Annotated in this window: 50 protein-coding genes and 2 tRNA genes (2 of these 52 cut by a window edge); 33 read left to right on the forward strand and 19 right to left on the reverse strand. The window is 69.9% G+C overall.

The window, feature by feature from the left end; all coding sequences use genetic code 11:
- From HNQ70_RS01005 to HNQ70_RS01020, 4 genes are all read right to left on the reverse strand, one after another.
- A protein-coding gene (locus HNQ70_RS01005) for an amidohydrolase family protein (RefSeq protein WP_183963421.1) crosses the window boundary here: on the reverse strand, positions 1-352 show its start. 1400 nt of this gene lie to the left of the window's left edge; the window shows 352 of its 1752 coding nt (coding positions 1-352); it begins with the start codon at positions 350-352; its stop codon lies off the left edge, out of view.
- 276 nt (positions 353-628) lie between these two features.
- A tRNA-Asn gene (locus HNQ70_RS01010) sits at positions 629-704 on the reverse strand.
- An 89-nt stretch (positions 705-793) separates the two neighbouring features.
- The gene (locus HNQ70_RS01015; protein ID WP_183963423.1) at positions 794-2224 is read right to left on the reverse strand and encodes a DHA2 family efflux MFS transporter permease subunit; all 1431 of its coding nucleotides are present in this window, start codon (positions 2222-2224) and stop codon (positions 794-796) included.
- Positions 2225-2276: 52 nt separating this feature from the next.
- A complete protein-coding gene (locus tag HNQ70_RS01020) occupies positions 2277-3485 on the reverse strand; it encodes an amino acid aminotransferase (RefSeq protein WP_183963425.1) in 1209 nt (402 codons plus the stop codon).
- Positions 3486-3739: 254 nt separating this feature from the next.
- Between HNQ70_RS01020 and uvrB the strand changes: the two genes are divergently transcribed.
- Positions 3740-5827: an excinuclease ABC subunit UvrB gene (uvrB, locus tag HNQ70_RS01025; protein ID WP_183963427.1), complete on the forward strand. Its 2088-nt coding sequence runs from the start codon at positions 3740-3742 to the stop codon at positions 5825-5827.
- Positions 5828-5909: 82 nt separating this feature from the next.
- Positions 5910-6401: a low molecular weight protein-tyrosine-phosphatase gene (locus HNQ70_RS01030; RefSeq protein ID WP_183963428.1), complete on the forward strand. Its 492-nt coding sequence runs from the start codon at positions 5910-5912 to the stop codon at positions 6399-6401.
- A gap of 115 nt (positions 6402-6516) precedes the next feature.
- Here the strand turns inward: HNQ70_RS01030 and HNQ70_RS01035 are convergent, their stop codons facing one another.
- Positions 6517-7935 carry a coniferyl aldehyde dehydrogenase gene (locus HNQ70_RS01035; RefSeq protein ID WP_183963429.1) on the reverse strand — a complete coding sequence of 473 codons (1419 nt, stop codon included), beginning with the start codon at positions 7933-7935 and terminating at the stop codon, positions 6517-6519.
- A 184-nt stretch (positions 7936-8119) separates the two neighbouring features.
- Here HNQ70_RS01035 and iscR point away from each other — a divergent pair, with 184 nt between their 5' ends.
- Genes iscR through HNQ70_RS01055 form a run of 5 tightly spaced genes read left to right on the forward strand, consistent with a single transcriptional unit; the run spans position 8120 to position 9984 of the window.
- Positions 8120-8653: a Fe-S cluster assembly transcriptional regulator IscR gene (gene iscR, locus HNQ70_RS01040; protein WP_183963430.1), complete on the forward strand. Its 534-nt coding sequence runs from the start codon at positions 8120-8122 to the stop codon at positions 8651-8653.
- Positions 8654-8668: 15 nt separating this feature from the next.
- The gene (iscA, locus tag HNQ70_RS01045; RefSeq protein ID WP_183963431.1) at positions 8669-8992 is read left to right on the forward strand and encodes an iron-sulfur cluster assembly protein IscA; all 324 of its coding nucleotides are present in this window, start codon (positions 8669-8671) and stop codon (positions 8990-8992) included.
- Between the two features lie 40 nt (positions 8993-9032).
- Positions 9033-9398, forward strand: a complete 366-nt coding sequence (locus tag HNQ70_RS20025) for a sodium-dependent bicarbonate transport family permease (protein ID WP_246434525.1) — start codon at positions 9033-9035, stop codon at positions 9396-9398.
- Positions 9281-9661 (forward strand): sodium-dependent bicarbonate transport family permease, encoded by a 381-nt coding sequence (locus tag HNQ70_RS20030; RefSeq protein WP_246434527.1) that lies wholly within the window; start codon positions 9281-9283, stop codon positions 9659-9661. Before HNQ70_RS20025 ends, HNQ70_RS20030 begins: the two co-directional genes overlap by 118 nt.
- Positions 9662-9681: 20 nt before the next feature.
- Complete coding sequence (locus HNQ70_RS01055; protein WP_183963432.1) at positions 9682-9984, forward strand: P-II family nitrogen regulator; 303 nt, start codon at positions 9682-9684, stop codon at positions 9982-9984.
- Between the two features lie 9 nt (positions 9985-9993).
- Here HNQ70_RS01055 and lysS read toward each other — a convergent pair whose 3' ends face one another.
- From lysS to HNQ70_RS01075, 4 genes are all read right to left on the reverse strand, one after another.
- Positions 9994-11511: a lysine--tRNA ligase gene (gene lysS, locus HNQ70_RS01060; RefSeq protein WP_183963434.1), complete on the reverse strand. Its 1518-nt coding sequence runs from the start codon at positions 11509-11511 to the stop codon at positions 9994-9996.
- A gap of 79 nt (positions 11512-11590) precedes the next feature.
- A protein-coding gene (prfB, locus tag HNQ70_RS01065; protein ID WP_183963436.1) for a peptide chain release factor 2 occupies positions 11591-12695 on the reverse strand; the annotation gives its coding sequence in 2 pieces (ribosomal slippage) (positions 11591-12613 and positions 12615-12695; 1104 coding nt in all).
- A gap of 28 nt (positions 12696-12723) precedes the next feature.
- A complete protein-coding gene (gene recJ, locus HNQ70_RS01070) occupies positions 12724-14457 on the reverse strand; it encodes a single-stranded-DNA-specific exonuclease RecJ (protein ID WP_183963438.1) in 1734 nt (577 codons plus the stop codon).
- Positions 14454-15539, reverse strand: a complete 1086-nt coding sequence (locus tag HNQ70_RS01075) for a hypothetical protein (RefSeq protein WP_183963440.1) — start codon at positions 15537-15539, stop codon at positions 14454-14456. The genes recJ and HNQ70_RS01075 overlap by 4 nt, the downstream gene beginning before the upstream one ends.
- Positions 15540-15613: 74 nt before the next feature.
- Between HNQ70_RS01075 and HNQ70_RS01080 the strand changes: the two genes are divergently transcribed.
- The 4 genes from HNQ70_RS01080 to HNQ70_RS01095 all read left to right on the forward strand — a co-directional run bounded on the left by HNQ70_RS01080 (position 15614) and on the right by HNQ70_RS01095 (position 21322).
- Entirely contained in the window at positions 15614-16870 is a 1257-nt protein-coding gene (locus HNQ70_RS01080) for a lipoprotein-releasing ABC transporter permease subunit (RefSeq protein WP_183963442.1), read from the forward strand.
- Positions 16871-16878: 8 nt separating this feature from the next.
- Positions 16879-17610, forward strand: coding sequence for an ABC transporter ATP-binding protein (locus HNQ70_RS01085; protein WP_183963444.1), 732 nt, complete (start codon positions 16879-16881; stop codon positions 17608-17610).
- 19 nt (positions 17611-17629) lie between these two features.
- Positions 17630-18439, forward strand: a complete 810-nt coding sequence (locus tag HNQ70_RS01090; RefSeq protein ID WP_183963446.1) for a TatD family hydrolase — start codon at positions 17630-17632, stop codon at positions 18437-18439.
- A gap of 81 nt (positions 18440-18520) precedes the next feature.
- Entirely contained in the window at positions 18521-21322 is a 2802-nt protein-coding gene (locus HNQ70_RS01095) for a DNA internalization-related competence protein ComEC/Rec2 (RefSeq protein ID WP_183963448.1), read from the forward strand.
- Here the strand turns inward: HNQ70_RS01095 and HNQ70_RS01100 are convergent.
- On the reverse strand, positions 21216-21998 hold the full coding sequence (locus HNQ70_RS01100) for a 3-hydroxybutyrate dehydrogenase (RefSeq protein WP_183963450.1): 783 nt from the start codon (positions 21996-21998) through the stop codon (positions 21216-21218). The genes HNQ70_RS01095 and HNQ70_RS01100 overlap by 107 nt on opposite strands.
- Positions 21999-22045: 47 nt before the next feature.
- Here HNQ70_RS01100 and HNQ70_RS01105 point away from each other — a divergent pair, with 47 nt between their 5' ends.
- Entirely contained in the window at positions 22046-22894 is an 849-nt protein-coding gene (locus HNQ70_RS01105; protein WP_183963451.1) for an alpha/beta fold hydrolase, read from the forward strand.
- Positions 22895-22915: 21 nt separating this feature from the next.
- Positions 22916-23266, forward strand: coding sequence for a RidA family protein (locus tag HNQ70_RS01110; protein WP_183963453.1), 351 nt, complete (start codon positions 22916-22918; stop codon positions 23264-23266).
- A 24-nt stretch (positions 23267-23290) separates the two neighbouring features.
- On the opposite strand, the gene HNQ70_RS01115 is transcribed toward HNQ70_RS01110, so the two are convergent.
- Together HNQ70_RS01115 and HNQ70_RS20570 are read right to left on the reverse strand one after the other, a co-directional pair.
- On the reverse strand, positions 23291-24331 hold the full coding sequence (locus HNQ70_RS01115; protein WP_183963455.1) for an extracellular solute-binding protein: 1041 nt from the start codon (positions 24329-24331) through the stop codon (positions 23291-23293).
- 182 nt (positions 24332-24513) lie between these two features.
- A complete protein-coding gene (locus HNQ70_RS20570) occupies positions 24514-25344 on the reverse strand; it encodes a C40 family peptidase (protein WP_221302587.1) in 831 nt (276 codons plus the stop codon).
- Positions 25345-25520: 176 nt separating this feature from the next.
- Here HNQ70_RS20570 and HNQ70_RS01125 point away from each other — a divergent pair, with 176 nt between their 5' ends.
- Entirely contained in the window at positions 25521-27410 is a 1890-nt protein-coding gene (locus tag HNQ70_RS01125) for a propionate--CoA ligase (RefSeq protein ID WP_183963457.1), read from the forward strand.
- Here HNQ70_RS01125 and HNQ70_RS01130 read toward each other — a convergent pair.
- The gene (locus tag HNQ70_RS01130; RefSeq protein WP_183963459.1) at positions 27407-28381 is read right to left on the reverse strand and encodes a serine/threonine protein kinase; all 975 of its coding nucleotides are present in this window, start codon (positions 28379-28381) and stop codon (positions 27407-27409) included. The genes HNQ70_RS01125 and HNQ70_RS01130 overlap by 4 nt on opposite strands.
- A gap of 39 nt (positions 28382-28420) precedes the next feature.
- On the opposite strand from HNQ70_RS01130, the gene HNQ70_RS01135 reads away from it, so the two are divergent.
- Both HNQ70_RS01135 and HNQ70_RS01140 read left to right on the forward strand, forming a co-directional pair.
- Positions 28421-29323, forward strand: a complete 903-nt coding sequence (locus tag HNQ70_RS01135; protein ID WP_183963461.1) for a YdcF family protein — start codon at positions 28421-28423, stop codon at positions 29321-29323.
- Between the two features lie 27 nt (positions 29324-29350).
- Entirely contained in the window at positions 29351-30637 is a 1287-nt protein-coding gene (locus tag HNQ70_RS01140) for an MFS transporter (protein ID WP_183963463.1), read from the forward strand.
- A 54-nt stretch (positions 30638-30691) separates the two neighbouring features.
- Here the strand turns inward: HNQ70_RS01140 and HNQ70_RS01145 are convergent, their stop codons facing one another.
- The 3 genes from HNQ70_RS01145 to HNQ70_RS01155 all read right to left on the reverse strand — a co-directional run bounded on the left by HNQ70_RS01145 (position 30692) and on the right by HNQ70_RS01155 (position 34162).
- Positions 30692-31822 (reverse strand): NAD(P)/FAD-dependent oxidoreductase, encoded by a 1131-nt coding sequence (locus HNQ70_RS01145; protein WP_183963464.1) that lies wholly within the window; start codon positions 31820-31822, stop codon positions 30692-30694.
- Positions 31823-31962: 140 nt separating this feature from the next.
- The gene (locus HNQ70_RS01150) at positions 31963-33489 is read right to left on the reverse strand and encodes a fumarate hydratase (protein ID WP_183963466.1); all 1527 of its coding nucleotides are present in this window, start codon (positions 33487-33489) and stop codon (positions 31963-31965) included.
- Between the two features lie 49 nt (positions 33490-33538).
- Positions 33539-34162, reverse strand: a complete 624-nt coding sequence (locus HNQ70_RS01155) for a TIGR00645 family protein (RefSeq protein ID WP_183963468.1) — start codon at positions 34160-34162, stop codon at positions 33539-33541.
- 240 nt (positions 34163-34402) lie between these two features.
- Here HNQ70_RS01155 and acs point away from each other — a divergent pair, with 240 nt between their 5' ends.
- The 10 genes from acs (at position 34403) to HNQ70_RS01205 (ending at position 43124) form a co-directional block, all read left to right on the forward strand.
- Positions 34403-36385: an acetate--CoA ligase gene (acs, locus tag HNQ70_RS01160; RefSeq protein ID WP_183963470.1), complete on the forward strand. Its 1983-nt coding sequence runs from the start codon at positions 34403-34405 to the stop codon at positions 36383-36385.
- Positions 36386-36504: 119 nt separating this feature from the next.
- A complete protein-coding gene (locus tag HNQ70_RS01165; RefSeq protein ID WP_183963472.1) occupies positions 36505-36789 on the forward strand; it encodes a hypothetical protein in 285 nt (94 codons plus the stop codon).
- Between the two features lie 2 nt (positions 36790-36791).
- Positions 36792-37382, forward strand: coding sequence for a tetratricopeptide repeat protein (locus HNQ70_RS01170; RefSeq protein WP_183963474.1), 591 nt, complete (start codon positions 36792-36794; stop codon positions 37380-37382).
- 76 nt (positions 37383-37458) lie between these two features.
- The gene (locus tag HNQ70_RS01175) at positions 37459-37722 is read left to right on the forward strand and encodes a DUF4212 domain-containing protein (RefSeq protein WP_183963476.1); all 264 of its coding nucleotides are present in this window, start codon (positions 37459-37461) and stop codon (positions 37720-37722) included.
- Positions 37719-39788: a VC_2705 family sodium/solute symporter gene (locus HNQ70_RS01180; RefSeq protein WP_183963478.1), complete on the forward strand. Its 2070-nt coding sequence runs from the start codon at positions 37719-37721 to the stop codon at positions 39786-39788. The genes HNQ70_RS01175 and HNQ70_RS01180 overlap by 4 nt, the downstream gene beginning before the upstream one ends.
- 140 nt (positions 39789-39928) lie before the next feature.
- Positions 39929-40019: transfer RNA gene (locus HNQ70_RS01185), tRNA-Ser, on the forward strand.
- Positions 40020-40132: 113 nt separating this feature from the next.
- Positions 40133-40324, forward strand: a complete 192-nt coding sequence (locus HNQ70_RS01190) for an NF038104 family lipoprotein (RefSeq protein ID WP_183964332.1) — start codon at positions 40133-40135, stop codon at positions 40322-40324.
- 91 nt (positions 40325-40415) lie between these two features.
- Positions 40416-41294, forward strand: coding sequence for a UDP-2,3-diacylglucosamine diphosphatase (locus HNQ70_RS01195; RefSeq protein ID WP_183963480.1), 879 nt, complete (start codon positions 40416-40418; stop codon positions 41292-41294).
- Complete coding sequence (locus HNQ70_RS01200) at positions 41291-42301, forward strand: glycosyltransferase family 4 protein (protein ID WP_183963482.1); 1011 nt, start codon at positions 41291-41293, stop codon at positions 42299-42301. Before HNQ70_RS01195 ends, HNQ70_RS01200 begins: the two co-directional genes overlap by 4 nt.
- 46 nt (positions 42302-42347) lie before the next feature.
- Positions 42348-43124, forward strand: coding sequence for a crotonase/enoyl-CoA hydratase family protein (locus HNQ70_RS01205; protein ID WP_183963484.1), 777 nt, complete (start codon positions 42348-42350; stop codon positions 43122-43124).
- A gap of 22 nt (positions 43125-43146) precedes the next feature.
- On the opposite strand, the gene HNQ70_RS01210 is transcribed toward HNQ70_RS01205, so the two are convergent.
- Positions 43147-44298, reverse strand: a complete 1152-nt coding sequence (locus HNQ70_RS01210; RefSeq protein WP_183963486.1) for an aminotransferase class V-fold PLP-dependent enzyme — start codon at positions 44296-44298, stop codon at positions 43147-43149.
- A gap of 240 nt (positions 44299-44538) precedes the next feature.
- On the opposite strand from HNQ70_RS01210, the gene HNQ70_RS01215 reads away from it, so the two are divergent.
- The 3 genes from HNQ70_RS01215 (at position 44539) to HNQ70_RS01225 (ending at position 48162) form a co-directional block, all read left to right on the forward strand.
- Entirely contained in the window at positions 44539-45333 is a 795-nt protein-coding gene (locus HNQ70_RS01215) for an SDR family NAD(P)-dependent oxidoreductase (RefSeq protein ID WP_183963488.1), read from the forward strand.
- Positions 45334-45395: 62 nt separating this feature from the next.
- A complete protein-coding gene (locus HNQ70_RS01220; RefSeq protein WP_183963490.1) occupies positions 45396-46607 on the forward strand; it encodes an ABC transporter substrate-binding protein in 1212 nt (403 codons plus the stop codon).
- A gap of 1 nt (position 46608) precedes the next feature.
- A complete protein-coding gene (locus tag HNQ70_RS01225) occupies positions 46609-48162 on the forward strand; it encodes an AMP-binding protein (RefSeq protein WP_183963492.1) in 1554 nt (517 codons plus the stop codon).
- Positions 48163-48234: 72 nt separating this feature from the next.
- Here HNQ70_RS01225 and HNQ70_RS01230 read toward each other — a convergent pair whose 3' ends face one another.
- Together HNQ70_RS01230 and HNQ70_RS01235 are read right to left on the reverse strand one after the other, a co-directional pair.
- Complete coding sequence (locus HNQ70_RS01230) at positions 48235-49575, reverse strand: FAD-dependent oxidoreductase (protein WP_183963494.1); 1341 nt, start codon at positions 49573-49575, stop codon at positions 48235-48237.
- Between the two features lie 93 nt (positions 49576-49668).
- Positions 49669-50043: an SMR family transporter gene (locus HNQ70_RS01235; RefSeq protein WP_183963496.1), complete on the reverse strand. Its 375-nt coding sequence runs from the start codon at positions 50041-50043 to the stop codon at positions 49669-49671.
- Positions 50044-50179: 136 nt separating this feature from the next.
- On the opposite strand from HNQ70_RS01235, the gene HNQ70_RS01240 reads away from it, so the two are divergent.
- The 4 genes in view from HNQ70_RS01240 to parC are tightly spaced (at most 33 nt apart) and all read left to right on the forward strand, a layout consistent with a single transcriptional unit that may run on beyond the window.
- Entirely contained in the window at positions 50180-52054 is a 1875-nt protein-coding gene (locus tag HNQ70_RS01240) for a potassium transporter Kup (RefSeq protein ID WP_183963498.1), read from the forward strand.
- Between the two features lie 4 nt (positions 52055-52058).
- The gene (locus tag HNQ70_RS01245; protein WP_183963500.1) at positions 52059-52283 is read left to right on the forward strand and encodes a hypothetical protein; all 225 of its coding nucleotides are present in this window, start codon (positions 52059-52061) and stop codon (positions 52281-52283) included.
- 33 nt (positions 52284-52316) lie between these two features.
- On the forward strand, positions 52317-54296 hold the full coding sequence (locus HNQ70_RS01250) for a DNA topoisomerase IV subunit B (protein ID WP_183963502.1): 1980 nt from the start codon (positions 52317-52319) through the stop codon (positions 54294-54296).
- Positions 54296-55885, forward strand: partial view of a DNA topoisomerase IV subunit A gene (gene parC / locus HNQ70_RS01255; RefSeq protein WP_183963504.1) — the 5' portion only. The gene runs 756 nt beyond the window's last position; only the first 1590 of its 2346 coding nucleotides appear in the window; the start codon lies at positions 54296-54298; its stop codon lies beyond the right edge, outside the window. Before HNQ70_RS01250 ends, parC begins: the two co-directional genes overlap by 1 nt.

Consider the following 55885-nt stretch of genomic DNA (forward strand, 5'->3'; position numbering starts at 1 on the left):
TGGCCGTCACGGCGGTCTTGCCCAGAGCCTCGGCCAGGGGTGCGAGTGCAATGACGAACTGCCGAAGGCGCTCGTCCTCGATGCCGTGCGCTACGGACTTCGCCAGGAAGCCCGCCACTGGCACGTCCTGCGCGTTGAAGAAGTGCGTGTGGGCGTCGAAGTTGCGCTCGGCTCCCTGCCAGGCGGCCTGCACTTCCGGTCCCGCCAGGAACGGTGCAGGTCGTGGGTTACAGCCCGATGCGATTTGCGAGGGCGGGGGAACCGTGCAACAGCCCGCAGCGGACAGCCCCGCCAACGCAGCCCCACCGAGGATCAGCGTCCGTCGCTGGCCGTCACGAGCGCGGTTCGGCATGAGCTTTCTCCGTTCGTCTCCTGGTCGTACCGCCAATTGGAGACCGCGCGGCACGCGTTGTCCATTGCCGGGACATGTTGGGCTCAGGAGTGCGCCGGCCCACGCCGTTGCCTGGCGCTCGAGCGGCCAAGAGCGGGCGCCATGACACGCTTCACGGGACCGATACTCGAGGGCCGCTGGTGGCTTGCCGGCGCCAGATCGCGAGAGTCCGCAGATGTCCGGCCCCGAAAGCAAAAAAGGCCAATTCCGAAGAATTGGCCTTTTCGCTTGATTTCTTGGCTCCCCGACCTGGGCTCGAACCAGGGACCTACGGATTAACAGTCCGGCGCTCTACCAACTGAGCTATCGGGGATCAGCTAAGCCTTGAATTCTAACAAAGCCCTTTTAGTCCGTCAAATGACGGCAGTGCGCGGGGAGGAGCGTTGCGTCATGGCGACCTTGTCATCGCTCGCCCCGCGGCCGCATCCTCCACCCCACCGCGGCCGCCACCGCGCACACCACCGCCAGTCCCAGAAAGGTCTCGTCGAAGGCCGCGATCCGCGCGAGCGGGTCGCCGGCCTCGCCGGAGAAGGCCTGGCCGTGCGCGGCCAGCCGCCAGTCGAGCGCGATGGCGCTCAGGCTCACGCCGATGGCGCCGCCCAGCTGGCGGGTGTAGCCCATGGTGCTCGAGCCCTGCGCGATGAGGTCGGAACCCAGCCCGCGCAGCGCGCCCAGGCTCAGCGAGGGCAGGATGAAGCTCATGCCGATGCGTCCCACCACCACCCAGGCCACCAGCAGCAGGTAGGGCGTGCCCAGGCCGACGGTGGCCAGCAGCAGGAAGGAGAAGGACAGCGTGGCGAGACCGCCGGCCACCATCCAGTGCTTGGGCAGCCGGTCGGCGAGCCGGCCGGTGAGCATCAGCGCGAAGGCCATGACCAGCCCTGCGGGCAGCATCACCAGACCGGCGCGCGCCGGGCCGTAGCCGAGCGCGGTCTGCAGCCACACCGGGATCAGGTAGGTGGAGCCGAAGATGCCCATGCCGTAGATCAGCGACACCAGCGCGCCGGCGGCGAAGGAGGGCGAGCGGAACAGGCGCAGCTGCATCAGCGGCGCGGCGCTGCGCCGCTCGACGAGCAGGAAGCCGGCCAGCGCCAGGACCGCAACCGCCAGCAGCCGCCAGCCCAGGCCGGCGTCGCCGCCGCGCAGCTGCGTGAGCCCGTTGAGCAGGCATAGCGTGGCTGTGGCGATCAGCAGCAGTCCGATCCAGTCGACCGGGGTGCGTTCGCCCGAGGTCAAGGTCCGCGGCAGGAAGCGCCGCGCCAGCGCGAGCCCCGCTGCGGCGAAGGGCAGCATCACGAAGAAGATCGAGCGCCAGCCGAAGGCCTCGACCAGCACGCCGCCGACGCTGGGGCCGATGGCGGGCGCGAACACCACGCCGAAGCCGTAGATGCCCATCGCGCGGCCGCGCTGGTTCTCGGCGAAGGTGCGCATGATCATGACTGCCGGGATCGGCTGCAGCACGCCGGCCGCCAGCCCCTCCACCACCCGCATCGAGATGACCAGCCAGTAGTGCTGGGCCAGGCCGCCCAGCACCGCGCCCACCGACAGCGCGATCAGCGCGCCGGAGTAGGTGCGGCGCAGGCCGAAGCGCTGCAGCAGCCAGGGGGTGAGCAGCATCGACACGGTGACCGCCACCATGAAGCCGGAGGCCACCCACTGCACCTCGGACTGGCGCAGCCCGAACTGGCGGCTGAGGTCCGGGATGGCGACGTTGACGATGGTCGACGCGAGGATCGACGCCATCGTGCCGATCATCAGCGTGAACAGCACCAGCCACTTGAAGCGCGGGCCGTGGCGCGCGCTCAGCGCCTCGAGCGAGGAGCCGTCGGCCATGCGAGCTCCTCCAGTTGGGCCGCCCAGTGTATGCGAGGGTGGCGCCGAGGAATCAGCCCTTCAGGATCGCGGCGATCGCGTTGCCGACGTAGTCGAGATTCTTGGAATTGAGCGCCGCCAGGCAGATGCGTCCGGTGCCCACCGCGTAGATGCCGTACTCGTCGCGCAGCCGGTCGACCTGGGCGGAGGTGAGTCCGGAGTAGGAGAACATTCCGCGCTGGCGGGTGACGAAGGAGAAGTCGCGGCTGACGCCGGCGGCCGCAAGCTTGTCGACCAGCCCGGTGCGCATTGCCCGGATGCGCTCGCGCATCTCGCCGAGTTCCTTCTCCCACTGCTGGCGCAGCGCGGGAGTGGTGAGCACCGCCGCGACCACCGCCGCGCCATGGGTGGGCGGGTTGGAGTAGTTGGTGCGGATCACGCGCTTGACCTGGCTGGTGACCCGGGCCGCCTCTTCCTTGCTTTCGGTGACGATGGACAGCGCGCCGACGCGCTCGCCGTACAGCGAAAAGGACTTGGAGAAGGAGCTGGACACGAAGAAGTCCAGGCCGCTGGCCCCGAAGATGCGCAGCGCCGCGGCGTCGGCTTCGATGCCGTCGCCGAAACCCTGATAGGCGCAATCGAGGAAGGCGATCAGCCCGCGCGCCTTGACCGCCTCGACGACCCGCGGCCACTGCTCGGCGGTGAGGTCGACGCCGGTGGGGTTGTGGCAGCAGGCGTGCAGCACGACGATGGAGTTCGCCGGCAGCCCGTTCAGGCAGGCCAGCATGCCGTCGAAGTTCACGCCCTGGCTGGTTGCGTCGTAGTAGGGGTAGGCGTTGACCTTGAAGCCGGCGGCCTCGAAGAGCGCGCGATGGTTTTCCCAGCTGGGGTCGCTGATCCAGACCTGGGCATCGGGTTGAAGGCGCTTGAGGAAGTCGGCGCCGATCTTCAGGCCGCCGGTGCCGCCCAGGGCCTCGAAGGTGGCGACGCGGCCGGCCGCCAGCAGCGGGGAGTCGGCGCCGAACAGCAGCTGCTGCACCGCGGTGTTGTAGCCGGGGATGCCTTCGATCGGCAGATAGCCGCGCGGTGGGGCGCTTTCCAGGCGGACCTTCTCGGCCTCGCGCACCGCTGCGAGCAGGGGGATCTTGCCGTTGTCGTCGTAGTAGACGCCGACCCCGAGGTTCACCTTGGTGGCGCGCGTGTCCGCGTTGAACGCCTCCGTCAGGCCGAGGATGGGGTCGCGGGGGGCCATCTCGACCGAGGCGAACAGGGGCTGGCTCATGTTTTTCTCTAAGTCCTGGATTCAGCGTTGAAAAAACAGAATGTTACAAGTGTCCGTGCCTATTGAATAGGCAAAGGGCTGGCTTTTTGAGGGGCGCGGGGCGATAATCCGTCTTTGCCCGGCCAGGATTGAAAACGGACCGGGGATGGGTTCTCCGTGGCTGCTCGCACATTCGTGCGAATCGCTGCTCAGCCGCTGTAACCCATACGAATCAACAGTTTAACACGCGCCTCTCGCTCCCAACCTCACGCCCAATGACCGGCCTCGTGCCCGACAGCTCGAAGTTCATCAGCTATCCCGGCAGTCCCTTCCAGCTGTACCAGCCCTTCGCCCCGGCTGGTGATCAGCCGGAGGCGATCTCGCGCCTGGTCGAGGGGGTCGAGGATGGGCTGAGCTTCCAGACGCTGCTGGGCGTCACCGGCTCGGGCAAGACCTTCACGATGGCCAACGTCATCGCCCGTACCGGGCGACCGGCGCTGGTGCTCGCGCCCAACAAGACGCTTGCGGCCCAACTGTACGCCGAAATGCGGGAGTTCTTCCCGAACAACGCGGTCGAGTACTTCGTTTCCTACTACGACTACTACCAGCCCGAGGCCTACGTACCGCAGCGCGACCTGTTCATCGAGAAAGACTCGTCGATCAACGAGCACATCGAGCAGATGCGGCTGTCGGCCACCAAGTCGCTGCTGGAGCGGCGCGACACGATCATCGTCGGCACGGTGTCCTGCATCTATGGCATCGGCAACCCGCACGATTACCACGCGATGATCCTCACGCTGCGGGTGCGCGACCGCCTGTCGCAGCGCGACGTCCTGCAGCGGCTGGTCGGCATGCAGTACAAGCGCAGCGACATGGAGTTCGCGCGCGGCAATTTCCGGGTGCGCGGCGACACCATCGACATTTTCCCCGCCGAGCACGCGGAACTCGCGGTGCGCGTGGAGCTGTTCGACGACGAGATCGAGAGCATCCAGCTGTTCGACCCGCTCACCGGCAAGGTCCGTCAGAAGGTGCCGCGCTTCACGGTCTACCCGTCGTCCCACTACGTGACGCCGCGCGCCACGGTGCTGCGCGCCATCGAGGACATCAAGGTCGAACTCGCCGAGCGCCTGAAGCACTTCTATGCCGAGGGCAAGCTGGTCGAGGCGCAGCGCCTCGAGCAGCGCACCCGCTTCGACCTCGAGATGCTCCAGGAACTCGGCTTCTGCAAGGGCATCGAGAACTACTCGCGCCACCTGTCCGGCGCGAAGGCGGGCGAGCCCCCACCCACGCTGGTCGACTACCTGCCGGCCGACGCGCTGATGATCATCGACGAGAGCCACGTCACCATCGGTCAGCTCGGCGGCATGTATCGCGGCGACCGCTCGCGCAAGGAAACCCTGGTCGACTACGGGTTCCGGCTGCCGTCGGCGCTGGACAACCGGCCGCTGAAGTTCGAGGAGTTCGAGGGCAAGGTGCGCCAGTGCGTGTTCGTCTCGGCCACGCCCGCCGCCTACGAGGCTGAGCATTCGGGCCAGGTGGTCGAGCAGGTGGTGCGTCCCACCGGCCTGATCGACCCCGACGTGCAGGTGCGCCCGGCGGTCAACCAGGTCGACGACGTGCTCTCGGAGATCAACGAGCGGGCCGCCGTGGGCGACCGGGTGCTGGTCACCACGCTCACCAAGCGCATGGCCGAGGACCTCACCGACTATCTCGGCGAGCACGGCGTGAAAGTCCGCTACCTGCACTCCGACATCGATACCGTGGAGCGTGTCGAGATCATCCGCGACCTGCGGCTCGGCGTGTTCGACGTGCTGGTGGGCATCAACCTGCTGCGTGAAGGCCTGGACATTCCGGAGGTGTCGCTGGTGGCGATCCTGGATGCGGACAAGGAAGGGTTCCTGCGCTCGGAGCGCAGCCTGATCCAGACGATCGGGCGCGCCGCGCGCAACCTGAACGGCAAGGCCATTCTTTACGCGGACCGAATCACCGATTCAATGCGCCGGGCCATCGACGAGACCGAGCGCCGACGCGTCAAGCAGGTGGCGCACAACACCGCCCACGGCATCGTGCCCCGCGGGGTGCGCAAGCAGGTGCGCGAGCTCATCGATGGCGTGTACGACCCGCAGCAGGTGCGCGACGATCTCGCCGCCGAGCGCGAGCAGGCGCGCTACGAGGTGCTCGGCGAGAAGGGCGCGGCGAAGGAACTCAAGCGGCTCGAGAAGCAGATGCTCGAGCATGCCCGCAACCTCGAGTTCGAGAAGGCGGCGCGGGTGCGCGACCAGCTCGCGGTCCTGAAACAACAGATTTTTGGAGCAAGCGGCAATGCGAACGTCCTGGCGTTCGTGGCTGATCGCGCGGCTTAGGGGGCTCCCTTTGCGCGCACCAAGGAAATTCACATCATCGTCGGATATTGAAATGGCAAAACGAGAACCGATCTCCCTGGCTATGAATACGCGAGTTCTGTTCGTCTGCATGGGCAACATCTGCCGTTCGCCGATGGCGGAGGGCGTGTTCCGGCACCTGATCCGTCAGGCCGGACTCGACGAGGTCGTCAAGGTGGCCTCGGCGGGAACGCACGCCTTCCACGTGGGCGAAGCGCCCGACAAGCGGGCCCAGGCCGTCGCCTCCAAGCGCGGCTTCGACATCTCCGACCTGCGCGCCGCCCGGGTCAAGGAGAAGGATTTCGACGACTTCGACATGATCCTGGCGATGGACTGGGACAATCTGTCGCTGCTGCAGCAGATGGCCCCGAAGCGCAATCACCACAAGCTTCAGCTGCTGATGCGCTTCGCCACCGAGCACGAGTCGGCGACCATCCCGGATCCCTACTACGGCAACGCCCAGGGCTTCGAGCAGGTGCTCGACTACATCGAGGATGCCTGCACCGGCCTGCTCGAAGTGGCCAAGCGGCGCGCCACGCAGGTTGCCGCTGCGTGACCCGGCCCGCTGCATCGCAGCGGGCCGGGTCACGCCCGGACGCACTGCGTTCGGGAGCGGCAACCTGCGTGAGCGGCCGGGCCGGGGCGGCGTCCGCCGTCCCGGTCCTCCTTCCCTACAGGCGTTTCATCAGCGCCAGCATCTTGTGCACCAGCGGCCGGTAGGGCGGCATGAAGAGGTGCATGCCGTTCAGCCTTGACTGCCTGAACACCGGCGTCATCTTGCTGAAGGTCTCGAACCCCCACTTCCCGTGGTAGTGCCCCATCCCTGAGGCGCCGACGCCGCCGAAGGGGAGTTCGTCCTGCGCGAAGTGCACGAGCGTCTCGTTGATGCAGGCGCCTCCAACGTGGGTCTGGCGCAGCGCGTGGTCGGCGCGGCTGGAGTCGTTGTCGAACCAGTAGAGCGCCAGCGGGTGCGGCATGCCGTTGACGAAGGCCAGCGCCTGCGCCGGATCGTCGTAGGGGATCACCGGCAGCAGCGGGCCGAAGATCTCGTCGCGCATCACTGTGAGCGACGGGTCCGGCGCCACCAGCAGCACGGGGCCCATCCGGTGCGCGGCGTCGTCGCGCGCGGGGCCGCCGAAACCGTCCACCCGGCGCACGCCTGCTGCTGCGGCTTCCTCGAGCCAGCTCACCAGCCGGCCGTACTGGCGCTGGTCGATGATGCTGCAGTAGTCGCCGTCGGCGAGTCCGGTGGGGTACATCCGGGCGGCCTGCGCGCGCGCGGCCTGCACGAAGTCCTCGAGCCGGTCGCGCGGCACCAGCACGTAGTCCGGTGCGATGCAGGTCTGGCCGGCGTTGACCAGCTTGCCGGACATGATCCGGGCGGCGGCCTTGTCCACGTCGTAGCCAGGGGCGATCACTGCTGGCGACTTGCCGCCCAGCTCGAGCGTCACCGGGGTGAGGTTGGCGCTCGCCGCGGCCATCACGCGGCGGCCGACCGAGGTGGAGCCGGTGAACACCAGGTGGTCGAAGGGCAGGGACGAGAAGGCGGCGGCGACCTCGGGGCCGCCGGTGATCACCGTGACCTCGTCCGGGCGGAAGTGGTCGGCCACCAGCCGTTGGAACAGCGCCGAGAAGGCCGGCGAGTACTCGGAGAGCTTGATCATCGCGCGATCGCCGGCGACCAGCGCGCCGGCCAGCGGGCCGATCGTCAGGCCGAGCGGGTAGTTCCACGGAACGATGATGCCGACCACGCCGACCGGGCGCGGCATCACATGCGCCCGGGCCGGCAGGAACCACTTCGAAACCCAGACGCCGCGGGTACGCATCCAGCGCGGGCCGTGGCGCAGCGCGGTGCGGATCTCGGAGAGGCTGGGGAAGACCTCGGCGATCTGGGTCTCCAGCCGCGGGCGGCCGCCGAAGTCGGCGTCGATCGCCTCCTCGATGGCGGTCTCGTTCTCCACGATCAGCCGTCGCAACCGCTCCAGCCGGTCGCGCCGCGCCGGCCAGTCGGGGAAGGGAGCCGCGCGGTGCGCATCGCGCATTGTTGCGAGAGCTGTGTTCAGGTCGAGCGAGCCGTCGTGCGGGGTCATGGCGGATCCTGGAGGGGCAGGCGAGCCGGGCAATCGCCGACCGTGCAGCAAGCTTATCCGCTCGGGCTGGAGGGGAGGCTCCAATCGCGGCGACCCTCTGCCGGAGGCGTCCATGAAACCTGACTAATTTGGTCCTATTAGGGTATACTTGATCGCCTTAGTCAAGCTCTCCGGGAGGTGCGACATGCGTCTGACGACCAAGGGCAGGTTTGCCGTCACCGCGATGATCGACCTGGCCATGCGGCAGCATCATGGCCCGGTGACGCTGGCCGGCATCAGCCAGCGCCAGAAGATCTCTCTTTCCTACCTCGAGCAGCTGTTCGGCAAGCTGCGCCGGCACGACCTCGTGGAGAGCACGCGCGGCCCGGGCGGCGGCTACACGCTCGCGCGGCCGGCCCGCGAGATCACCGTGGCGGACGTCATCTTCGCGGTGGACGAGCCGATCGACGCCACCCAGTGCGGCGGCAAGGCCAACTGCGACGACGATCGCGAGTGCATGACCCATGAGCTCTGGACCAACCTCAACCGCAAGATGATCGAGTATCTGGATTCGGTCTCGCTTGCCGACCTGGTCGAGCAGCAGCGCGGCCGCGAGGCCAAGAGCGCTCCGGCCAAGCCGGTGTCGGTGCTGCGCGAGCACCGCGCGGCGCTCGAGTTCCCGACTTCCACGCTGCAGCCGATCCGCACGGACGGCACGCGCGCACCCTCTGCGTCCTGAAGGAGAACACCCGAAATGGCGATCACCCTCACTGAAAGCGCTGCACGGCACATCGCGCGCTCGCTCGAGAAGCGCGGGGCCGGCGTCGGCCTGCGCCTGGGCGTCAAGACCACCGGCTGCTCGGGAATGGCCTACAAGATCGAGTTCGCCGACAGCGTCGGCGACACCGACCTCCAGTTCGAGACCAACGGCGTGCGCGTGCTGGTCGACCCGGAGAGCCTCTCCTACCTCGACGGCACGGAGCTCGATTTCGTGCGCGAGGGCCTGAACGAGGGCTTCCGCTTCAACAATCCGAACGTGAAGGCCGCCTGCGGCTGCGGCGAGTCCTTCACCGTCTAGGATCGCGCCCGAAGGACGGCAGGGAGCCTGAGCAGCGCAGATGCTCGATCCGGTCGTCCTGTTCTTCCTGCTCGGCGTGGTGGCGCGCCTGGCGCGCTCCGACCTGCGCCTGCCGGAGCCGCTCTACGAGACGCTGTCCATCTACCTGCTGCTGGCGATCGGCCTGAAGGGCGGGATCGAGCTCGCCCGCCAGCCGCTGGCCGAGGTGCTGCCGCTTGCGGGCACTGCCATCCTGCTGTCCGCGGCCATCCCCTTCCTGCTGTTTCCGCTGCTGCGCGGCTCGCCCCGATGCAGCCGCTGTTCGGTGACCTGTTCAAGGGCGTGCTGGCGCTGTTCCTGCTGGAGATGGGGCTGGTGGCCGGCAGCCGCCTGCCGGAGCTGCGGCGCGCCGGAATCTTCCTGGTGATCTTCGGGGTGCTGGCGCCGCTCGGGCTGGCGGCGCTGGGAATGGCGGCCGGCACGGCACTGGGGCTGTCGGCCGGAGGCAAGGTGGTGCTGGCGGCGCTGTGCGCCAGCGCCTCCTGCATCGCGGCGCCGACCGCGATGCGGATCGCGGTGCCGGAGGCCAATCCGGCGCTGTCCATCGGCGCCTCGCTGGGCGTCACGTTTCCATTTGACGTCATCGTTGGCATCCCGCTGTACATCGCGGCGGCGCGCTGGCTCGGCTGAAGCGCGCCAAGGGAGGATCGATGCAGAAACATCCGCGCAAGCTGCTCGTCGTCATCACCGAAGCGGCGATCGAGCGCGCGCTGATCGCGGACCTGCGCCGCCTTGGCGCGCTGGGCTACACGGTCAACGAGGTGCGCGGCGGCGGCTCCAGCGGCGAACGCTCGGGGGAGTGGGAAGCCGAGCGCTCTGTGAAGTTCCAGGTGGTCTGCACCGAGGAGGCGGCCGAGCGGATCGCCGCACATCTGCTGCAGGCCTACGGGCCGCATTACCGGATCGTGCTGTACCTCGCGGACGTCGAGGTGTTCCGCGGCGAGAAGTTCTGAGGCTGAACTTCAGCTCTCGTTCTTGAGCGCCGGGAACAGGATGACGTCGCGGATGTTGGCGCTGTCGGTGACCAGCATCACGAGCCGGTCGATGCCGATGCCGCAGCCGCCAGTGGGCGGCATGCCGTGCTCCAGCGCGCGGATGAAGTCGGCGTCGTAGTACATCGCCTCTTCGTCGCCAGCCTCCTTGGCCTCCACCTGGCTGCGGAAGCGCGCCGCCTGGTCCTCGGCGTCGTTCAGCTCCGAGAAGCCGTTGGCGATCTCGCGGCCGGTGATGAAGAGCTCGAAGCGCTCGGTGATGCCGGGGCGGGTGTCCGACTCGCGGGCCAGCGGAGACACTTCCACCGGGTAGTCGACGATGAAGGTGGGCTCCCACAGCTTGCTCTCGGCCACCTCCTCGAACAGCGCGAGCTGCAGCGCGCCCACGCCGGCGTTGCGGTGGCGCACGTCGTTCACGTCCACGCCCAGGCGCGCGAGTTCGGTGCGCAGGAAGGCAGCATCCTCCAGCTGCGCAGCCGTGTAGCCGGGCGCGTGCTCGAGGATGGCCTGCGCGATGGTCAGCCGCGCGAAGGGCTCGGACAGGTCAAGCGGCCGGTCCTGGTAGCTGAGCTTCGCAGTGCCGGCGGCGGCGATCGCTGCGTCGCGGATCACGTTCTCGGTGAAGTCCATCAGCCACCGGTAGTCCGTGTAGGCCGCGTAGAACTCCATCATCGTGAACTCGGGGTTGTGGCGCGGGCTGATGCCTTCGTTGCGGAAGTTGCGGTTGATCTCGAAGACCCGCTCGAAGCCGCCGACGATCAGCCGCTTCAGGTAGAGCTCGGGCGCGATGCGCAGGAACATCTGCTGGTCGAGCGCGTTGTGGTGGGTCACGAAGGGCTTGGCCGCCGCGCCGCCGGGGATCGGGTGCAGCATCGGGGTCTCGACCTCGAGGAAGCCGTGGCCGGTCATGAAGGAGCGGATCGCCGAGACGATGCGGCTGCGCTTGACGAAGGTCTGGCGCGTGCCTTCGGTGACGATCAGGTCGACGTAGCGCTGGCGGTAGCGCGCCTCCTGGTCGGCCAGCCCGTGGAACTTGTCGGGCAGCGGGCGCAGCGCCTTGGCCAGCAGCCGCACGCCGGAGCAGCGCACCGAGAGTTCGCCCTTCATCGTCTTGAAGAGCGTGCCTTCGGCGGCGACGATGTCGCCGAGGTCCCAGTGCTTGAAGGCCTCGTGCGTCTCGGCGCCCACGCCGGCGTCGTTCAGCCAGAGCTGCATGCGGCCAGTGGCGTCCTGGATGGTGGCGAAGCTGGCCTTGCCCTGCACCCGCTTGAGCATCATCCGGCCGGCGAGCGACACCCGCACCGCCGCCGCCTCGAGTTCCTCGCGCGACAGCCCGTCGTGCAGCCGGACCAGGTCCTGGGCGCGGTCGGCGGGAACGAAGTCGTTCGGGAAGGCGACGCCAAGCTCGCGCTGGCGGGCGAGCTTGGCGCGGCGCTCGGCGATGATCTGGTTCTCGTCGAGTGGAATCGGTGCGGTGTCGTCGGTCATGGCCTGCTTTCTGGACGTGGCCGGCGGGACGAGCCCGCGGGCGCGGTCGGCGGTGGTGCGCCGAGGCGGTCGAGCCGCCTCAGATTCCCTGCTTGAGGCTCGCCGAGATGAACTCGTCGAGGTCGCCGTCGAGCACGGACTTGGTGTTGCTGATCTCGACGTTGGTGCGCAGATCCTTGATCCGCGAGTTGTCGAGCACGTAGGAGCGGATCTGGTGGCCCCAGCCGATGTCTGCCTTGCCCGCCTCGATCTTGTCTTGCTCGGCGCGGCGCTTGCGCATCTCGTGGTCGTACAGACGCGCGCGCAGCATCTTCATTGCCGCATCGCGGTTGTTGTGCTGCGAGCGGTCGTTCTGGCACTGCACGACGATGCCGGTCGGGTTGTGCGTGATCCGCACCGCCGATTCGGTCTTGTTGACGTGCTGGCCACCCGCGCCCGAGGCGCGGTAGACGTCGATGCGCAGGTCGGCGGGATTGATGTCGATCTCGAAGGAGTCGTCCACTTCCGGGTAGACGAACACCGAGGCGAACGAGGTGTGGCGCCCGCCGCTGGAGTCGAAGGGCGACTTGCGCACCAGCCGGTGGATGCCGGTTTCGGTGCGCAGGAATCCGTAGGCGTACTCGCCTTCGACCTTGAACGTTGCGCCCTTGATGCCGGCGACCTCGGCCTCGGATTCTTCGAGCAGTTCGGTCTTGAAGCCCTTGCGCTCGCAGTAGCGCAGGTACTGGCGCAGCAGCATGCCGGCCCAGTCCTGGGCCTCGGTGCCGCCGGCGCCGGCCTGGATCTCGATGAAGCAGTTGCTGGGGTCGGCCGGGTTGGAGAACATCCGGCGGAACTCGAGGTCCTCGACCTTACGTTCCACCTCGGCGACGTCGGTCTCCACTGCCACCAGCGTGTCCGCGTCGTCCTCGTCGCTGGCCATCGCGAAGAGGTCGGCGGCATCCTTGAGCGCGGCGTCGATGGAGTCCAGGTTCAGGACCACGTCCTCGAGCATCTTCTTCTCGCGGCCGAGGTCCTGCGCATGCTTGGGGTCGTTCCAGATGTCCGGGGCTTCGAGCTCCCGGTCGACTTCGATCAGGCGGTTCTTCTTTTCATCGTAGTCAAAGATACCCCCGTAGATCGAGGGCCCGCGCGCGCAGTCCGTCGATCAGGGTTTCGAGCTGATTCAGGCGTTCTGCTTCCATGGCGCTGCCCCCTCGGGAAAACCGGAAATTATAGCGGAGCGGGGGTTTGTGCGTCATCGGCCGGCTCGGCGGCCTCCACCACCAGCTGCAGCTCCGCCACCCCGCGGTAGTCGTTGCGTTCCAGCCGGTAGGCGATGCGCGCACGCCGGGGCAGGGGGTCGGTGCGGCCGAAGGCGATCGCGTCGATGCGCCGGCCCGCCAGGCGCAGGTCGAGCTTCAGGTGCCGGTCCTTGACCAGGCGCTGGCCAGCCACCTCGACGACGTCCGAGAAAAGCGGCGCCGGGAAGCCCTGGCCCCAGACGCCGCGGTCGATCGCCTCGGCGAGTTCCAGCCCGAGCTCTGCAGGGGCCAGCGGCCCGTCGGTGAGCAGGCTGCGCTCGAAGCAGGCCGGATCCGCGCTCTCGAGGATGGCCTGCTCGAAGGCTTCGGCGAAGGCTGCGAGGGCGCCGGCGGGCAGCGACAGGCCGGCCGCCATTGCGTGGCCGCCGAAGCGCGGGATCATGTCCGGATGGCGCTTGCTGACCAGGTCGAGGGTGTCGCGCAGGTGCACGCCGGGAATCGAGCGGCCCGAGCCGCGCAGCATTCCCGGCTCGCCCGAAGCCGGCGCGAACGCGACCGTGGGCCGATGGTGGATCTCCTTGAGGCGGGAGGCGACCAGCCCGACCACCCCCTCGTGCCAGCCGTCGCGGCAGACCACCAGGGTGCGCTGCAGAGGCGGCGGGGCGCCCACGTCGGCGATCGCCTGCTCGCGCATGTCCGACTCGATGCCGCGCCGCTCGCGGTTGATCGCGTCCAGCCTGGCGGCCAGCGCGGCGGCGCGCTCGGGGTCGTCGGCCAGCAGGCATTCGATGCCGATGGTGATGTCCTCCAGGCGGCCCGCTGCGTTGATCCTGGGCCCGATGGCGAAGCCGAGGTCGCCGCAGCCCGCGGTGCGGGTGGCGCGGCCGGCGGCCTGGAACAGCGCGAGCAGGCCGGGGCAGGCCTGTCCTGCGCGGATCCGCCGCAGTCCCGCGCCGACCAGCAGCCGGTTGTTGCGGTCGAGCCGGACCAGGTCGGCCACCGTGCCCAGCGCAACGAGGTCGAGCAGCGCCTGCAGCGGCGGTTCGGCGCCGGCGGCGAAGCGGCTCATGCCGCGCAGCCGGGCGCGCAGCGCGAGCAGCACGTAGAACATCACGCCCACGCCGGCCAGGTGCTTGCTGGCGAAGCCGCAGTCGGCGCGGTTGGGGTCGACGATCGCAGCTGCATCCGGCAGGCGCTCGCCCGGCAGGTGGTGGTCGGTGACCAGCACCTCGATGCCCAGCTCGCGCGCCCGGGCCACGCCCTCGACGCTGGCGATGCCGTTGTCGACGGTGACGATCAGCGCCGGGCGGCCGAGCCGCGGGTGGGCGCAGGCCAGCTCGACGATCGCCGGGCCGAGCCCGTAGCCATGCTCGAAGCGGTTGGGCACCAGGTAGTCGACCCGCGCGCCCATCATGCGCAGCCCGCGCACCGCCACTGCGCAGGCGGTGGCGCCGTCGCAGTCGTAGTCCGCCACGATGAGGATCGGGCGGCCGGCGTCGATCGCCTCGGCGAGCAGCCGTGCGGCGAGCTCGATGTCGCGCAGGCCGTCGGGGGCCAGAAGTCCGCGCAGGTCGGGGTCCAGTAGCGCACTGTCGTCGACGCCGCGCGCGGCGTACAGACGGGCGAGCACCGGATGGACGCCGGCGCGCTCGAGCGCGCTGCGCGCCGCCTCTGGCACCGGCCTTGCGACGATCTCGCTCATTGCAGCAGCGTCGCGGCCGCGTCGAAGCGCCGCAGCAGCTTCCAGCGGTCGGCGCGCGCGAGCACGAGTTCGACGCAGCGGCGCTCGGCGCTCGCCACCAGGCGGATCCGTTCGAATCCGCCGGCGGCCGGCGCGTCGAGCACCGTCGGCAGCCAGCGCTCGAAGCGCAGCCAGGCCTCGCGCCAGTCGTGGGCGTCGCCAAGGCGCCGGGGCTGGCGCCAGAAGCCCGGGTCGAGGAGGACGTCGCGCCCGTCTGATGCGCCGGCCAGGTCGATGCTGGTGCCGAAGGCAGGCAGCGGGCAGTGCTCGCCGCCGCTGGCGAGGGCCAGGCCGGCGATCGCGTCGTCGTCGGTGACGGCGACCAGCGGTGCGGCCGGCAGCGGCTGGCGGACGCAGCCGTCGAGCCAGAGCGCGTTGATCGGCGGCAGGCCGCGCTCGGCCCGCGCCAGGTTCGCGGGGTGTTCATGCCAGGCCATCTGGATCTCGGTGAACACGCGGCGCCAGGCGCGCGCCCGCTCGCCGCGGGGCAGGTGGCCGTCGATGCTGCGGCCCACGGCCATGGTCCAGGCGTGCGTGTCCAGCTGCCAGTCGGCGTTGCCCGACAGGAACCAGCGCTCGGGGCGGGCCAGCTCCAGGCCGAAGCCGGCATCCGCCAGGCAGGGGCGCGCAGCCTCGGCGAGCGCGGCCGCCTCGGCCGCCGACAGATCGAGCGCGGTGGGGTCGGCGAGGACGATCTGGTGGCGCCCCACCTCGACGTGCACCGGCGTCGCGCGCCAGCGCGGCGCAGGCAGTCCGTGCGCCGCAGCCGCCCAGGCGGCCACCGCGTCGCACGGCGCCACGCCGAAGCGCGCGCGCAGCCAGCCTTCGTCCGGCAGTTCGCGGGGCAGGGGGCTCGCGTCGGTCGACTCGGTGGCGATCCGCGCGCGCCTGAAGGTCCGCGCGAGGACGCCCCCGGCGAGCTCGCGTGCGAGGGCCTGGCCCTCCCGCGCGAAGGGGTCGGAGGAGGCAGCCGCGGCGGGGTCGCGGCCCGGTTCGGCGGGGTCTGTCGCGGCCCCCGCGCAGAGGAGGATGAGTTCGGGCACGGCGCGATTCTAGTCCAGCACCGGGCCCTGCCAACTGTGGCAAACTGTCCCGGCTCCCAACGACAGGATCTCGCTTGCAGCTCCCCTTCGAATGGCAGATCGGCCTGCGCTACACCCGCGCCGGGCGCGGGGCCGGTCGCCGCAACGGCTTCATCTCCTTCATCTCCGGGCTCTCGGTGGCCGGCATCGCGCTCGGCGTGGCCGCGCTGATCACCGTGCTGTCCGTCATGAACGGCTTCCAGAAGGAGGTCCGAGACCGCATGCTCTCCGTGCTCTCGCACGTGGAGGTGCTGGCCGGGCAGACGCCGCTCACCGATCCGACCGACGTGATCGCCCAGGCGCGCCGCAATCCGCGCGTGGTGGCGGGCGCGCCCTATGTCGCTGGCCAGGCGATGCTGACCCACGGCGAGTCGGTGCGCGGCGTGCTGGTGCGCGGCATCGACCCGGCGGTTGAGGCCTCGGTGTCGGAGTTCCTGCGCGACCTGCCGGCGGGCACGCTGCAGCGCCTGGTGCCCGGCGAGTTCGGCGCGATGATCGGGCGCGAGCTGGCGCGTCAGCTGCTGCTCGAAGTCGGCGACCGCATCACGCTGATCGCGCCGCAGGGAACGATGACCCCGGCCGGCGTCGTGCCGCGGCTGCGCCAGTTCACCATCGTCGGCGTGTTCGAGGCCGGGCACTACGAGTACGACAGCACGCTGGTGCTGACCCATCTCGAGGACGCCGGACGGCTGTTCCGGGTGGAGGGCGCCAGCGGTGTGCGGCTGATGACCAGCGACATGATGGCGGCGCCGGATATCGCCGGCGAGCTGGCGCGCACGCTGCAGGGCGACCTCTTCGTGCGCGACTGGTCGATGGAGAACCGCAACTGGTTCGCCGCGGTGCAGATCGAGAAGCGGATGATGTTCATCATCCTGACCCTGATCATCGCGGTGGCCGCCTTCAACCTGGTCTCGATGCTGGTGATGACCGTGACCGACAAGCAGGCCGACATCGCGATCCTGCGCACGCTCGGCGCCAGCCCGCGCAGCGTGATGCAGATCTTCATCGTGCAGGGGGCGATGGTGGGACTGCTGGGCACGCTGATGGGCGTGGTGCTCGGGGTGCTGCTGGCGCTGAACGTGGACACCGTGGTGGGCCTGGTCGAGCGGCTGTTCGGCTTCCAGGTTCTGCCCAAGGGCATCTACTTCATCGACAGCCTGCCCAGCGACCTGCACTGGGACGACGTCTGGAGCATCGGCGCCACCGCCTGCGTGCTGGCGCTGGCCTCGACGCTGTACCCGAGCTGGCGGGCTTCCCGGGTGCGCCCGGCCGAAGCGCTGCGCTACGAATGAGGCCTGCAATGCAGACCGACGCAGCTGTACGGGCCGACGCGGTTTCGGCCGATGCCATCGCTGGCACGCCGGTGATCTCGTGCCGCGCGCTGACCCGCACTTACGGCGACGGCGGCCACACGGTGCCGGTGCTGGCGGGCGTCGACTTCGACGTCGCAGCCGGCGAGCGCATCGCCATCGTCGGCGCGTCGGGTTCCGGCAAGAGCACGCTGCTGCACCTGCTCGGTGGGCTGGACGAGCCCACCTCGGGCTCGGTGCGCTGGCTCGGCGACGAGGTCTCGGGCCTGGGCCAGACCGAGCGGGGCGTGCGGCGCAACCGGCTGCTGGGCTTCGTCTATCAGTTCCATCACCTGCTGCCCGAGTTCAGCGCGCTGGAGAACGTGGCGATGCCGCTGCGGATCCGGCGCATGCCGGTGGCGCAGGCGCAGGCCGCCGCCCGCGAGATGCTTGCGCGCGTGGGCCTGGCGTCGCGCGTCGGCCATCTGCCCGGTGAGCTCTCCGGCGGCGAGCGGCAGCGGGTGGCGCTGGCCCGCGCGCTGGTGACCGAGCCGCGCTGCGTGCTCGCCGACGAGCCCACCGGCAACCTGGACCGCGGCACGGCGCGCCAGATGTTCGAGCTGATCGACGGCCTGAACCGCGAGCTCGCCACCAGCTTCGTCATCGTCACCCACGACCTCGAGCTCGCCGGGCATGCCAGCCGCGTGCTGACCATGCTCGACGGAAGGCTCGTCGCTGCCTGAAGCCCTGCAGGGGGCAGGGATGCTGATCGACACCCACTGCCACCTCGATGCTGCGGAGTTCGACGCGGACCGCGAGGCGGTGCTGTTGCGCGCGCGCGCGGCGGGCGTGGGATGCATCGTCATTCCCGCGGTGGAGCGCGCCAACTTCGAGATCGTGGCGCGCATCGCGCGGACCCTGCCGGGCTGCGCGTACGCGCTCGGCATCCATCCGATGTACGTGGATCGCGCCGGCCCCGACGACCTCGAGGCCTTGCGCGCGGCGCTGCAAGCGTCGATCGGCGATCCGCGGCTGGTGGCGATCGGCGAGATCGGCCTCGATTTCTTCGTGCCTGGGCTTGACCGTGCCCGGCAGGCGCTGTTCCTCGACGCGCAGCTGAAGATGGCCCGGGAATTCGGCCTGCCGGTGCTGCTGCACGTGCGCCGCTCGCAGGACACTCTGCTGGCGGCGCTCCGCCGCGCCCGCCCGCCCGGCGGGATCGCGCACGCCTTCAACGGCAGCCTGCAGCAGGCGCGGGGTTTCCTCGAGCAGGGCTTTGCGCTGGGCTTCGGCGGCGCGCTGACCTACGAGCGGGCGCTGCGCATCCGCCGGCTGGTCAGCGAACTGCCGGCGGATGCGCACGTGCTGGAAACCGATGCGCCCGACATGGCGCCGGAGTGGCTCTACCGCGAGCGAAACGAGCCCGGCGAGCTGCCGCGGATCGCGCAGGTGTTTGCGGGGCTCAGGGGCGTGGAGGTCGGCGAAGCCATCGATGCGACCGCGCGCAACGCGCTGCGGGTGCTGCCGCGGCTGGCGGCGCTGCTGGCCGGGGAGCAAGCAGCTTCCGGCTGAGCCCGGGGGATTCGGCCGCCGCGCCGATTGCGCCCGCCGAGCCGCGGCTGGAGCATCGGGGCGCACTTCCGAGCGAGGCCGATGTCCCGATCCGCTTCCACGCCGCCTCCGGGGCTGGCGGTCGTCGCGGCCTGCTGGTCCGTCCAGCAGCTGCCGGCGCTGCCGCCCGCCTGGGTCGCGGGCGCGCTGGCGGTCGCCGGGCTTCTGCTCGTGTGCGTCTCGCTGCGGCGGGCAGCCTGGCTGACCTGCATCGGGGCGGGCGCGGCCGCCGCCGGCTGGGCGCTGCTGCTGGCCGGCAGCCGGCTCGATGAGCGGCTCCCGGCCGGCCTCGAGGGGGTCGATCTTCGGGTTGCCGGCATCGTCGAGGACATGCCCCAGTCCGACGAACGCGGGCTGCGCTTCCGCTTCCTCATCGAGCGCTGCGAGGCGGATGGGCAGCCGTGCCCGGCGCCCCGTTCGGTACGGCTGGGCTGGTACTCCGGGTCGAGGCCCTGGGGCGGCGTGGCCGCGCCCAAGGCTGCGGCAAGCCGGGCACGCGCGCTTCCCGATCTGCGGCCCGGCGAGCGCTGGGAGTTCACGGTGCGGCTGAAGCGTCCGCATGCGAGTCTCAACCCCTACCTGTTCGACTCCGAGCTGAGGTCGGTCCAGGAAGGGATCTCGGCGGTCGGCTACGTGCGCCTGCCGGGCAAGGGGGCAGTTGGGGACGGCGCGCGCCGCATCGACGCCTTCGTCGTCCGGCCAGCTCTGCTCGTCGAACGCGCACGCCATGCGATCAGGGAACGCATGCTGTCGGCGCTGGCGGGGGCCGATGCGGTGCCTCGCGGGGTGCTGGTCGCGCTGACGGTCGGCGACCAGGCGGCGATTTCGGCGCCCTGGTGGGAGCTCTTCAATCGCACCGGCATCGGCCACCTGATGAGCATCTCGGGCCTGCACATCACGATGCTCGCCGCGCTGGGAGCGGCGCTGGCCGGACGGATCTGGAACAGCAGGCGGCTCGCGCTGCGCATGCATCCGGCCTCGCTGCCGGCGCGCTGGCCGGCGCCCTACGCACGCTGGACCCTCGGGCTGCTGGTGGCCTTCTCCTATGCGGGGCTGGCGGGGTGGGGCATCCCCGCCCAGCGCACCTGCTGGATGATCGCCGCCGCCGGGCTGGCCCTGCTTGGGGGCCGGGCGCGCTCGCCGGTGGCGGTGCTGTCCACGGCTGGCGCAGCGGTCTGCGTGCTCGATCCGTGGGCGCCGCTGGCCGCGGGGTTCTGGCTGTCCTTCGCGGCGGTGGCGTCGATCGTCTGGTACGGGTCCGCGCGCGGCGGTGCTGCGCCGCGGGCGGATGCGGCACCGTCGTCCGAGCCTGCCTCCGAGATGGCCGGCGCACCGGAGGCGTGCACCCGTGGCGGGCCCGCGCAGCCGCACGCGACGCCCGGTGCTGCTGCGTCGCTGCACGCGAGGCCCGGTGCTGCTGCGTCGCTGCACGCGTCGTCACCCCAGCCCGCACAGCCGCGCGGGCCGGCGCCGCCCGGCGGCTGGCGGGACCGCCTTCGCCGCACGCTGCGGGAGGCGCTGCGTTCCCAGTTCGCTGCGACGCTGGTGCTGATCCCGCTCGGAGTTATGTTCTTCTCGTCGGTGTCGCTGGTCAGTCCGCTGGCCAACGCGGTGGCGATTCCGCTGGTGTCCGGCGTGATCACCCCGCTGGCGATGGCCGGTGCGGCGCTGGCGATGGCCTGGGAGCCGCTTGGCGCGTGGGCGCTCTGGATCGCGAGCTGGCTCACCGGGGCGCTGCTGGCGGCAATGCAGTGGCTGGACGCCGGCAGCGCCTCGGCCTTGCCGGTGCCCCGTCCCAGCCCTTTTGCGCTGCTGCTGGCTGCGGCGGCCTGCGCCTTCGTGCTTGCGCCAGCCCGCTTCGCCGGCCGCTGGCTGGCCTCGCTGGGTCTGTGCCCGCTACTGCTGGCGCCCGCTGATCGGCCGGCCACCGGCGAGATCCGGCTGACCGCGCTGGACGTGGGGCAGGGCACTGCGGTGCTGATCGAGACCGCCCGCGGCCGGCTGCTCTACGACACCGGCCCTGCGCTCGGCCCCGACAGCGACGCGGGAGCCAGGGTGCTGGTGCCGTGGCTCAGGGCCCGCGGCATCGACCGTCTCGAAGCCCTGGTGGTCTCGCACGAGGATCTCGACCATGCCGGCGGCGCGCTGGCGGTGCTCAAGGGCGTGGGGGTCGAGTGGGTGTCGAGCTCGCTACCGGCGGAACACCCGGTGCTGGCGGCCTCGCCACGGCACTACCCCTGCCGCCGCGGCGAGCGCTGGCAGTGGGGCGAGGTGGGCTTCGAGTGGCTGCATCCCGGGCCGGAGCCGGTCGGCCCTGCGCGCTCGACGACCAACGCGCGCAGCTGCGTGCTGCGGGTGCACGGCGCGGCGGGCGCGGTGCTGCTCGCGGGCGACATCGAGGCAGCGCAGGAGCGACGCCTGCTGTCGCTGATCGAGCCCTCGCGGCTGCGAGCGCAGGTGCTGCTCGCGCCCCATCACGGCAGCCGAACCTCCTCGTCGCCGGCCTTCCTGGATGCGGTGGCGCCGCAACTCGCGGTGTTCCAGGTGGGGTATCGAAACCGCTACCGGCATCCGAACTCCGCGGTGCTGGAGCGCTACCTTGCGCGCGGCATCGGCGTGCTGCGCAGCGACGCGCATGCCGCGATCGAGATCCGGCTGCAGCCGGGGCAGGCGCCGCAGGTGGTGCGGCACCGGGTCGACCGGCCGCGCTGGTGGCGCGTGCCGGTCGCCGAAGACGCTACTGCGCCGTCCAGCCCCCGTCGATCGTCCAGGCCGCGCCCCGCACCTGCTGGGCGGAGTCGGAGCACAGGAACACAGCCAGATCGCCGATCTGCTCCGGGGTGACGAACTCCAGCGAAGGCTGCTTCTCGCCGAGCAGGCTCACGCGCGCCTCGTCGGCGCTGATGCCCTGCGCGGCGGCGCGCGCGTCGATCTGCTTCTGGACCAGCGGAGTGAGAACCCAGCCCGGACAGATCGCGTTACAGGTGATGCCGGTGCGCGCGTTCTCGAGCGCGACCACCTTGGTGAGGCCGATGATGCCGTGCTTGGCGGCCACGTAGGCTGCCTTCTCGGCCGAAGCCACCAGTCCGTGCGCCGAGGCCACGTTGATGATGCGGCCCCAGTTGCGCTTCTGCATCGCCGGCAGCGCGCAGCGCGAGGCGTGGAACGCGGCCGAGAGGTTGAGCGCGATGACCGCGTCCCACCGCTCGGGCGGGAAATCCTGCACCGGCGCCACGTGCTGGATGCCTGCGTTGTTGACGAGGATGTCGATGGCGCTGCCGCGCTTGCCGATCGAGGCGAACATTGCGTCGATCTGCGCCGGCTGCATCAGGTCGGCGCCCTCGTAGGAGACCTTCACGCCGAACTCGGCTTCGAGGCCCGCGCGGATCCGGTCGATCTCCGCGGCATCGCCGAAACCGTTGAGCACCAGGTCGGCGCCCTGGCGTGCGAGCGCCCGTGCAATCCCCAGGCCAATGCCGCTGGTCGATCCGGTGACCAGGGCCGTCTTACCTTTAAGCATCTGCGCTCCCTGCTAAGATTCCTGCCGATTCTACAGGGGAGCGTTCCGTGTCCGAACCCAAGCTGCGCCACGTCACTTGTGCAAGCCCGAAGGGCCTGCACCGCATCGGCTACGCCGAGTGGGGACGCCGCGATGCACCGCTGCTCCTCTGCGTGCACGGCCTCACGCGCAACGGCCGCGACTTCGACGCGCTCGCCGAGCGCCTTGCCGACCGCTATCGCGTGGTCTGTCCCGACATGCTGGGGCGCGGCACCTCCGACCGCGCGGCCGACCCCGCGCTGTACGCGGTGCCGCAGTACATCGCCGACTGCATCACGCTGATCGCGCGCCTCGACGTCGAGGAGCTCACCTGGCTGGGCACCTCGATGGGCGGAGTGATCGGCATGGCGGTCGCAGCGATGCCGGGCAACGCAGTGCGCCGTCTCATCCTCAACGACATCGGACCCGAGGTCGGCCAGGTCGGCATCGGCCGCATCGGCGGCGACATCGGGGACGATCCGACCTTCGCGAGCTTCGAGGAGGGCGAGCGGGAGCTGCGCGGCCGCATGTCCGAGTTCGGCCCGCACAACGACGAGCAGTTCCGCTACCTGTCGCGGCACTACGTGGTGCAGCGCGACGGCCGCTGGACCTTCCACTACGACCCCGGCATCGGCGCCGGCTTCCGTGCCGCAGCAGGCCAGCCCGCCCCGTCGCTGTGGCCCTTCTATGAAGCGATCCGCTGTCCGGTGCGCGTGATCCGGGGCGCAAGCTCGGACATCCTGTCGGAGCAGACCGCGCTCGAGATGACGCGCCGCGGTCCGAAGGCGCGCGTCGAAGTGGTGCCGGGCGTCGGACACGCGCCCTCGCTGATCCCCGCCGAGCAGATCGATCTCGTCGAGCGAATGCTCGCCGACTGACCACCGAACCCAGGAGAATTCATGACCATCACCCGCCTGCACGTCGGCCCCCGGATGTCCGAGGCCACGATCCACAATGGCGTCGTCTACCTTGCCGGGCAGGTGGCCGGCGATCCGTCGCAGGACGCGGCTGGACAGACCCGCCAGGTGCTGGCGGCGATCGACGGGCTGCTCGCCGAGGCGGGCAGCGACAAGACGCGCATTCTCCAGGCCACCATCTTCCTCAAGTCGATCGGCGATTTTCGCGCGATGAACTCGGTGTGGGATACCTGGGTGCCGGCGGGCCAGACGCCGGCGCGCGCCACCGTCGAGGCCGGCCTGGCGCGGCCGGAGTACCTGGTGGAGATCAAGGTCATCGCCGCGCAGAACTGAGCGCGGCGATGGGCCCCGCGAGGCTCAGCGCCAGCCGGCGCGGTCGATGATCTTGGCCGCGGTCACCTGGCTGCGGCCGATCGAGCCGATCGGCAGCTGGTCGACCTTGAACTCGCCCAGCGAATCGAGTTCCGGGTTCTTCGCGGCGGCCGACTTGACCACCGGCCATTCGTTGTTGCCGCCGGCGAAGTAGGCCTGGGCCGAGTCGCCGGCCAGGTACTCGAGAAACTTCACCGCGGCAGCACGGTTCGGCGCGTGGCGGGCGACGCCGCCGCCGGACACGTTCACGTGGGTGCCCCAGCCGGACTGGTTCGGCATCACGATCCCCACCTTGTCCACCGCTTCGCGGTCGGCCGGCTTGTCGGAGCGCATCATGCGCACGAAGTAGTACGTGTTGGTCAGCGCGACGCCGCATTCGCCGGTGGCCACGGCGCGGATCTGATCGGTGTCGCCGCCGCGCGGGCTGCGCGCGAAGTTGGCGACCACGCCCCTGGCCCATTTTTCGGCTTCCGCCTCGCCGAGGTGTTCGGACACCGCGCCGATCAGCGACAGCATGTAGGGGTGCGCCCCGGAGCGGGTGCATACCTGGCCCTTGAGCGCCGGCGACGCGAGGTCCTGGTAGTTGCGCACGTTCTCGGGCCTGATCGCCTTCTTGTTGTAGACGATGACCCGGGCGCGGGTGGAGAAGCCGAACCACTGGCTGCCCTTGCCGTCGTCCTTGCTGCGCAGGAAAGCGGGCACGCGCTCCTGGAGCACGGCGGACTTGACGGGCTGGAACAGGCCTTCGACCTCGGCCTTCCACAGCCGGGCCGCATCGACCAGCAGGATGACGTCCGCCGGGCTGTTGGCGCCCTCGTTGCGCAGGCGCTCGAGAATCGCCTCGTCGCCGGCCTCGATCCGGTTGATGCGGATGCCGGTGGTGCGGGTGAAGTCGGCGTACAGGGCCTCGTCGGTCTGGTAGTGCCGGGCCGAGTAGAGGTTCAGCTCCTTGTCCTGCGATATGGCGGGAGCGGCTGCGAACAGGGCGCCCGCTACCACGGCGACACCGGCGATCATGGATTTCATCGTGTGGATCCTGTGAGTTCTGCTGGGACGGGCGGCCAGTCCGCTGCCACGGCCCCGCGGCCCACGACGTCTTGCTGGCTACCCTGGCGCGAGTCTAGGGGAATCTTCATGGGAACGCAAATACGACGCGTTCGCATTCCAAGTGACAATGCCATGCCTGCCAGAGGCGCCGTCCGGGCCGCTCAGTAGCCGGTGTCGAAGGGGAATGCGACGGGCCCCGCAACCTGGGGCTGTGTCCGCTGCGAGGGGACAGGGGCCGGGCCGAGGGCCTGGCGCGCGCCGGCCTGGGCGGTGTTGCGCGCCGGGTACACGCCAGCGGAGGCGATGCCGGCAGCGCCGGACGCGGCGCCCGCCACCGCCGAGGAAACCCCGGCCATGGCCGAGGAGACGCCCGCCATCGCCGACGAGACTCCCGCCGAGGCGGCGGAGAGGGCGGCCGCGCTAGGACCCAGGCCCGCTGCAGCAATGGCCGGCCCGGCGTCGCCGTCGTCGCCGGAGTCGATCAGCCTGCGTCCGCCATTGAAGCGATTCGCCCAGTAACTGCCGGCGATGCGCTCGACGCGGACCTTGCCGCCGGACGAGGGCGCATGCACGAACCTGCCGTCGCCGATGTAGATGCCGACGTGCGAGAAGGCCCGGCGCAGCGTGTTGAAGAAGACCAGGTCGCCCGGTTGCAGCTCGCCGCGTCCGACCGGCGCTCCGGCACGGCTCATCTCCATCGCGCGACGCGGCAGGACCAGGCCTGCGGCATCCTCGAAGACGTGGCGTACCAGCCCGCTGCAGTCGAGCCCGGTCTCGGGGGCATTGCCGCCCCACTTGTAGGGGACGCCAAGCAGCCCCATCGCTCGCGAAACGAGCTGATCCGCGAGGCCCCGGGCCTCGACCGGCGCAGCCGTCTCGGCGATCGCGTCGGGCGGCGCTGCGAAGGCCGCCGCACAGGCCAGCAGCGCCGCCGTGAGCGCCCGCAGCGGAAGACGAAGGGCGTACGGGCGGGGCAGGGCAGGTGTCGGCATCCGGCGCAGGTTATTCGAACTTTGACGGCAGTGTCAAAAATCCTGACGAACGGGGTCGGGAACGGTCACAATCGGGCGTGGGCCGGGGCGGGCGGCCGCGGGGCGATGCAGGCATCCTTCCCCTCGCGAGCGCGTGCTTCGGCACGGTCGGCACACCTGAGCAACGGGGGAGACAAGTGGACCTGAAGAGCTTTCATCGCCGCTCCATCGAAGATCGCGGCGGCTTCTGGGCGGAGCAGGCTGGCCTGATCGAGTGGCACAAGCCGTTCGCCGCGGTGCTCGACTACTCGCGGCCGCCGTTCGCGCGCTGGTTCGTGGGAGGCGAGACCAACCTGTGCCACAACGCGATCGATCGCCACCTGCTCACGCAGCCCGATGCGCCCGCGCTGCATTTCGTGTCCACCGAGACCGGCGAGGAGCGCAGCTACAGCTTTGCCGAGCTGTATCGCGAGGTGGTGCGGATGGCGGCGATCATGCTCGCGCAAGGGGTCGGCCGTGGCGACCGCGTGCTGATCTACATGCCGATGATTCCCGAGGCGGCCTTCGCGATGCTGGCCTGCGCGCGGATCGGCGCCATCCACTCGGTGGTCTTCGGGGGCTTCGCGTCGCGCAGCCTGGCGAGCCGGATCGACGACGCCCGTCCCAGTCTGATCGTCTCCGCCGATGCGGGCTCGCGCAACGGCCGCGTGATCGCCTACAAGCCGCTGCTCGACGAGGCGATCTCCCTCTGCGCGCACAAGCCCGAGCGGGTCCTGATGGTGGACCGCGGACTCGCGCCCTTCGCCAGCGTGCCCGGGCGCGACCTCGGCTACGCTGCGCTGCGCGAGGAGCACCTCGACGCCGACATCCCGGTGACCTGGCTGGAATCGAACGAGGTGAGCTACACGCTCTACACCTCGGGCACCACCGGCAACCCCAAGGGCGTGCAGCGCGACGTCGGCGGCTACGCGGTGGCGCTGGCCGCGTCGATGAAGCACATCTTCTGCGGCAATCCCGGCGAGACCTATTTCTGCACCAGCGACATCGGCTGGGTGGTCGGGCATTCCTACATCGTCTACGGGCCGCTGATCGCGGGAATGGCGACCATCCTCTACGAAGGCACTCCGATACGTCCCGATGCCGGCATCCTCTGGCGGCTGGTCGAGCGGCACCGCGTCTCGGTGATGTTCTCCGCGCCCACTGCGATCCGCGTGCTGAAGAAGCAGGATCCGGCCTGGCTGACGAAGTACGACACCTCGTCGCTGCGCGCGCTGTTCCTCGCCGGCGAGCCGCTGGACGAGCCGACGGCGCGCTGGATTTCCGAGGGCCTGGGCCGGCCGATCGTGGACAACTACTGGCAGACCGAGACCGGGTGGCCGATCCTGACGGTGGCCCACGGCATCGAGAAGACGCCGACGCGCTTCGGCAGTCCGGGGATGGCGATGTACGGCTACGACGTGCGCCTGCTCCACGAGCAGACCGGCGAGGAGGTGGCCGCCAACCAGAAGGGGGTGGTGGCGATAGAGCCGCCGCTGCCGCCGGGGTGCATGCAGACGATCTGGGGCGATGACGAGCGCTTCGTCAAGACCTACTTCGAGACGATTCCCGGACGGCTGGTCTACTCCACTTTCGACTGGGGGATCCGCGACCCTGATGGCTACTACTTCATTCTCGGCCGCACCGACGACGTGATCAACGTGGCCGGGCATCGCCTGGGCACCCGCGAGATCGAGGAGTCGCTGTCCAGCCATGAGGCACTCGCCGAGTGCGCGGTGGTGGGCGTCGCCGACCAGCTAAAGGGCCAGGTCGCGGTGGCCTTCGCAGTGCTGAAGGATCCGGCGCGGGCCGGCACGCCCGAGGCGCGCCAGGCGCTCGAGGGCGAGCTGATGGCCATCGTCGATCGCCAGCTCGGCGCGGTGGCGCGGCCGGCGCGGGTGCACTTCGTCGGCATGCTGCCGAAGACGCGCTCGGGCAAGGTGCTGCGGCGCTCCATCCAGGCGATCTGCGAGCGGCGTGATCCCGGCGATCTGACCACGATCGAGGACGCTTCGGCGCTCGACCAGGTGCGCGACGCGCTGGCGAGCTAGGGCGTGAGCGGCGGCTCCGACATCGCCGCCACCTGCTCGCGCAGCTCCAGGATGCGGTCCTGCCAGTAGCGGGCGGTGCCGAACCAGGGGAAGGCCGCGGGAAAGGCGGGGTCGTGCCAGCGCCTCGCGATCCACGCGGAGTAGTGGATCAGGCGCAGCGTGCGCAGCGGCTCGATCAGTCCGAGTTCGCTGCGGTCGAATTCTGCGAAGCGCTCATAGCCCGCGAGCACGTCCCGCAGCTGGCGGGACATCGCCTCGGCGTCGCCGGACAGCAGCATCCAAAGGTCCTGGATCGCGGGCCCGCTGCGCGCGTCGTCGAAGTCGACGAAGTGGGGACCGTCGTCGGTCCAGAGGATGTTGCCGGGATGGCAGTCGCCGTGCAGGCGCAGCCGGCGCATGGCCGGGCGCTGCGCGAACGCGGCGCGCACTGCGGCGAGCGCCTGGTCGACGATGCCGGACCACGCGGGGAGAAGGTCGTCCGGGATGCTGCCATGGGCGAGCAGCCAGCCGCGCGGCTCCTCGCCGAAGCTGGCCAGGTCCAGCGCCGGGCGTTCGATGAAGGGCCGGGTCGCGCCGACCGCGTGGATGCGGCCGATGAAGCGGCCCAGCCACTCCAGCACCGACGGATCCTCGAGTTCGGGCGCGCGCCCGCCCCGGCGCGGGTAGAGCGCGAAACGGTAACCGGAGTGCGCATGCAGCGTGGCGCCGCCGATCTCGATCGGCGCCACGACGGGGATCTCCCGCGCGGCCAGCTCCGCGGTGTACGCATGTTCCTCGAGGATCTGCGCGTCGCTCCAGCGGTCCGGCCGGTAGAACTTGGCGATCACCGTGCCGCCGTCCTCCAGCCAGGCCTGGTAGACGCGGTTCTCGAAGCTGTTGAGGGCGAGCAGCCGGCCGTCGGTGCGCAGCCCGACCCCATCGATGGCGTCGAGCGTGCAGTCCGGGGTCAGCCCGGCATAGGGTTCGTCCATCGGGGCATTCTATTCGACGTGCTCGCATAGAATCCGGCGATGGATCTGGTCAGTCTCCGGTGGCTCCTCTCGAACCTGCTGCTGCCGCCTGCCGCGCCGCTGCTGCTCGCGGCGGCGGGGCTGGTGCTGCTGCTCACGGCGGGCGCACGGGGCGGCGCGGACGGCGGCGCACGGGGCGGCGCAGGGGGCGGCGCGCGCGGCCCGGACGGCGGCTTGCGGGGCGTGGCGGCGCGGGGCGGGTCGCGGGCGCGCGCCGGCCGGGTCCTGCTGGCGATCGGGCTGGCGTCAGCTTGGTTGACTTCGATGCCGCTGGGCGCACAGCTGATCGCCCGTTGGGTCGAGGGCGACCTGTCGGCGCTCACCGATGAGCGCCTGCGCGAGGAGCTCGCTGGCCCGAGGCCGCCCGGTGCGATCGTGATCCTGGCAGGCGGCGCCACCCACGACGAGCGCGAGCGCCCGCACCGCGATTCGGTCAACGCGCTGACGCTGCAGCGACTGGCGCAGGGCGCCCGGATTGCGAGGCTCACCGGGCTGCCGATGCTGCTGAGCGGCGGGCGCGCGCCGGACCGCGAATACGCCGAGGCCGCGCTCATGGCGCGCGTGCTCGAGGAGAGCCTGGGCCTTTCGGCGCGCTGGATCGAGGACACCTCACGCGACACCGCGGGCAACGCCCGCCTGACGGCCGAGCGGCTGCGCGCGGCCGGCGTGGGCCGGATCGTGCTGGTCACGCAGGCCTATCACATGCGGCGCTCCCAGGCCGCGTTCGAGGCGGCCGGGCTCGAGGTGCTGGCGGCCCCGCACGGCTTCATGGGCGGCGTGAAGGTGGACGGCATCGGCAGCTTCCTGCCCAGCGCCGGCGCGGTGCGCACCAGCTGGCTGGCGCTGCACGAGGCGCTGGGGCTGGTCTGGTACCGGCTGCGCGGCCACGTCCAGCCCGGCTGAACCGAGGACCCCCGATAGAATCCGCCGATGCCCGTCTTCGACCGCTCCGCGCTGAACCCGGGAGTCGCGCCCCGCGAGGTGTTCGCGTGGGCGATGTATGACTTCGCCAACTCCGGCTACACCACCGTGGTGCTCACCGCGGTCTTCAACGCCTACTTCGTCGGCGCAGTGGCGGGCAACGCGAGCTGGGCGACGCTGGCCTGGACGCTCGCGCTGGCCGCGTCCAGCGTGCTGGTGATGCTCACCGCGCCGGCGCTCGGCGCGTGGGCCGACGCGCACGGCGCGAAGAAGCGGCTGCTGCTGATGGCCACCGTGGGCTGCGTCGCGGGCACCTGCGCGCTCGCGTTCGCGCAGCCCGGCACCCTTGCGCTGGCGGTGTTCGCAGTGATCGTCTCGAACTATTTCTTCAGCCTGGGCGAGGGGCTGGCGGCAGCCTTCCTGCCAGAGCTGTCGCGCCACGAGGCGCTCGGCAGGGTCTCCGGCTGGGGCTGGAGCTTCGGCTACTTCGGCGGAATGCTCACGCTGGGCCTGTGCCTGGCGGTCGTGCTGTCGGCGCAGGCGTCGGGCCGCCCCGCCACCGAGTTCGTCCCGATGACGATGTGGATCACCGCAGCGGTGTTCGCGGTGGCCGCAGCGCCGGTCTTCCTGCTGCTGAAGGAGCGCGCGCGCACGGGACAGGCGGCGGTGGCGCACGGGCGCACCGCGCTGCAGCGGCTGGCCCATACCTGGCGCGAGTCCGCCCGCTTCCGGGACTTCCGCCGGCTGCTGCTGTGCGGCTGCAGCTACCAGGCCGGCATCGCTGTGGTGATCGCGCTGGCCGCGGTCTACGCCGAGCAGGCGATGGGCTTCACCCAGACGCAGACGATGATGCTGGTCTTCCTGGTCAACATCGCGTCGGCCGCCGGCGCCTTCCTGTTCGGCTATGCGCAGGACCGGATCGGGCACAAGCGGGCGCTGGCCTGGACGCTCTGGGGCTGGGTCGCGATGGTGGCCCTGGCCTCGCTGGGCCGCTCGGTCGAGATGTTCTGGCTGGCGGCGACGCTGGCCGGACTGTGCATGGGGTCGAGCCAGTCCTGCGGCCGGGCCATGGTGGGCGCGATGTCGCCGCCGGAACGGCTGGGAGAGTTCTACGGGCTGTGGACCTTCGCGGTGCGGCTGGCCGCCATCGTCGGGCCGGTCACCTACGGGCTGGTGACCTGGATCACGCTGGGCAACCATCGGCTGGCGATCGGCGTCACGGGCATCTTCTTCCTGGCCGCGCTGGCGGTGCTGCGCGGCATCGACGTCGAGCGCGGGGTCGCGGCAGCGCGCTGAGCAAGTCGGCGAGCTGAGCGCGGCGGCGTGACCCCGCGGGGCGGGGCGCTTTGCTCAGGCCCGGCGCAGACGCGCGGGCGACAGCATCGCTTCGTCGATCCCGGCATCCGCGATTTGCGCGGGCAGTGCGCGGCGCCGCAGCAGCGCTGCGCAGGCCTCGCCCATCGCCGCGCTGGTCTGGATGCCGTAGCCGCCCTGGGCCGCCACCCAGAAGAAGTCCGGGGCCGCCGGATCCCAGCCGCCGACCAGGTCGCCATCGTCGACGAAGGAGCGGAGGCCGGCCCAGGTGCGGATCGGCCGCCGGATCGACAGCGTGCAGGCCGCCTCGATCCGGTCGATCGCCAGCGCGATGTCCAGTTCCTCGGGCTGAACGTCCTGCGGGAAGGTCGGATCGGCGTTCGCCGGCGAGCCCAGCAGCACGCCCGCGTCCGGCCTGACGTAGAAGGTTTCGTCGACGTCGAGGAACATCGGCCAGCGTGCGGTTTCCAGACCTTCGGGTGCTGCGAAGGTGAAGGCCGAACGGCGCTTGGGCACCAGGCCGATCGGCGCCACTCCTGCGCGCTGCGCGAGTTCGTCGCACCAGGCGCCTGCGGCATTGACCAGCACGGTTGCCAGCCAGCCGCCCTGCGGCGTCCGGACCCGCCAGCCGCCGGGCTCGCGCGAGATCGACAGCGCCTCCGCGCTGGCGATCACCTCGGCGCCCGCGCGCCGCATCGAGCGCAGGAAGCCCTGGTGCAGCGCGTGGACGTCGATGTCGAAGGCCTCGGGCTCCAGCAGCGCGGCGGCGGCGGCCTCGGGCCGCAGCACCGGCACCCGCTGCCGTGCGGCATTCCCGTCGATGCGGTGCAGCGCCGGCGCGGTGCCGCGAATCTCGTCATGCAGCGCCTGCAGCGCGTCGAGCCGATCGGCCGCAGCCACGATCATCACCTCGCGCGGCGAGACCAGCGGCGTGTCGGCGAAGCCTGCAGGCGGGCGCTCGAGGAAGGGGCGGGTGGCCGCGGTGAGCGCGCGGACCTGTGCAGTGCCGTAGCCAGCCCACCAGAGCGCCGCCGAGCGGCCGGTGGAGTGGTAGCCGGGATGCGGCTCGCGCTCAAGCAGCGCGACACGGCCGTGCGGCGCAAGGAAATGGCCGACCGAGGCGCCGGCAATGCCGCCGCCCACGATCAGCCAGTCGACCCGGTTCATGCGCCGCTGCCGCAGGGCAGGGCGCCGGCGGCACAAGGCGTCACGAGCCGGCGAAACGCATCACGCGGCCGAGACCGGCATCGCGCGGCTGCGACCGGCATCGCGCGGCTGCGACCGGCAGCGCGCGGCTGCGATCCGCATCAAGCAGTGGTGACCGGGATCTTTCCGATCCGCGCCTGCCATTCGGCCGGTCCGGTCTGGTGAACCGAGGTGCCCTCGGCGTCCACCGCCACGGTCACCGGCATGTCCTGCACCTCGAACTCGTAGATCGCCTCCATGCCGAGATCCTCGAAGCCGAGCACCTTCGCGCCCTTGATCGCCTTGGACACCAGGTAGGCCGCGCCGCCCACCGCCATCAGGTAGGCCGCCTTGTGCTTGCGGATCGCCTCGATGCCGGCCGGGCCGCGCTCGGCCTTGCCCACCATCGCGATCAGCCCGGTCTGCGCCAGCATGGTCTCGGTGAACTTGTCCATCCGGGTGGCCGTGGTGGGACCGGCCGGACCGACCACCTCGTCGCGCACCGGGTCCACCGGACCCACGTAGTAGATGACGCGGTTGGTGAAGTCCACCGGCAGCTTCTCGCCGCGGGCCAGCATGTCCTGGATGCGCTTGTGCGCGGCATCGCGGCCGGTCAGCATTTTCCCGTTCAGCAGCAGCGTCTGGCCGGGTTTCCACGAGGCCACCTCCGCGGGTGTCAGCGTGTCCAGGTTCACGCGGGTCGAAGTCTTGGTGTCCGGCGCCCAGTTCACCTTGGGCCACTCGTCCAGGCTGGGCGGCTCGCAGAAGGCCGGGCCCGAACCGTCGAGCGTGAAGTGCGCATGTCGGGTGGCCGCGCAGTTGGGGATCATCGCCACCGGCTTGGACGCCGCGTGGGTCGGATACATCTCGATCTTGACGTCCAGCACCGTGGTCAGCCCGCCCAGGCCCTGCGCGCCGATGCCCAGCGCATTGACCTTCTCGTAGAGCTCGATGCGCAGCTCCTCGACCTTGTCCTTGGGGCCGCGGGCCAGCAGCTCGTGCATGTCGAGCGGCGCCATCAGCGACTCCTTGGCCATCAGCATCGCCTTCTCGGCGGTGCCGCCGATGCCGATGCCCAGCATGCCGGGCGGGCACCAGCCGGCGCCCATCGTCGGCACGGTCTTCATCACCCAGTCGACCAGCGAGTCCGACGGGTTGAGCATCACGAATTTCGACTTGTTCTCCGAGCCGCCGCCCTTGGCGGCGACCGTGACGTCGACGCTGTCGCCCGGCACCAGCTCCATGTGGATCACCGCCGGCGTGTTGTCCTTCGTGTTCTTGCGCTCGAAGTGCGGGTCGGCCACCACCGATGCGCGCAGCACGTTGTCCGGGTTCAGGTAGCCGCGGCGCACGCCCTCGTTGACCGCATCCGCGATCGAGCGCTCGCCGAAGCCCTCGAAGCGCACGCCCATGCCGATCTTCAGGAACACGTTGACGATGCCGGTGTCCTGGCAGATCGGGCGATGGCCCTCGGCGCACATCCTCGAGTTGGTGAGGATCTGCGCGATGGCGTCCTTCGCCGCCGGGCCCTGCTCGGCCTCGTAGGCGCGGGCCAGGTGCCGGATGTAGTCGGCCGGGTGGTAGTAGCTGATGAACTGCAGCGCGGCGGCGACCGACTCGACGAGGTCGTCCTGCTTGATCACGGTCATGGCTGGGGTCCGATTGGTTTGGGGGCGTTCGGCGGCCGGGCCGCCTCGTTCAGTGGCCGTGGCCGGCGTCGGCAGCCCGGTCCGGCGGCCGCCCGGACGTGCCGGCCGGCTTGTGCTGTCCACCCATCATGATCCGGTCGATCAGCGCGATCGAGATTGCCGACACCAGGAACACGCAGTGGATGATGGTCTGCCACATCATGGTCTGCACCGGCAGAGTGCCGGAGGAGATGAAGGTCTTCAGCAGGTGGATCGACGAGATCCCGATGATCGCGGTGCCGAGCTTGACCTTCAGCACGTTGGCGTTCACGTGCGACAGCCACTCGGGCTGGTCGGGATGGCCCTCGAGACGGAGCCGGGAGACGAAGGTCTCGTAGCCGCCGATGATCACCATGATCAGCAGGTTGGAGATCATCACCACGTCGATCAGCGAGAGCACGATGATCATGATCACCGTCTCCTTGCTGCGCTCGGCAATGCCGAGGCGGTCGACGGTGGCGTCGAGCGCGCCCGGGTTCCATAGCAGTTCCACCAGGTGGATCAGCTCCTCCGCGAACAGGAACACGTAGACCACCTGCGCGATGATCAGGCCGACGTACAACGGCAACTGCAGCCAGCGGCTGGCAAAGATCAGCCTGGGGATGAAGCTCAGGGGCTTGTTCTCGTCGATCATCGGGGGGTTCGCCTTAAGATTCGGGCGGATTTTATCGGAATTGCGTCGCAGCACCGGGCCGCTCCCGGCCCGTCCGACGCGCCCTGCTTCGTTTGCCGGCGGGGCTCGCGCCGCTCGCTGCGATGCTTCATTGCTTCGCCGCCGCCGTAAGGAGGCTGTAAGGCGCGCTGCTTACGGTCCAGTTCATGAGAGGGCGCGGCTGCGGGTGCACAACCCTGGCAAGCTGAAGGAGACAGAAGAATGACTTCGCAGATCACATCGGTGCTTCAGGAAACGCGGCTGTTCCCGCCGCCCGAGGCGCTCGTCCGGCAGGCGACGATTTCCGGCATCGCCCAGTACGCGGCGATGTGCGCCGAGGCAGAGCAGGATTACCGAGGCTTCTGGGCCCGCCTGGCCCGTGAACACGTGCTCTGGCACAAGCCCTTCACCCGCGACCTCGACGACAGCCAGGCGCCGTTCTACAAGTGGTTCGAGGACGGCGAGCTCAACGTCTCCTACAACTGCCTCGACCGCCACCTGGGCACGCCGGTGGAGAACAAGACCGCGATCCTGTTCGAGGCCGATGACGGCACCGTCACGCAGGTCACCTACCGCGAGCTGTACCACCGCGTCTGCCGCTTCGCCAACGGGCTGAAGGCGCTCGGTTACCGCAAGGGCGAGCGCGCGATCATCTACATGCCGATGTCCGTCGAGGGCATCGTCGCGATGCAGGCCTGCGCCCGGCTCGGCATCATTCACTCCGTGGTGTTTGGCGGGTTCTCCGCGAAGAGCCTGCAGGAGCGCATCCAGGACGCCGGCGCTACACTGGTGATCGCCGCCGACGCGCAGGTGCGCGGCGGCAAGCACATCCCGCTCAAGCCTGCCGTCGACGAGGCCTTCGCGCTGGGCGGCTGCGAGTCGGTGCGCAAGGTGGTCGTCTACCGCCGCACCGACGGACCGGTGCCGATGGTGGCCGGCCGCGACGTCGCCTGGGACGAGGTGGTGCAGGGGCAGGCCGACGACTGCGAACCCGAATGGGTCGGCGCCGAGCACCCGCTGTTCATCCTCTACACCTCGGGCTCAACCGGCAAGCCCAAGGGCGTGCAGCACTCGTCGGGCGGCTACTTGCTGCAGGCGGTGCTGTCGATGAAGTGGACCTTCGACCTCAAGCCCGACGACGTGTTCTGGTGCACCGCCGATATCGGCTGGGTCACCGGCCACACCTACATCACCTACGGCCCGCTGGCCTGCGGCGCCACCGAGGTGGTGTTCGAGGGCGTGCCAACCTTCCCGAATGCGGGCCGCTTCTGGGAGATGATCGAGCGCCACAAGGTGACCATCTTCTACACCGCGCCGACGGCGATCCGCTCGCTCATCAAGGCGGCCGACCTCTCCCCGAACCACCATCCGCGCAACTACGACCTGTCCACGCTGCGGATCATCGGTTCGGTGGGAGAGCCGATCAATCCCGAGGCCTGGATGTGGTACCACACGCAGGTGGGCGGCGGCCGCTGCCCCGTGGTGGACACCTGGTGGCAGACCGAGACCGGCGGCCACATGATCACGCCGCTGCCGGGGGTGCACACGCTCAAGCCGGGCTCCTGCACGATGCCGCTGCCCGGCATTGCCGCAGCGATCGTCGACGAGACCGGCACCGACGTCGAGAAAGGCAAGGGCGGTTTCCTGGTCGTCAAGAAGCCCTGGCCGTCGATGATCCGCACCATCTGGGGCGACCCCGATCGCTTCCGCAAGTCCTACTTCCCCGACGATTTCCAGGGCCGCTTCTACCTGGCCGGAGACGGCGCCTCGCTCGACCTCGACGGCTACTTCTGGATCATGGGCCGCATCGACGACGTCCTCAACGTGTCGGGTCACCGGCTGGGCACGATGGAGATCGAGTCCGCGCTGGTGTCGAACCCGCAGGTTGCCGAGGCCGCGGTCGTCGGTCGCCAGGACGATCTCACCGGTGAGGCGGTGGTCGCCTTCGTGGTGCTGAAGCAGGCCCGTCCGGCCGGCGCGGACGCCGCCAGGATCGCCGACGAACTGCGCGCGTGGGTGGCGAAGGAGATCGGGCCGATCGCCAAGCCCAAGGACATCCGCTTCGGCGACAACCTGCCCAAGACGCGCTCCGGAAAGATCATGCGCCGCCTGCTGCGCGCGGTGGCCAAGGGCGAGGAAATCACCCAGGACGTCTCCACGCTGGAGAACCCGGCGATCCTGGAACAGTTGAAACAGCCCCTCTGACGGGGCGAAGCGTCGCCGCCGGCCGCGACCGGCGGCGACGCTTCGTACGAAGCACCTTGAAGCACCGGCGACCGGGACGCAGATGCCCGGCGCCGTCGAAACGATGGGGAGGGGACTGGATGCAGCTGTTTCTCGCGCTGGTGCACGAGCTGGTGAAATTCGCCGGCCTGCTGCTGATCGGCCAGGGGCTGGTCCTGGTGTTCAGCTTCGGGCGCCACGAGACCAATCCGGTCTACGGTTTCTTTCGCTTCCTGACCTCGCCGATCGTCCGCGCGACACGCGCAATCACCCCGACCAGGGTGGCCGACCGCCATGTGCCGGTGGTCGCCTTCCTGCTGCTCTTCTGGCTGTGGTTCGCGCTGATCTTCGTGCGCCGTTCGCTGATCCTGCAGGGGGCCGCCTGACCATGGACACCGCACGCGCGATGAACGGCTGGTACTGGCGGCAGATGGCCACCTGGGCGGGAATCCTCGGCCGGCGCGAGCTCGCCCGCGAGTACTGGGAACGTCTCTGGGCGCTGCGCCCGGCGGACCCCTCGGTGATGGAGACGCTGGCCCACCTGCACGCGGTCAAGGGCGAGCGGCCCGAGGCAATCGCGCTCTTCGAACGGGCGCTGGCCATCGACGCGTCGCGGCCTGCCGGCTGGTTCAACCTCGGATTCCTGCGTCAGGAGTCCGGGGCGCACGAGGAAGCGCTCGAGGCATTCGACCGGGCGCTGGCGCTCGACGGAAAGCACGACCGCGCCTGGTACGGCCGGGGACTGTCGCTGATGAAGCTCGGGCGGATCGAGGAGGCGGTCGAAGCCTTCCGCCGCAATTCCGCGCTGCAGCCGATGAGTCCCTACGGCTGGTACCAGATGGTGCACGCGCTGCTGAGACTCGATCGACGCGACGAGGCCGAGAAGGCGATGCGCCGGCTCGCCGGCTTCGAGCCCAAGGTGGTCGAGCAGCTGCAGCGCGAGACCGGCATCGACATCGGCGTGAAGCTTCCGTTCTGAGAGGCCTGCAACGCAAGGAGGCAGTCGCAACACCCACTTCCCGGAGCAGGAAGAGTACCAACCATCGGAGGAGACAATGCAACTATCGGAGAGGCACCAGGAATACTGGCGCAGGAACCTGAAGATCACCGCCGTCCTTATGGTGATCTGGTTCGTCGTCACGTTCGTTCTCGCGTACCTGGCGCGTGACCTCAGTTTCAATTTCTTCGGCTGGCCGTTCTCGTTCTACATGGCCGCGCAGGGATCGCTCGTCGTTTACGTGGTGATCATCTGGTACTACGCGCGCTACATGAACAAGCTCGACCTCGAGTACGGCGTTCACGAAGGAGACGACGAATGAGCACCGTCGCGCAGTCACAGAAGGCCTTCTTCGCGCAGCTGAAGCGCGTCTACACCTTCTACACGGGCGGCTTCGTCGCCTTCGTCGTAGTCCTCGCCATCCTCGAGCAGATGGGTCTGCCAAGGCAGACGATGGGCTACATCTTCCTGCTCGCAACCATCCTGCTGTACGCGGGCATCGGCATCATGAGCCGCACCAGCGACGCCGCCGAGTACTACGTGGCGGGTCGACGGGTTCCGGCGCTGTTCAACGGCATGGCCACCGGCGCCGACTGGATGTCGGCAGCGTCCTTCATCGGCATGGCCGGCACGCTCTACCTGGCTGGCTTCAACGGCCTGGCGTTCGTGATGGGCTGGACCGGCGGCTACGTGCTGGTGGCGCTGTTCCTGGCGCCGTACATGCGCAAGTTCGGGCAGTTCACCATCCCGGACTTCCTTGGCGCGCGCTACGGTGGCCACATACCGCGCCTGGTCGGCATCTTCATCGCCATCCTGTGCTCGTTCACCTACGTGGTCGCGCAGATCTACGGCGTGGGCATCATCACCACGCGCCTGACCGGCGTCGACTTCACCATCGGTGTGTTCCTGGGGCTGGCCGGCATCCTGGTCTGCTCGTTCCTGGGCGGCATGAAGGCGGTGACCTGGACCCAGGTGGCGCAGTACATCATCCTGATCGTGGCCTACATGATCCCGGTGGTGTGGCTGTCGGTGAAGCAGACCGGCATTCCGATCCCGCAGCTGGTCTACGGCTCGCAGCTCGAGAAGGTCACGCAGCTCGAGGAGAAGCTGATCAACGACCCGAAGGAGAAGGAAGTCCGCGAGATCTTCAGGCAGCGCTCCGCCGACGCGGACGCCAAGCTCAAGGACTCGGCGGCTGCCTTCGCGGCCGGCAAGGACGGGCTCGAGAAGGCCGTGGCCGACGCCAGGACCGCCAACGATGCTGCCGGCACGAAGACCGCGGAGGAGGCGCTCGCGAAGTACCCGAGGACCGAGGGCGAGGCCAAGATCGCCTGGGCGAAGGAGAAGGCGCTGGCGGCGCGCAGCAATCCGCCGCTGCGGCATGGCGAGGCCTTCGCGGGCAAGGACGACAAGGCGCGCGACATCGCCCGGAAGAACTTCATGGCGCTGGTGTTCTGCCTGATGGTGGGCACGGCCGCGCTGCCGCACATCCTGATGCGCTACTACACCACCCCGTCGGTGCGTGAGGCGCGCAACTCGGTGACCTGGTCGCTGTTCTTCATCTTCCTGCTGTACTTCACGGCCCCGGCGCTCGCGGTGCTTGTCAAGTTCGTGATGTACAACGACGTGGTCGGGTCGGCGTTCGCGGACCTGCCACGCTGGGTGCAGTCATGGGCCATGGTCGATCCAACGCTGATGTCGATCACCGACATCAACAAGGATGGCATCGTCCAGCTGGCGGAGATCGCGATCGGCGGTGACATCGTGGTACTCGCCACCCCGGAGATCGGCGGGCTGCCCTACGTGATCTCGGGGCTGGTGGCTGCAGGCGGCCTGGCAGCGGCGCTGTCCACCGCGGACGGTCTGCTGCTGACGATCGCCAACGCGCTGTCGCACGATCTCTACTACAAGATGATCGACCCCAACGCGCCCACCGGCCGGCGGGTGATGCTCTCGAAGATGCTGCTGCTGGTCGTGGCCCTGGCGGCCGCGCTGGTGGCCGCGCAGAAGCCGGCCGACATCCTGTTCCTGGTGTCGGCAGCCTTCTCCATCGCCGCCGCCGGGTTTTTCCCGGCGCTGGTGATGGGCATCTTCTGGAAGCGCACCACGGGGATCGCCGCCACGCTGGGCATGGTGGCGGGAGTGGGGGTCACGTTCTACTACATGACGATCACCCAGCCCTGGCTGCGCGAGATGTTCTACGACATCCCGAAGGCCATGCCCGTGACCAATCTGTGGTGGGACATCCAGCCGATCTCGGCCGGACTGTTCGGCGTCCCGCTGGGCTTCCTCATCATCATCGTGGTGAGCCTGCTGACGCCCGCGCCCTCGCGCGAGGTGCAGGAACTGGTGGAGCACGTGCGCTACCCGAACCTGAAGGCGGCCTGAGCGCTGCCCGGCGGCCTGCGGCCCTGCGGGGCCGCCGAGGTGGCCGCGGGGCTGCGGGGCTGCGGCGGCGACGCCGTGGCCAGAAGAACCCGGCCCGCGAGGCCGGGTTCTTCGTCGGTTGAGCTATAATCGCGCCCCTCGGAGGGATGGATGAGCGGTTGAAGTCGCACGCCTGGAAAGCGTGTAAGGGTTAATAGCCCTTCGGGGGTTCGAATCCCCCTCCCTCCGCCAGATGAACAAGCAAAAACGGGCCTTCAAGGCCCGTTTTTGCGTCGAGCCTCGAGTGGCTCGACGAACGGCTGACCCATTGCGCCGTCCCTGAGCCGCGCCGTACCGGAGCCTCCTTGCCCAGCTTCCGCCCCGCATTGCGTCTCGCCCTGCTCGCGCTGATCGCCGCGGGCGTCTCCGGCTGCGCAGTTGTTGCGGTCGCCGACGCTGCGATCACGGTGGTGGCGGTCGGCGTCAAGGTGACGGCGAAGGCGGTCGGCGCGGTCGCCGACGCGGTGATTCCCGACGGCGACGAAGACGACCGCTAGCCTTCCTGCGGTCTCGGTCACGCGATCTTCACGCGCCCATCATCGACGCGTCACGGTGGAATGTTGAAGTCGGCTTCCGGAAGGAGGTCCGATGCAAGCGAACGACATCCCCGGCGACGTCTGGCGGGCCATGCAGGGCAGGGACGAGGCACGCGACGCGCCGACAACGCGCCCCGTGGACAGGCACCGTGCGATCTGGATCTCGGACACCCATCTGGGCACGCCTGGCTGCAAGGCGGGCTACCTGCTGGATTTCCTGCGGCACAACGACTGCGACACGCTCTACCTGGTCGGCGACATCATCGACGGCTGGCAGCTGCGTCGCGGCTGGTACTGGCACCGCACGCACAACGATGTGGTCCAGAAGGTGCTGCGCAAGGCGCGCAAGGGCACGCGGGTGGTGTTCATCCCCGGCAACCACGACGAGTTCGCCCGGCAGTTCATCGGCCTGGCCTTCGGCGAGATCGAAGTGCTCGACGAGGCGGTGCACGAGACCGCCGACGGCCGGCGCCTGTGGGTCACGCACGGCGACCAGTTCGACGGGGTGATCCAGAACGCGAAATGGCTGGCCCACCTGGGCGACACGCTCTACACCCTGGCGCTGCAGCTCAATCACTGGTGCAACCGGGTGCGCAGCCGCATGGGCCTGCGCTACTGGTCGCTGTCCCAGTACCTGAAGCACCGAGTGAAGAACGCGGTGTCCTTCATCTGCGCCTTCGAGACTGCGCTGGCCGCCGAGGCCGGGCGGCGCGGCTTCGACGGGGTGGTCTGCGGGCACATTCACAAGGCCGAGATCCGCGAGATCGGCGGGCTGCTCTACTGCAATGACGGCGACTGGGTGGAGAGCCTGACTGCCCTGGTGGAGACCGCCGAGGGCGAGCTGAAGCTGATCACCTGGGACGAGCTGCACGACATCCCGGCAGCGCCGCCGCGGCGCGAGGCCAGGGCTGCAGCGAGGGCGGTGGCATGAGGATCCTGGTCGCCACCGACGCGTCGCCGCCGCAGGTCAACGGCGTGGTCCATACCCTGTCGTGCACCCTCGCGGAGCTGCGCCGCATCGGTCACCAGGCCAGCATGGTCACCTCCGAGGGTCTGCGCACCGTTGGGTGCCCCACCTACCCGCAGATCAGGCTGGCGCTGCGGCCGGGCAGGGCGGTGGCCGATGCGATCGAGCGCTTCGCGCCCGACGCGCTGCACCTCGCCACCGAGGGGCCGATCGGGCTGGCCGCGCGGCGGCACGCGCTGCGCACCGGCCGTCCCTTCTCCACCGCGTTCCACACCCGGTTTCCGGAGTACGTGCAGGCCAGGACCGGGCTGCCGCAGTCGCTCTGCTACCGCTACCTGCGCTGGTTCCATGACCCCGCGGAACACGTGATGGTGGCCACTCCGGCGATGCTCGAGGAACTGCGCCGGGAGGGCTTCTCCAACGCTGCGCTCTGGGGCAGGGGGGTAGACCTGGAGCTGTTCTCGCAGGGGGCGTCGGCGCTGTTCGACCGCCTGCCGCGGCCGGTGTTCCTCAGCGTGGGCCGGGTGGCGGTGGAGAAGAACCTCGAAGCCTTCCTGTCGCTGGACCTGCCGGGCAGCAAGGTGGTGATCGGCGACGGCCCGGAGCTGCCGCGGCTGCGCGCCCGCCACCCGCAGGCGCATTTCCTGGGCGCGGTCGAGCATTCGCGGCTGCCCCCGTACTACCGGGCCGCCGACGTCTTCGTGTTCCCGAGCCGCACCGACACCTTCGGGCTGGTGATGCTGGAGGCGATGGCCTGCGGGCTGCCGGTGGCCGCGTATCCCGTTCCGGGCCCCAAGGACGTGGTCGATCATCCCCGCTCCGGCGTGCTGGACGTGGACCTGCGCGCCGCCTGCCTGGCGGCGCTGCACCTGCCGTGCTCCGAGGCTCGCGCCTGGGCAGCCCGGTTCGGCTGGGAGGCGGCCACGCGGCAGTTCTGCGCGTCGCTCGCGGTGCGGCGGACGCCGGCCTGAACGGACCCGGGCCCGCTACACTGCCGGCTTCGACTGGAGATCGCACATGCACGGGGTTCTGCTCGATACCGACGGACCGGTCCTCATCGTCACCATCGACCTGCCGGACAAGCGCAACGCGGTCGACGGTCTCACCGCTGCGGCGCTGCGCGCCGCTTTCGCGCGCTTCGAGGCGGACGACGCCTTGCGCGTGGCCATCCTGACGGGAGCCGGCGGGCACTTCTGCGCGGGGGCGGACCTCACCAGTATCGAGGATCCCGCACGCCGCCACGAGCTCGATCCCGAAGGCGGCGGAACCGGGCCGATGGGGCCCTCCCGGATGGCGCTGGGCAAGCCGCTGATTGCGGCGATCGAGGGCTACGCGGTCGCCGGCGGACTGGAGCTGGCGCTGCTGGCGGATCTCCGGGTGGCCTCTGCCGATGCGGTGCTGGGCGTGTTCTGCCGCCGCTGGGGCGTGCCGCTGATCGACGGCGGCACGGTCCGCCTGCCGCGCATCGTGGGGATGGGCCGGGCGCTGGACATGATCCTCACCGGCCGCCCGGTCGACGCGCAGGAGGCGCTGACGATGGGCCTGGTCAATCGCGTGGTGCCGCCTGGCGGAGCGCTGGCCGAGGCCCGCTCCATGGCGCGCGCGATCGCAGCCTTCCCGCAGCAGTGCATGCTGGCCGACCGGGCGTCGGCCTACGCGCAGTGGGACCTGCCGCTTGCGGAGGCGTTGCGCCAGGAGGGCAGGGACGGGGCGCCGATGGTCGCGGCGGAGGGCGCGGCGGGCGCGCGCCGCTTCGCGACCGGCGCGGGCCGTCACGGCCGCTTCGGCGACTGACCCCCGGCGGGATCGAGGACGCTCAGGCCGCGGCCTGACCCGCCTTCAGGCCGATCCGATCGAGCGCAGCCTCGAGGTGCGAGACCGTGCGCTCGACGTGATTCAGCTTCTCGAGTCCGAAGAGGCCGATGCGGAAGGTGGAGAAGCCGGGGCCCTCGTCGCACTGCAGCGGGACGCCGGCCGCGGTCTGCAGCCCCTCGGCGATGAAACGGCGCGCCGACTGCAGCTCGGGGTCGTCGGTGTGGCTGACGACGACGCAGGGCGCCTTGTAGCCGTCTGCCGCCACGCTTCGTACGCCGCGCGCCTCGAGCAGCGCGCGCACCCTGTTGCCGAGGTCCTGCTGGGCGCCGCGCAGCTTTTCGAAGCCGCAGTCGCGCGTTTCGTTCATCACGGCGCGCAGCCGCGTCAGCGCGTCGGTGGGCATCGTCGCGTGGTACATGTGGCCGCCGGACTCGTAGGTCTCCATGATCTGCAGCCACTTGTTAAGGTCGCACGCGAAGCTCGAACTGGTGGTGCCGTCGATCGCGGCGCGCGCGCGTTCGCTCAACATGACCATCGCGCAGCACGGCGAGCCGCTCCAGCCCTTCTGCGGCGCGGAGATCAGCAGGTCGACACCGGTGGCCCGCATGTCCACCCACATCGCGCCGGAGGCGATGCAGTCGAGGACGAACAGCCCGCCGACCGCGTGCGTGGCCTCGGCGACGGCCGCCAGGTAGTCGTCCGGGAGGATCATGCCGGCGGCGGTCTCCACGTGCGGCGCGAACACCACGGCCGGGCGCCGCTCGAGGATGGCCGTGCGCACCTCGCCGATCGGCGCCGGAACCCAGGGTGCCTGGGGATCGGGGCCTGTGGGGCGCGCCTTCAGCACGGTCGTCGAGGCCGGGATGTTCCCCATCTCGAGGATCTGCGACCACCGGTAGCTGAACCAGCCGTTTCGCAGCACGAGGACGTCGCGGCCGCCTGCGAACTGGCGGGCCACCGCCTCCATGCCGAAGGTGCCGCTGCCGGGCACCAGCGCCACCGAGTGCGCGCGATAGACCTCCTTCAGGATGGCGGAAATGTCGCGCATCACGCCCTGGAAGCTGCGCGACATGTGGTTCAGGGCCCGGTCGGTGTACACGACCGAGAATTCGAGCAGGCCGTCGGGGTCGACGTCGGGGAGGAGTCCAGGCATGAGATGTCCGCGCGGAAAGGCTTCAATGGGCGCCACGGCGTGCAGGGCCGGGCCTGAGGGGATTATGCCGCCACTGAAGGGGGGCCGGTATGCGCGGCCGGGGCGATGCCGTTGCGCGGCGACGCACTGCCGCGCAGCCCCCGGCGGCGAGGGGCGGCACGGGTGCTTTCCGGACTGAGCCCCCGCCGCGTGCGGCAGCCGGTTCGCTAAGATCCTGCCTCCATTCCCAGGGAGGCGAACATGGATCTCGGCCTGGCGGGCAAGACCGCCCTCGTCACCGGCTCCACTGCCGGCATCGGCTACGCGATCGCGGCCACGCTGGCGCGCGAGGGCGCGCACGTCACCCTCACCGGCCGCGGCCAGGCCGGGGTGGATGCAGCGGTCGCGCGGCTGCGCGAAGAGGGCGCGGCAGGCACGGTGGCCGGCGTGGCGGCCGACTGCGCCAGCGCCGAAGGCGCGGCACGGGTGTTCCAGGTCCTGCCGGAGGTGGACATCCTCGTCAACAACCTCGGCATCTACGAGCGCAAGGCCTTCTTCGACATCCCTGATGACGACTGGACCAGGTTCTTCGAGGTGAACGTGCTGAGCGGTGTGCGCTTCGCGCGCCACTACGCGAAGGCGATGGCCCGGCGCGGCTGGGGGCGGGTGGTTTTCGTGTCAAGCGAGTCCGGCCTGAACATCCCACGCGAGATGATCCACTACGGAACCAGCAAGACCGCTCAGCTGGCCGTCTCACGCGGGCTCGCGATGGAGCTGGCCGGCACGGGCGTGACGGTCAACGCGCTGCTGCCGGGTCCCACCCACACCGAGAACACCGACCGGCTGCGCGCCGAGCGTGCGCGGTCCGCGGGGGTGCCGGTCGAGCAGGTGGAGAAGGAGTTCTTCGAACGACTGCGTCCCAGCTCGATCACGCGCCGCTTCGCACACGCGCAGGAGGTCGCCAACCTTGCCGCCTGGCTCTGCGGGGAGGTGTCCTCTGCCACCACGGGCGCCGCGCTGCGGGTCGACGGCGGAGTCGTGAACCAGATCATGTAGGCGCCCGCTTCCGCACGGAGCGCGCGGCGCACGAACCAGACGACAACAGGGAGGAGACGGGAATGACGAAAAGAACTTTCACGGCAGCAGTGTTTGCGCCCGCGCTGATGGCGGCTTTTGCCGGCCAGGCGCTGGCGGCCGACGTGGTCCGGATCGGGGTGCTCACCGACATGACCGGCGTCCTCTCCGACACGCTGGGAATGGGTTCGGTGGAGGGCGCGCGATTGGCCGTCGAGGAGTTCGGCGGCAAGGTGCTGGGCAAGAACATCGAGGTGGTCCACGCGGATCACCAGAACAAGGCCGACATCGGCGCCAACGCTGCGCGCAAGTGGATCGACGCCGACGGCGTGGGCGCGATCCTCGACCTCGGCAACTCAGCAGTGGCGATCGCGGTGCAGAACATCGTCAAGGAGAAGAACCGCGTCTCCATTTCCGCAGGCGCCGCATCCTCCGAGCTGACGAACAAGTACTGCAACGCCAACAGCTTCCACTGGGGCTACGACAGCTACCAGTTCGCCAAGGCCTCCACCTCTGAGCTGGTGAAGTCGGGGGCGGACACGTGGTTCTTCATCACCGCCGACTACGCGTTCGGCCACGGCCTGGAGAACGACACCCGGAAGGCGGTCGAGGCTGCCGGCGGCAAGGTGCTGGGCGCGGTGCGCCATCCCGCCAACAACATGGACTTCTCCTCCCACCTGTTGCAGGCGCAGGCGTCGAAGGCCAAGGTGATCGGCCTGGCGACCGCGGTGGCTGACCTGCAGACCGCGATCAAGCAGGGCACCGAGTTCAAGGTCTTTGGCGAGAAGACTCGGGCGTCGGCGATGGCGATGCTGCTGGTCGACGTCCACAGCGTGGGCCTGAAGGCCGCCCAGGGCACCGTGCTCAGCTCGGTGTTCTACTGGGATGCCGACGAGGGCAGCCGCGCCTTCGCGAAGAAGTTCTCCGCGAAAATGGGCCGTCCGCCCACCGAGGCGCACGCGATGACCTACAGCGCCACGCTGCATTACCTGAAGGCGATCAGGGCCGCGGGCACCGAAGACACCGCCGCGGTGATCGCGAAGATGCGCGAGCTGCCGGTGCAGGACAGCGTGACGCAGGGCCAGGCGAAGCTGCGCGCCGACGGTCGCCTGATGCGCGACGTCTGGCTGGTCCGCGTGAAGAAGCCTGAGGAGTCGAGCAAGCCCTGGGACTACTTCCATGTGCTGAACCCGATCAAGGCCGAGAACGCGTTCCGGCCGGTGGCCGAGTCCGAGTGCGCGCTGCTGAAAAAGTGACGTGACCGGGATCGCCGACATCGTCTCGCGCAACGCCTTCCTGCCTTCGGGCAGGGAGCGCGTCGCGCTCACCCTGGACGGCGGCGCGTGCAGCTACGCGGCGCTCGACGGCCGTGCGCGGCGGGTGGCCAACGCCTTCGCCGGGCTCGGCGTGCGCGCCCGCGACCGGGTGGCGGTGCTGATGGGCAACGGCATGGCATGGCCCGAGATACTCTTCGGGCTGTCGGCGATCGGCGCGGTCTGCGTGCCCGTCAACGTGCTGCTCAATGGCCGCGACGTAAACCACGTGGTGGCCGACAGCGGCGCCGTGGCGCTGGTGGCGGACCGGGTCGCGCAGGGAGCGCTCGCGGGAATTGGCGCGCTGCCCGTGCTGCTGGTGCGGGTCGGCGACTTCGAGCCCGCTGCCGGTCGCGGCTGGCGCGACTACGAGGCGCTGCTGGCAGCGGCGTCGGATGCGCCGCCAGCCCATCGTCCGCTGCCGACCGATCCGGCGATGATGTACTACACGTCCGGCACCACCGGCCTGCCGAAGGGCGCCGTGCACTCGCAGGGCGGCATCCTCTGGAACAGCTTCCACCAGATCGGCGACGTGGGCCTGTCGCGGGACGACGTCTACCTGCTGGTGCCCTCGCTCTCGTGGGCGGCCGGCTTCCACGACGTGATGCTCGCGCTGATGTGGGTCGGCGGCCGGATCGCGATGCTGCCCACCGGCGGGCTGGGCATCGATCGGATCGTCGATGCGGTCGAGCGCGAGCGCGCCACCCACACGCTGCTGGTGCCGACCCTGCTCAGGCAGCTGCTCGCAGCCCCCGGCGCGCTGGCGCGGCTGCGCCGAACGCGGCTGCGGCGCATCTTCACCGGCGGGGAGATGGTGCCCCCCAGTGTGATGGCCGCGGTCAATGCAGAGCTGCCGGACTGCCGCGTGATCCAGATCTACGGGATGAGCGAGTTCCCGCTGATGATGACCATTCTCGACGCCGAGGAAGGCCTTGCGCATCCGGAGCGCACCGGGCGGGCCTCGTCGATCGTCACGCTGGGCGTCGAGCAGGCCGACGGCGGCATCCTGGCCGCCGGCAGCGGCGAAGTGGTGGTGCGCTCGCCGGCCACCATGCTCGGCTACCACGGCCAGCCCGAGGCCAGCGAACGCGCGCTGCGGGGCGGCTGGTTCCGCACCGGCGACACCGGGGTCATCGACGACGAGGGCTTCCTCACGCTGAGCGGGCGCGCAAAAGACATGATCATCAGCGGCGGGATGAACATCTATCCGCGCGAGATCGAGGACCTGGTGGCGAAGGTGCCGGGGGTGGCCGACGTGGCCGTGGTCGGCGTGCCGGATGCCAGATGGGGCGAGGTGCCGGTGGCGATCGTGGTGGCGCCCGGCGCGGGGCCCGAGCTGGACCGGGCGGTGCGCGCCGCCTGCGAGGCGCTGTCGTCCTACAAGCGCCCCAAGGCGGTGCTGCTGCGCGGGGATGCGCTGCCGCGCACCCCCACCGGCAAGGTGCTCAAGCGCGAACTGCGGCCGTGGGCCGAGGAGCGCCTGCGCCCCGGAGACTGATCCCCAAGGACTGACCCCCGGGACTGAACCCGCGGTGCACTTCCCGCAGTGCTCGGCCCCCGGGCCGGCGGCTCAGCGTGCGAAGTCCTGGTACATGAGGCTGGCCCAGCGCAGGTCCTCGGCCCAGAGCTTGGGGTCGCGGTCGTTGTAGTCGATCTGGCGCTGCTCGAGGATGCCGTCGTCGCCGATCCGGTAGTCGAACTGCACCGAGATCGCTTCCTTGGGCTCGTTGTTGACGAGCATGTAGCAGAGGTTGTCGATGATCACCGGGGTAAGCGGCTCGCCGCGCGCCTGCTGGGCGATGTGCCTGGCCACCGATTTGGCCATCCGGTTGGCCACGTGGCCGCTCTTCGGGTAGTGGCCGAATTTCGGCGAGACGGCACCGACGGAGTCGCCGATCACGAACACCTGCGGGTCGTCCTTGGCGTTGTAGAAGAGCGGGTGCACGTCGGCCCAGCCGGTGGGCTTGCCATCGGCGGTGCGGCCCACCAGGCCGGCCTTCCAGACGATGTCGGCCGCCTGGTGCGGCGACATCAGGATGGCGTCGTCGAAGCGGAAGTCGCCGGCCGCGGTCTTCACCACCTTGTTGAACGGGTCCACCTCGCGCACCGTGGCGTTGGGCACGTGCTCGACGATTCCCGGATAGAGCTCGGCGTAGGCGTCGCGGAAGCCGATCGAAATCGGCGCGATCCGGGGCTTGGGGTCGAGGATGACGATCTTCGCCGGCACCTTGCGGCTCTTGAACCACCAGGCCATCAGCGCGGCGCGCTCGTAGGGGGAGGGCGGACAGCGATGCGGCGGAGGCGGCAGCGTCATCACGAAAGTGCCGCCCTTGAACTCCTGGATCCTCTTCTTCACCGACATGTGCTCGGCGCTGGCGACGTAGGCGCTGGCGAAGTCGGTGCGGGTGCGCTCGATCGCCTGCCGGTCGTTGCCGAACCAGGCCTCGAAGCCGTAGCGGATGCCGCCGGAGAGGATCAGCCAGTCGTACCCGACCCGCCCCTTGGAGGTGTGCACGGTCCGGGCTTCGCGGTCGATGCCGGTGATTTCCGTCTGCACGAAGGTGTAGCCATGCCGGCGGGCCGGCGTCAGGTAGTCGTGCATCAGGAAGCTGGTTTCGATCTCGTCGATCAGCCACTTGTTGCTCATCGGGCAGGACCAGAAGATGGGATTGCGCTCGAGCAGCACCACCTCCAGGTCGGGCGCGGCCTCGCGCACGTAGCGCGCGGCGGTCATGCCGCCCCAGCCGCCGCCGCAGATGACGACGCGGCGCTTCCCTTTGGCGCGCGGCATCAGTTCAGCCGCTGGCAGGTGCAGCAGCGGGCCGGCCGCTGTCTGGGCGACGGCCGCCGTCGCGCCGAGCGCGAGCGCACCGGCGCCGGCACGGATCAGGGTTCTCTTGCTTTCGTTCATGGGAGTTCCTTCCGGCGACCCCCGTGGGCGCGCCGGTCATGTCGGCGACGCACGGTCGCCAGGTTGCCGGCAGGATTCCGGCTCGTCGCTTGCTCAGGCCTGGCGTGCGATCAGCCAGACGCCCATGCAGATCATTGCAATGCCCATCCAGCCGCTCGAGCTCAGGCTCTCGCCGAGCCACCAGCGCGCGATCAGCGCGTTGATCACGTAGCCGATCGACAGCATCGGGTAGGCGACCGTGACCGGCACCCGGGAGAGCGCGGCGATCCAGATCACCAGGCTCACGCCGTAGCAGGCGAAGCCTAGCAGGAAGGGCCACATCGTCAGGCTCTTCAGCGCGATCGCCGGGCCGTTGGCGAGCGTGAATTCCGTGCCGCCCAGGCGGTTGGTGCCGAGTTTCAGCAGCGTCTGGGCCAGGGCATTGAGCACCACTCCCGTGAGGACCAGGGCCAGGCTGAGGGCGTTCATGACTCGTTCTCGAAGGCGTGCGCAGGCGTCCGCGGTGGCAGCCCGCCGAACGCAGGGTGCCCGCAGGCCGCCCGAACTATAGCGTGCGGGCGTCCGGGGCTGCCGTTTGCTGCGCTGCACGGTACACTTGCCGCCCATGTCCGAAGCCCGTCCCCACGCCGGTCTGCCCGGCGTCACCCTCGCGGCGCTCGGTGTCGTCTACGGCGACATCGGGACCAGTCCGTTATACGCCCTGCGCGAGGTGTTCGGCGGCAAGAACGCGATCGAACTGAACCAGGCGAACCTCTTCGGGGTGCTGTCGATGGTGTTCTGGGCGGTCACCGTGGTGGTGTCGCTCAAGTACGTGGTCATCATGCTGCGCTTCGACAACCGGGGCGAGGGCGGCGTGCTCGCGCTGCTGTCCTGGGCGCTGCACCGCGTGCGGCGCCATCCGCGGCTTGCCTGGCTGGTCTCGGTGCTCGGGGTGTTCGCGGTGTCGCTGTTCTATGGGGACGCGGTCATCACCCCGGCGATCTCCGTGCTTTCGGCGGTCGAGGGCCTGTCGCTGGCAGCGCCCGGGCTGTCGCACTTCGTGATGCCGATCGCGCTGGTGATCCTGGTGACGCTGTTCGTCGTGCAGCGCCGCGGCACGGCGGCGGTCGGCGCCTTCTTCGGTCCGGTGATGGTGGCCTGGTTCGGGGCGCTCGCCGTGTTCGGGGTCATGGGCATCCTGGAGGCGCCGCAGATCCTCGCGGCGGTCGATCCGCGCTACGCCGTCAGCTTCATCATCGACTATCCAGTGCTGGCGCTGATCGCCAGTGGCGCCGTGTTCCTGTGCCTGACCGGCGCCGAGGCGCTGTACGCGGACATGGGCCACTTCGGCGCGAAGCCGGTGCGAATCGCCTGGTTCTCGTTCGTGTTCCCGGCGCTGATGCTCAACTACTTCGGGCAGGGAGCGCTGCTGCTCACGACCCCGCAGGCGGCCGAGAACCCCTTCTACCTGCTCGCGCCCCAGGTGCTGCTGCTGCCGCTGGTCGCCCTGGCGACGCTGGCCACCGTGATCGCCTCCCAGGCCACGATTTCCGGAGCCTTTTCCGCCACCCAGCAGGCCTCCCGGATGAACTTCCTGCCGCGCCTGAAGGTGCTGCACACCTCCGAGACCGCGCAGGGCCAGGTCTACATCCCGCTGGTCAACTGGCTGCTGCTGGTGCTGGTCCTTGCGCTGGTGCTGATGTTTCGCACCTCCGAGCATCTGGCGGCGGCCTACGGGATCGCGGTCGCCGGCGACCTGCTGCTGAGCAGCGTGATCCTGCTGATCGCGCTGCCCTTCGCGCGGGCCGGCGGCCTGCGCTGGTTGTGGCCGGTGTTCCTGATGTTCGCGGTGGTCGAGGCATTCTTCCTCTACTCCAACGCGGCGAAGTTCGCCGATGGCGGCTGGTTCCCGGTCACGCTCGCGCTGCTGAGCTTCACCGTGCTGACCACCTGGAGGCGCGGCACCGAGCTGATGAGGGCCAAGAAGGAAGCGAGCAGCGCCGGCCTGGAGGACGGCCTCGCGATGGACCTGACCGGCATTCCCCGCGTTCCGGGCGCCGCGGTGTTCTTCAGCTCGACGGTCGCAGGCTGCCCCGCTGCCTTCCTGCACAACCTCAAGCACAACAAGATCGTCCATGAAACCACCGTCTTCGTGACGGTGACCTTCGATGACGTGCCCAGGATCCGCGACGACGAGCGGCTGGGCGTGCAGCGCGGCGCCAACGGCATCATCCGGTTCACGGCACATTTCGGCTACCTCGAGAATCCGGACATCCGCCTCATCCTCCGGCTCGCGGCCCGCAAGGGGATCTCGCTCCAGGTCAACGAGGTCTCCTTCTTCACGAGCAAGCCCACGGTGGTTTCGGTGAGCCGGCGCGGTCTGTTCGGCTGGCGCCGCTCGCTGTTCGGCTGGATGCTCCAGAACAGCACCAGCGTGGCCAACTACTTCAACCTGCCGCCGAACCGCGTGATCGAACTCGGCGCCCAGGTCGCGTTCTGAGCCCATGAGGCCCGACCATACCGGCCACACCGGCCGATCGCCGCTGCCCGCCGTCACCGTTGCGCGGGCCCGGCCGGGGCGTCGCGTGGCCACCGTGCTGGCGGTCGCGCTGGCGTCGATCGCGATCGGCGCGCTCACCGTCTGGGCCTTCCTCGCCTATACCCACCCGGACCGGGTGCTCGACTTCGCAGGGCTGCTGCAGATGTGCGGCATTCCGATGGGGCGCTGAGGGCGGCCGACGCATCCTTTGGATCCTCTCCCGATGGCGACAAGAAAGAACGAATACAGCGAAGCCTCCATCCGGGTGCTCAAGGGCCTCGAGCCCGTCCGCCAGCGCCCGGGGATGTACACGCGCACCGAGAACCCGCTGCACATCGTGCAGGAGGCGATCGACAACGCAGCCGACGAGGCGCTGGCAGGCTTCTGCCGGGAGATCTCGGTGACGCTCGAGGACGACGGCAGCGTGACGGTCGAGGACGACGGTCGCGGCATCCCGGTGGGCATGCACCCGGACGAGGGCGTGCCCGTGGTCGAGATCGTGTTCACGCGGTTGCATGCCGGCGGCAAGTTCGACAAGCAGGGCGGCGGCGCCTACAGCTTCTCGGGCGGGCTGCACGGGGTGGGCGTGTCGGTCACCAACGCGCTGTCGAAGCGGCTGGAGGTGACCGTCTGGCGCGACGGCGCTGCGCACGACATCGTCTTCTCCGGCGGCGAGGTGATCGCACCGCTGGCCGCGCGTGCGCCGGCGCGCGGCGAGCGCCGCAGCGGCACCCGAGTGCGCTGCTGGCCCGACCCGAAGTATTTCGACAGCCAGGCGATTCCGCAGGCCGAGCTGCTGCGGCTGCTGCGCTCGAAGGCGGTGCTGCTGCCGGGCATCCGCGTCCTGTTCGTCGACGCGAAGACCGGGCGCACCCAGCAATGGCACTACGCCGAGGGCCTGCGCGGCTACCTGGTGGAGGCGCTCGCCGAAGGCGGCAGCGGCGAGCCGGTGATCCCGCTGTTCGAGGGCGAGCAGTCGGTGTCCGCCGGGCACGACACCTTCGCCGAGGGCGAGGGCGCGCAGTGGGTGGTGGCATGGACCGAGGAAGGCGCGCTGGTGCGCGAGTCCTACGTCAACCTGATTCCGACCACTGCCGGCGGCACCCATGAGTCCGGCCTGCGCGAGGGGCTGTTCGGCGCGGTCAAGGCGTTCATCGAGATGCATGGCCTGCTGCCCAAGGGCGTCAAGCTGCTACCCGAGGACGTGTTCGCGCGCGCCAGCTTCGTGCTGTCGGCCAAGGTGCTGGACCCGCAGTTCCAGGGGCAGACCAAGGAGCGGCTCAACTCGCGCGACGCGCTGCGCCTGGTGTCGACGCTGATCCGCCCGCAGCTGGAGCTCTGGCTGAACCAGCACGTGGACCTCGGCCGTCGGCTGGCCGAGCTGGTGATCCGCCAGGCGCAGGCGCGCAACCGCGCCGCGCAGAAGGTGGAGAAGCGCAAGAGCTCGGGCGTTGCGGTGCTGCCGGGCAAGCTCACCGACTGCGAATCCACCGACATCGCGCGCAACGAGCTCTTCCTGGTGGAGGGCGATTCGGCGGGCGGCTCGGCGAAAATGGGCCGCGACAAGGAGTTCCAGGCCATCCTGCCGCTGCGCGGCAAGGTGCTCAACACCTGGGAGGCGGAGCGCGACCGGCTGTTCGCGAACAACGAGATCCACGACATCGCGGTGGCGATCGGCGTCGATCCGCATGGCCCCAACGACTCGCCCGATCTCTCAGGGCTGCGCTACGGACGCATCTGCATCCTGTCGGACGCCGACGTGGACGGCGCCCACATCCAGGTGCTGCTGCTCACGCTCTTCTTCAGGCACTTCCCGCGGCTGGTGGAGCAGGGGCACGTGTTCGTCGCCCGGCCGCCACTGTTCCGGGTGGACGTGCCTGCGCAGGGCAAGCGCCCGCTGCGCAAGCTCTACTGCCTGGACGAGGGCGAGCTGCGCCACGTCGAGGACAAGCTGCGCAAGGACGGTGTGCGTGAAGGCGCCTGGAGCATCTCCCGCTTCAAGGGCCTCGGCGAGATGAACGCCGAGCAGCTGTGGGAGACCACGATGAACCCCGACACGCGCCGGCTGCTGCCGGTGCGCCTGGGCGAGGTGGGCCGCGCGGACACCGAGCGCCGCTTCACGATGCTGATGGGCAAGGGCGAGGCCGCTGCGCGGCGCGCCTGGCTCGAGGCGCGCGGCAACGAAGCCGAGGTGGACATCTGATGAGCGAACGCGACCTGTTTTCCGACCTCCCCGGCGATCCGGGCTCACCGGGAGAGCCCGAAGGCGACTCCCTCACGCTGGCCGATTACGCCGAGCGCGCCTACCTCGACTACGCGGTGTCGGTCGTCAAGGGACGGGCGCTGCCCGACCTGTGCGACGGGCAGAAGCCTGTCCAGCGCCGGATCCTCTACTCGATGGACGCGATGGGGCTGGCCCCCGGCGCCAAGCCGGTCAAGTCGGCGCGCGTGGTCGGCGACGTGCTCGGCCGCTACCACCCGCACGGCGACACCGCCGCCTACGACGCGCTGGTGCGCATGGCGCAGGCGTTCACGCTGCGCTACCCGCTGATCGACGGCCAGGGCAACTTCGGCTCGCGCGACGGCGACGGCGCGGCGGCGATGCGCTACACCGAGGCGCGGCTGACCCGCTACGCGCAGCTGCTGCTCGACGAGATCGACGAAGGCACGGTCGAGTTCGTGCCCAACTACGACGGCTCGGCGACCGAGCCGCGCCAGCTGCCGGCGCGGCTGCCGATGGTGCTGCTCAACGGCGCCTCGGGAATCGCGGTCGGGCTGGCCACCGAGATCCCGCCGCACAACCTGCGCGAGGTGGCGGCCGCGGCGGTGCTGGCGATCCGCGAGCCGAAGGCGACGGTCGAGCAGCTGCTCGAGCTGATGCCCGGGCCGGACTTCCCCGGCGGCGGGCAGGTGATCTCCTCGCCGACCGATCTGCGCGACATCTACGCGGGCGGGCGCGGGTCGGTGAAGGTGCGAGCCCGTCATTCGATCGAGGATCTGGCGCGCGGGCAGTGGCAGCTGGTGGTCAACGAGCTTCCGCATGGAGTGTCCGCGCAGAAGGTGCTCGAGGAGATTGAGGAGCTCACCAACCCCAAGCTCAAGGCCGGCAAGAAGTCGTTGTCGCCGGAGCAGCTGCAGCTGAAGCAGACCGTGCTCGGGGTGCTCGATGCGGTGCGCGACGAGTCCGGCAAGGACGCGCCGGTGCGGCTGGTGTTCGAGCCCAAGTCTTCGAGGATTCCGGCGCAGGAGCTGGCCAACGTGCTGCTCGCGCACACCAGCCTGGAATCCAGCGTCGCGGTCAACATGGTGATGGTCGGCCTGGACGGACGGCCCTGCCAGAAGACGCTGACCGAGATCCTGCAGGAGTGGGGCGAGTTCAGGATCGCCACCGTGACCCGGCGCACCGGGCACCGGCTGGCACGCGTCGAGGACCGGATCCACATCCTCGAGGGGCGGCGCACCGTCCTGCTGAACATCGACGAGGTGATCCGGATCATCCGCGAGGCGGAGGAGCCCAAGCCGGCACTGATCGAGCGCTTCGCGCTCTCGGACCGCCAGGCCGAGGACATCCTCGAGATCCGGCTGCGCCAGCTGGCGCGGCTGGAGGCGATCCGCATCGAGCAGGAGCTGGCGTCGCTGAACAAGGAGCGCGATTCGCTCCAGGCGCTGTTGTCCAACCCGTCGGCGATGCGGCGTCAGGTGATCAGGGAGATCGAGCAGGACGCCAGGCAGTACGGCGACGAGCGGCGCACGCTGATCGAGGAATCCCGACGGGCCACCGTCGAAGTCCGG

The organism is Quisquiliibacterium transsilvanicum, assembly GCF_014202215.1.
GTDB classification, from domain to species: Bacteria; Pseudomonadota; Gammaproteobacteria; order Burkholderiales; family Burkholderiaceae_E; genus Quisquiliibacterium; species Quisquiliibacterium transsilvanicum.

What these genes read in the sequence shown, in the direction of transcription:
- HNQ70_RS01015 (WP_183963423.1), bottom strand. Translation starts at nt 2,224, where the DNA reads ATGGCCGACGGCTCCTCGCTCGAGGCGCTGAGCGCGCGCCACGGCCCG.
- HNQ70_RS01020 (WP_183963425.1), bottom strand. Translation starts at nt 3,485, where the DNA reads ATGAGCCAGCCCCTGTTCGCCTCGGTCGAGATGGCCCCCCGCGACCCC.
- uvrB (WP_183963427.1), top strand. Translation starts at nt 3,740, where the DNA reads ATGACCGGCCTCGTGCCCGACAGCTCGAAGTTCATCAGCTATCCCGGC.
- HNQ70_RS01030 (WP_183963428.1), top strand. Translation starts at nt 5,910, where the DNA reads ATGAATACGCGAGTTCTGTTCGTCTGCATGGGCAACATCTGCCGTTCG.
- HNQ70_RS01035 (WP_183963429.1), bottom strand. Translation starts at nt 7,935, where the DNA reads ATGACCCCGCACGACGGCTCGCTCGACCTGAACACAGCTCTCGCAACA.
- iscR (WP_183963430.1), top strand. Translation starts at nt 8,120, where the DNA reads ATGCGTCTGACGACCAAGGGCAGGTTTGCCGTCACCGCGATGATCGAC.
- iscA (WP_183963431.1), top strand. Translation starts at nt 8,669, where the DNA reads ATGGCGATCACCCTCACTGAAAGCGCTGCACGGCACATCGCGCGCTCG.
- HNQ70_RS20025 (WP_246434525.1), top strand. Translation starts at nt 9,033, where the DNA reads ATGCTCGATCCGGTCGTCCTGTTCTTCCTGCTCGGCGTGGTGGCGCGC.
- HNQ70_RS20030 (WP_246434527.1), top strand. Translation starts at nt 9,281, where the DNA reads ATGCAGCCGCTGTTCGGTGACCTGTTCAAGGGCGTGCTGGCGCTGTTC.
- HNQ70_RS01055 (WP_183963432.1), top strand. Translation starts at nt 9,682, where the DNA reads ATGCAGAAACATCCGCGCAAGCTGCTCGTCGTCATCACCGAAGCGGCG.
- lysS (WP_183963434.1), bottom strand. Translation starts at nt 11,511, where the DNA reads ATGACCGACGACACCGCACCGATTCCACTCGACGAGAACCAGATCATC.
- recJ (WP_183963438.1), bottom strand. Translation starts at nt 14,457, where the DNA reads ATGAGCGAGATCGTCGCAAGGCCGGTGCCAGAGGCGGCGCGCAGCGCG.
- HNQ70_RS01085 (WP_183963444.1), top strand. Translation starts at nt 16,879, where the DNA reads ATGCAGACCGACGCAGCTGTACGGGCCGACGCGGTTTCGGCCGATGCC.
- HNQ70_RS01090 (WP_183963446.1), top strand. Translation starts at nt 17,630, where the DNA reads ATGCTGATCGACACCCACTGCCACCTCGATGCTGCGGAGTTCGACGCG.
- HNQ70_RS01095 (WP_183963448.1), top strand. Translation starts at nt 18,521, where the DNA reads ATGTCCCGATCCGCTTCCACGCCGCCTCCGGGGCTGGCGGTCGTCGCG.
- HNQ70_RS01100 (WP_183963450.1), bottom strand. Translation starts at nt 21,998, where the DNA reads ATGCTTAAAGGTAAGACGGCCCTGGTCACCGGATCGACCAGCGGCATT.
- HNQ70_RS01110 (WP_183963453.1), top strand. Translation starts at nt 22,916, where the DNA reads ATGACCATCACCCGCCTGCACGTCGGCCCCCGGATGTCCGAGGCCACG.
- HNQ70_RS01115 (WP_183963455.1), bottom strand. Translation starts at nt 24,331, where the DNA reads ATGAAATCCATGATCGCCGGTGTCGCCGTGGTAGCGGGCGCCCTGTTC.
- HNQ70_RS20570 (WP_221302587.1), bottom strand. Translation starts at nt 25,344, where the DNA reads ATGCCGACACCTGCCCTGCCCCGCCCGTACGCCCTTCGTCTTCCGCTG.
- HNQ70_RS01130 (WP_183963459.1), bottom strand. Translation starts at nt 28,381, where the DNA reads ATGGACGAACCCTATGCCGGGCTGACCCCGGACTGCACGCTCGACGCC.
- HNQ70_RS01135 (WP_183963461.1), top strand. Translation starts at nt 28,421, where the DNA reads ATGGATCTGGTCAGTCTCCGGTGGCTCCTCTCGAACCTGCTGCTGCCG.
- HNQ70_RS01140 (WP_183963463.1), top strand. Translation starts at nt 29,351, where the DNA reads ATGCCCGTCTTCGACCGCTCCGCGCTGAACCCGGGAGTCGCGCCCCGC.
- HNQ70_RS01145 (WP_183963464.1), bottom strand. Translation starts at nt 31,822, where the DNA reads ATGAACCGGGTCGACTGGCTGATCGTGGGCGGCGGCATTGCCGGCGCC.
- HNQ70_RS01150 (WP_183963466.1), bottom strand. Translation starts at nt 33,489, where the DNA reads ATGACCGTGATCAAGCAGGACGACCTCGTCGAGTCGGTCGCCGCCGCG.
- HNQ70_RS01155 (WP_183963468.1), bottom strand. Translation starts at nt 34,162, where the DNA reads ATGATCGACGAGAACAAGCCCCTGAGCTTCATCCCCAGGCTGATCTTT.
- acs (WP_183963470.1), top strand. Translation starts at nt 34,403, where the DNA reads ATGACTTCGCAGATCACATCGGTGCTTCAGGAAACGCGGCTGTTCCCG.
- HNQ70_RS01165 (WP_183963472.1), top strand. Translation starts at nt 36,505, where the DNA reads ATGCAGCTGTTTCTCGCGCTGGTGCACGAGCTGGTGAAATTCGCCGGC.
- HNQ70_RS01170 (WP_183963474.1), top strand. Translation starts at nt 36,792, where the DNA reads ATGGACACCGCACGCGCGATGAACGGCTGGTACTGGCGGCAGATGGCC.
- HNQ70_RS01175 (WP_183963476.1), top strand. Translation starts at nt 37,459, where the DNA reads ATGCAACTATCGGAGAGGCACCAGGAATACTGGCGCAGGAACCTGAAG.
- HNQ70_RS01180 (WP_183963478.1), top strand. Translation starts at nt 37,719, where the DNA reads ATGAGCACCGTCGCGCAGTCACAGAAGGCCTTCTTCGCGCAGCTGAAG.
- HNQ70_RS01195 (WP_183963480.1), top strand. Translation starts at nt 40,416, where the DNA reads ATGCAAGCGAACGACATCCCCGGCGACGTCTGGCGGGCCATGCAGGGC.
- HNQ70_RS01200 (WP_183963482.1), top strand. Translation starts at nt 41,291, where the DNA reads ATGAGGATCCTGGTCGCCACCGACGCGTCGCCGCCGCAGGTCAACGGC.
- HNQ70_RS01205 (WP_183963484.1), top strand. Translation starts at nt 42,348, where the DNA reads ATGCACGGGGTTCTGCTCGATACCGACGGACCGGTCCTCATCGTCACC.
- HNQ70_RS01210 (WP_183963486.1), bottom strand. Translation starts at nt 44,298, where the DNA reads ATGCCTGGACTCCTCCCCGACGTCGACCCCGACGGCCTGCTCGAATTC.
- HNQ70_RS01215 (WP_183963488.1), top strand. Translation starts at nt 44,539, where the DNA reads ATGGATCTCGGCCTGGCGGGCAAGACCGCCCTCGTCACCGGCTCCACT.
- HNQ70_RS01220 (WP_183963490.1), top strand. Translation starts at nt 45,396, where the DNA reads ATGACGAAAAGAACTTTCACGGCAGCAGTGTTTGCGCCCGCGCTGATG.
- HNQ70_RS01230 (WP_183963494.1), bottom strand. Translation starts at nt 49,575, where the DNA reads ATGAACGAAAGCAAGAGAACCCTGATCCGTGCCGGCGCCGGTGCGCTC.
- HNQ70_RS01235 (WP_183963496.1), bottom strand. Translation starts at nt 50,043, where the DNA reads ATGAACGCCCTCAGCCTGGCCCTGGTCCTCACGGGAGTGGTGCTCAAT.
- HNQ70_RS01240 (WP_183963498.1), top strand. Translation starts at nt 50,180, where the DNA reads ATGTCCGAAGCCCGTCCCCACGCCGGTCTGCCCGGCGTCACCCTCGCG.
- HNQ70_RS01245 (WP_183963500.1), top strand. Translation starts at nt 52,059, where the DNA reads ATGAGGCCCGACCATACCGGCCACACCGGCCGATCGCCGCTGCCCGCC.
- HNQ70_RS01250 (WP_183963502.1), top strand. Translation starts at nt 52,317, where the DNA reads ATGGCGACAAGAAAGAACGAATACAGCGAAGCCTCCATCCGGGTGCTC.